General features: G+C 42.9%; 51 protein-coding genes and 1 tRNA gene (1 of these 52 running past the window's edge). 22 read left to right on the forward strand and 30 right to left on the reverse strand.

Annotation, left to right across the window (positions count from 1 at the left end; genetic code table 11):
- The first annotated feature begins 641 nt into the window (after positions 1-641).
- From WCM76_07190 to WCM76_07210, 5 genes are all read left to right on the forward strand, one after another.
- Positions 642-923, forward strand: a complete 282-nt coding sequence (locus tag WCM76_07190; GenBank protein MEI6765410.1) for an ATPase — start codon at positions 642-644, stop codon at positions 921-923.
- A gap of 27 nt (positions 924-950) precedes the next feature.
- Entirely contained in the window at positions 951-1649 is a 699-nt protein-coding gene (locus WCM76_07195) for an MBL fold metallo-hydrolase (GenBank protein ID MEI6765411.1), read from the forward strand.
- A gap of 116 nt (positions 1650-1765) precedes the next feature.
- Positions 1766-2656 carry a T9SS type A sorting domain-containing protein gene (locus WCM76_07200; protein ID MEI6765412.1) on the forward strand — a complete coding sequence of 297 codons (891 nt, stop codon included), beginning with the start codon at positions 1766-1768 and terminating at the stop codon, positions 2654-2656.
- Positions 2657-2679: 23 nt separating this feature from the next.
- Positions 2680-3249 (forward strand): YdeI/OmpD-associated family protein, encoded by a 570-nt coding sequence (locus tag WCM76_07205; GenBank protein ID MEI6765413.1) that lies wholly within the window; start codon positions 2680-2682, stop codon positions 3247-3249.
- A gap of 322 nt (positions 3250-3571) precedes the next feature.
- Complete coding sequence (locus WCM76_07210; GenBank protein ID MEI6765414.1) at positions 3572-4120, forward strand: hypothetical protein; 549 nt, start codon at positions 3572-3574, stop codon at positions 4118-4120.
- 371 nt (positions 4121-4491) lie between these two features.
- On the opposite strand, the gene WCM76_07215 is transcribed toward WCM76_07210, so the two are convergent.
- From WCM76_07215 to WCM76_07255, 9 genes are all read right to left on the reverse strand, one after another.
- Positions 4492-5022, reverse strand: coding sequence for a DUF2148 domain-containing protein (locus tag WCM76_07215; GenBank protein MEI6765415.1), 531 nt, complete (start codon positions 5020-5022; stop codon positions 4492-4494).
- Between the two features lie 371 nt (positions 5023-5393).
- Positions 5394-6044, reverse strand: a complete 651-nt coding sequence (locus WCM76_07220) for a hypothetical protein (protein MEI6765416.1) — start codon at positions 6042-6044, stop codon at positions 5394-5396.
- Positions 6045-6067: 23 nt separating this feature from the next.
- Positions 6068-7318, reverse strand: coding sequence for an ATP-dependent Clp protease ATP-binding subunit ClpX (gene clpX, locus WCM76_07225; protein ID MEI6765417.1), 1251 nt, complete (start codon positions 7316-7318; stop codon positions 6068-6070).
- A 49-nt stretch (positions 7319-7367) separates the two neighbouring features.
- Positions 7368-8039, reverse strand: a complete 672-nt coding sequence (clpP, locus tag WCM76_07230) for an ATP-dependent Clp endopeptidase proteolytic subunit ClpP (GenBank protein MEI6765418.1) — start codon at positions 8037-8039, stop codon at positions 7368-7370.
- Between the two features lie 19 nt (positions 8040-8058).
- Complete coding sequence (tig, locus tag WCM76_07235) at positions 8059-9543, reverse strand: trigger factor (GenBank protein ID MEI6765419.1); 1485 nt, start codon at positions 9541-9543, stop codon at positions 8059-8061.
- Positions 9544-9623: 80 nt separating this feature from the next.
- Positions 9624-9705, reverse strand: a tRNA-Leu gene (locus WCM76_07240).
- Positions 9706-9844: 139 nt separating this feature from the next.
- Positions 9845-10015, reverse strand: coding sequence for a hypothetical protein (locus tag WCM76_07245; protein ID MEI6765420.1), 171 nt, complete (start codon positions 10013-10015; stop codon positions 9845-9847).
- 95 nt (positions 10016-10110) lie between these two features.
- Entirely contained in the window at positions 10111-10581 is a 471-nt protein-coding gene (locus WCM76_07250) for a GNAT family N-acetyltransferase (protein MEI6765421.1), read from the reverse strand.
- 96 nt (positions 10582-10677) lie between these two features.
- On the reverse strand, positions 10678-12567 hold the full coding sequence (locus WCM76_07255) for a sulfatase-like hydrolase/transferase (protein MEI6765422.1): 1890 nt from the start codon (positions 12565-12567) through the stop codon (positions 10678-10680).
- Positions 12568-12710: 143 nt separating this feature from the next.
- Here WCM76_07255 and WCM76_07260 point away from each other — a divergent pair, with 143 nt between their 5' ends.
- Entirely contained in the window at positions 12711-13184 is a 474-nt protein-coding gene (locus WCM76_07260) for a nucleoside deaminase (protein ID MEI6765423.1), read from the forward strand.
- Positions 13185-13205: 21 nt separating this feature from the next.
- On the opposite strand, the gene WCM76_07265 is transcribed toward WCM76_07260, so the two are convergent.
- The 3 genes from WCM76_07265 to WCM76_07275 all read right to left on the reverse strand — a co-directional run bounded on the left by WCM76_07265 (position 13206) and on the right by WCM76_07275 (position 16355).
- Positions 13206-13517, reverse strand: coding sequence for a helix-turn-helix transcriptional regulator (locus WCM76_07265; GenBank protein ID MEI6765424.1), 312 nt, complete (start codon positions 13515-13517; stop codon positions 13206-13208).
- A 967-nt stretch (positions 13518-14484) separates the two neighbouring features.
- Positions 14485-15420 carry a radical SAM protein gene (locus tag WCM76_07270; protein ID MEI6765425.1) on the reverse strand — a complete coding sequence of 312 codons (936 nt, stop codon included), beginning with the start codon at positions 15418-15420 and terminating at the stop codon, positions 14485-14487.
- A complete protein-coding gene (locus WCM76_07275; protein ID MEI6765426.1) occupies positions 15417-16355 on the reverse strand; it encodes a hypothetical protein in 939 nt (312 codons plus the stop codon). The genes WCM76_07270 and WCM76_07275 overlap by 4 nt, the downstream gene beginning before the upstream one ends.
- Positions 16356-16481: 126 nt before the next feature.
- Between WCM76_07275 and WCM76_07280 the strand changes: the two genes are divergently transcribed.
- Both WCM76_07280 and WCM76_07285 read left to right on the forward strand, forming a co-directional pair.
- A complete protein-coding gene (locus WCM76_07280; protein MEI6765427.1) occupies positions 16482-17138 on the forward strand; it encodes a hypothetical protein in 657 nt (218 codons plus the stop codon).
- Between the two features lie 100 nt (positions 17139-17238).
- On the forward strand, positions 17239-18381 hold the full coding sequence (locus WCM76_07285) for an acyltransferase (protein ID MEI6765428.1): 1143 nt from the start codon (positions 17239-17241) through the stop codon (positions 18379-18381).
- Positions 18382-18384: 3 nt separating this feature from the next.
- On the opposite strand, the gene WCM76_07290 is transcribed toward WCM76_07285, so the two are convergent.
- A complete protein-coding gene (locus tag WCM76_07290; GenBank protein ID MEI6765429.1) occupies positions 18385-18837 on the reverse strand; it encodes a hypothetical protein in 453 nt (150 codons plus the stop codon).
- 168 nt (positions 18838-19005) lie between these two features.
- Between WCM76_07290 and WCM76_07295 the strand changes: the two genes are divergently transcribed.
- The 3 genes from WCM76_07295 to WCM76_07305 are packed head-to-tail and all read left to right on the forward strand — an operon-like array spanning position 19006 to position 20994.
- Positions 19006-19557 carry a DUF5063 domain-containing protein gene (locus WCM76_07295; protein MEI6765430.1) on the forward strand — a complete coding sequence of 184 codons (552 nt, stop codon included), beginning with the start codon at positions 19006-19008 and terminating at the stop codon, positions 19555-19557.
- Between the two features lie 29 nt (positions 19558-19586).
- Positions 19587-20708, forward strand: a complete 1122-nt coding sequence (locus WCM76_07300; GenBank protein ID MEI6765431.1) for a DNA replication/repair protein RecF — start codon at positions 19587-19589, stop codon at positions 20706-20708.
- The gene (locus WCM76_07305; GenBank protein MEI6765432.1) at positions 20701-20994 is read left to right on the forward strand and encodes a DUF721 domain-containing protein; all 294 of its coding nucleotides are present in this window, start codon (positions 20701-20703) and stop codon (positions 20992-20994) included. Before WCM76_07300 ends, WCM76_07305 begins: the two co-directional genes overlap by 8 nt.
- 8 nt (positions 20995-21002) lie before the next feature.
- On the opposite strand, the gene WCM76_07310 is transcribed toward WCM76_07305, so the two are convergent.
- Positions 21003-22604 carry a LysM peptidoglycan-binding domain-containing protein gene (locus WCM76_07310; protein MEI6765433.1) on the reverse strand — a complete coding sequence of 534 codons (1602 nt, stop codon included), beginning with the start codon at positions 22602-22604 and terminating at the stop codon, positions 21003-21005.
- 238 nt (positions 22605-22842) lie between these two features.
- Between WCM76_07310 and WCM76_07315 the strand changes: the two genes are divergently transcribed.
- The 3 genes from WCM76_07315 to WCM76_07325 all read left to right on the forward strand — a co-directional run bounded on the left by WCM76_07315 (position 22843) and on the right by WCM76_07325 (position 27776).
- Complete coding sequence (locus WCM76_07315) at positions 22843-25671, forward strand: outer membrane beta-barrel protein (GenBank protein ID MEI6765434.1); 2829 nt, start codon at positions 22843-22845, stop codon at positions 25669-25671.
- A 45-nt stretch (positions 25672-25716) separates the two neighbouring features.
- Positions 25717-26478 carry a GLPGLI family protein gene (locus WCM76_07320; GenBank protein MEI6765435.1) on the forward strand — a complete coding sequence of 254 codons (762 nt, stop codon included), beginning with the start codon at positions 25717-25719 and terminating at the stop codon, positions 26476-26478.
- Positions 26479-26633: 155 nt separating this feature from the next.
- Positions 26634-27776: an acyl-CoA dehydrogenase family protein gene (locus tag WCM76_07325; GenBank protein MEI6765436.1), complete on the forward strand. Its 1143-nt coding sequence runs from the start codon at positions 26634-26636 to the stop codon at positions 27774-27776.
- A 386-nt stretch (positions 27777-28162) separates the two neighbouring features.
- Here WCM76_07325 and WCM76_07330 read toward each other — a convergent pair whose 3' ends face one another.
- Positions 28163-28342, reverse strand: a complete 180-nt coding sequence (locus WCM76_07330; protein MEI6765437.1) for a MarR family transcriptional regulator — start codon at positions 28340-28342, stop codon at positions 28163-28165.
- A gap of 80 nt (positions 28343-28422) precedes the next feature.
- On the reverse strand, positions 28423-31389 hold the full coding sequence (locus WCM76_07335; protein MEI6765438.1) for an FAD-linked oxidase C-terminal domain-containing protein: 2967 nt from the start codon (positions 31387-31389) through the stop codon (positions 28423-28425).
- Between the two features lie 140 nt (positions 31390-31529).
- On the opposite strand from WCM76_07335, the gene WCM76_07340 reads away from it, so the two are divergent.
- The 7 genes from WCM76_07340 to WCM76_07370 all read left to right on the forward strand — a co-directional run bounded on the left by WCM76_07340 (position 31530) and on the right by WCM76_07370 (position 39588).
- Complete coding sequence (locus WCM76_07340; GenBank protein ID MEI6765439.1) at positions 31530-32441, forward strand: YitT family protein; 912 nt, start codon at positions 31530-31532, stop codon at positions 32439-32441.
- Between the two features lie 35 nt (positions 32442-32476).
- Entirely contained in the window at positions 32477-33955 is a 1479-nt protein-coding gene (gene glpK / locus WCM76_07345) for a glycerol kinase GlpK (protein MEI6765440.1), read from the forward strand.
- A gap of 108 nt (positions 33956-34063) precedes the next feature.
- Positions 34064-34498, forward strand: coding sequence for a MarR family transcriptional regulator (locus WCM76_07350; GenBank protein MEI6765441.1), 435 nt, complete (start codon positions 34064-34066; stop codon positions 34496-34498).
- Between the two features lie 60 nt (positions 34499-34558).
- A complete protein-coding gene (locus tag WCM76_07355) occupies positions 34559-36031 on the forward strand; it encodes a TolC family protein (GenBank protein ID MEI6765442.1) in 1473 nt (490 codons plus the stop codon).
- A 50-nt stretch (positions 36032-36081) separates the two neighbouring features.
- The gene (locus tag WCM76_07360; GenBank protein MEI6765443.1) at positions 36082-37083 is read left to right on the forward strand and encodes an efflux RND transporter periplasmic adaptor subunit; all 1002 of its coding nucleotides are present in this window, start codon (positions 36082-36084) and stop codon (positions 37081-37083) included.
- Positions 37084-37118: 35 nt separating this feature from the next.
- Positions 37119-38297: an ABC transporter permease gene (locus tag WCM76_07365; GenBank protein ID MEI6765444.1), complete on the forward strand. Its 1179-nt coding sequence runs from the start codon at positions 37119-37121 to the stop codon at positions 38295-38297.
- Positions 38298-38304: 7 nt separating this feature from the next.
- Positions 38305-39588: an ABC transporter permease gene (locus WCM76_07370; GenBank protein MEI6765445.1), complete on the forward strand. Its 1284-nt coding sequence runs from the start codon at positions 38305-38307 to the stop codon at positions 39586-39588.
- A gap of 34 nt (positions 39589-39622) precedes the next feature.
- On the opposite strand, the gene WCM76_07375 is transcribed toward WCM76_07370, so the two are convergent.
- The 13 genes from WCM76_07375 to WCM76_07435 all read right to left on the reverse strand — a co-directional run bounded on the left by WCM76_07375 (position 39623) and on the right by WCM76_07435 (position 55709).
- Complete coding sequence (locus WCM76_07375) at positions 39623-40579, reverse strand: pyridoxal-phosphate dependent enzyme (GenBank protein MEI6765446.1); 957 nt, start codon at positions 40577-40579, stop codon at positions 39623-39625.
- Between the two features lie 7 nt (positions 40580-40586).
- Positions 40587-41042, reverse strand: a complete 456-nt coding sequence (locus WCM76_07380) for a low molecular weight protein-tyrosine-phosphatase (GenBank protein MEI6765447.1) — start codon at positions 41040-41042, stop codon at positions 40587-40589.
- Between the two features lie 59 nt (positions 41043-41101).
- Positions 41102-42538: a chromosomal replication initiator protein DnaA gene (dnaA, locus tag WCM76_07385; protein MEI6765448.1), complete on the reverse strand. Its 1437-nt coding sequence runs from the start codon at positions 42536-42538 to the stop codon at positions 41102-41104.
- A 161-nt stretch (positions 42539-42699) separates the two neighbouring features.
- On the reverse strand, positions 42700-43629 hold the full coding sequence (locus tag WCM76_07390) for a metallophosphatase (GenBank protein ID MEI6765449.1): 930 nt from the start codon (positions 43627-43629) through the stop codon (positions 42700-42702).
- Positions 43619-44398 carry a 5'-nucleotidase gene (locus tag WCM76_07395; GenBank protein ID MEI6765450.1) on the reverse strand — a complete coding sequence of 260 codons (780 nt, stop codon included), beginning with the start codon at positions 44396-44398 and terminating at the stop codon, positions 43619-43621. Before WCM76_07395 ends, WCM76_07390 begins: the two co-directional genes overlap by 11 nt.
- Positions 44399-44684: 286 nt before the next feature.
- The gene (locus WCM76_07400) at positions 44685-45845 is read right to left on the reverse strand and encodes a prolipoprotein diacylglyceryl transferase (GenBank protein ID MEI6765451.1); all 1161 of its coding nucleotides are present in this window, start codon (positions 45843-45845) and stop codon (positions 44685-44687) included.
- Between the two features lie 46 nt (positions 45846-45891).
- Positions 45892-47169, reverse strand: a complete 1278-nt coding sequence (mtaB, locus tag WCM76_07405; GenBank protein ID MEI6765452.1) for a tRNA (N(6)-L-threonylcarbamoyladenosine(37)-C(2))-methylthiotransferase MtaB — start codon at positions 47167-47169, stop codon at positions 45892-45894.
- A 90-nt stretch (positions 47170-47259) separates the two neighbouring features.
- Complete coding sequence (locus WCM76_07410; protein MEI6765453.1) at positions 47260-49200, reverse strand: OmpA family protein; 1941 nt, start codon at positions 49198-49200, stop codon at positions 47260-47262.
- Positions 49201-49315: 115 nt separating this feature from the next.
- Complete coding sequence (locus tag WCM76_07415; protein ID MEI6765454.1) at positions 49316-49960, reverse strand: 7-carboxy-7-deazaguanine synthase QueE; 645 nt, start codon at positions 49958-49960, stop codon at positions 49316-49318.
- Between the two features lie 73 nt (positions 49961-50033).
- Positions 50034-50915 carry a bifunctional methylenetetrahydrofolate dehydrogenase/methenyltetrahydrofolate cyclohydrolase FolD gene (gene folD, locus WCM76_07420; GenBank protein ID MEI6765455.1) on the reverse strand — a complete coding sequence of 294 codons (882 nt, stop codon included), beginning with the start codon at positions 50913-50915 and terminating at the stop codon, positions 50034-50036.
- A 178-nt stretch (positions 50916-51093) separates the two neighbouring features.
- Positions 51094-52812 carry a C10 family peptidase gene (locus WCM76_07425; GenBank protein ID MEI6765456.1) on the reverse strand — a complete coding sequence of 573 codons (1719 nt, stop codon included), beginning with the start codon at positions 52810-52812 and terminating at the stop codon, positions 51094-51096.
- A gap of 56 nt (positions 52813-52868) precedes the next feature.
- On the reverse strand, positions 52869-55010 hold the full coding sequence (locus tag WCM76_07430) for a TonB-dependent receptor (protein ID MEI6765457.1): 2142 nt from the start codon (positions 55008-55010) through the stop codon (positions 52869-52871).
- Between the two features lie 168 nt (positions 55011-55178).
- Complete coding sequence (locus WCM76_07435; protein ID MEI6765458.1) at positions 55179-55709, reverse strand: hypothetical protein; 531 nt, start codon at positions 55707-55709, stop codon at positions 55179-55181.
- A gap of 195 nt (positions 55710-55904) precedes the next feature.
- Here WCM76_07435 and WCM76_07440 point away from each other — a divergent pair, with 195 nt between their 5' ends.
- Positions 55905-57263: an MATE family efflux transporter gene (locus tag WCM76_07440; GenBank protein ID MEI6765459.1), complete on the forward strand. Its 1359-nt coding sequence runs from the start codon at positions 55905-55907 to the stop codon at positions 57261-57263.
- Here the strand turns inward: WCM76_07440 and WCM76_07445 are convergent, their stop codons facing one another.
- Positions 57264-57671 carry the final stretch of a cation diffusion facilitator family transporter gene (locus tag WCM76_07445; protein ID MEI6765460.1) on the reverse strand. Its footprint extends 492 nt past the window's final position, so only the last 408 of its 900 coding nucleotides appear in the window; its start codon lies off the right edge, out of view; its stop codon occupies positions 57264-57266. It abuts the gene before it with no gap.

The following is a 57671-nucleotide window of genomic DNA, read 5'->3' on the forward strand; positions in this document are numbered from 1 at the left end:
AGGGTGACTGATGATGAAAGCCCGGTGCATGTATCATTTTTCTTTTTCAGTAAAACAATAGAAAACAGAGTTATTGTTTTCCACTGTACAAAGTCCCTTTCACCGCTACGGGGAAAGGGATTTAGGGATAGGGGCAGGCTCTGCGCTGGGATAGGGTGACTGATGATGAAAGCCCGGTGCATGTATCATTTTTCTTTTTCAGTAAAACAATAGAAAACAGAGTTATTGTTTTCCACTGTACAAAGTCCCTTTCACCGCTACGGGGAAAGGGATTTAGGGATAGGGGCAGGCTCTGCGCTGGGATAGGGTGACTGATGATGAAAGTCTGGTGCGCGATTTTTTTTATCTCCTGACTAAAATAAGAAACAGCATTAAAATTTTGCACAATGATAAGTCCTCCCGATTTATCGGGAGGATTAAGGGATAGGGGTCGGCTGTCAGCTTCAGCTGTGCTGCGTTTGCAACGCGTGACAAGCGGGCTGAAAGGTAAAGGCTTAAGGCTGAAAGCAAAAAAAACTTTTACCTTTTACCTTTTACCCTTCAACTATTTCAAATTTCAAGCTGTGCTGCGTTTCTGGGACAATAATTAACATGAATGAAAATGAGTTTATTATCTTTGACTGTTAAAAGAAAAAGTTACTATGACAAAAGAAAATGCAATAAAACTATTTGAATCAAGAAAGGCACTTGTTTATTGGGATGACAAAGTAGAGAAATGGTACTTTTCGATAATAGATATTATCGAAATTCTAACTGAAAGCAAGAACTCCAGAAGGTATTGGAGTGATTTAAAAATAAAATTAAAACAAGAAGGAAGTCAACTGTACGAAAAAATCGTACAGTTGAAAATGAAGGCATCTGATGGAAAAATGAGAGAAACAGATGCCGCTGATACTGCCCGGCATGCAGGCGAATTGCAATAGTTCAATGCAGTATTATTATAAAGCGCTATGAAAACATGGATTACTAAAAGCGGATATAAAATAACCCGGATAGTGTCGGGGAGAAGCAATGCTTTTTTGCTGACTGACGGGGAGAAAAATATTCTGATTGATACCTCCGTTTCGCGGATGTGGAGCCGGTTGCGGAAGAGGATAGAACAATCAGGTGTAAACCGTATCGATTATCTGATACTGACTCATGCTCACTTTGATCATGCCGGCAGTGCGGCTAACATCCGGGAAGTATACAAAGCAAAGGTAATCGTCCATGAAGCTGAGGCGCAACATTTATCTGCCGGAAAACATAATTTGCCGGTTGGCACTACAGTCATTTCAAAGTTCCTTGTTAATGTTATCGGAAAGCGGTTTTTATCCGGATTTAAATCTGAGCCCTGCCTGCCCGATATTCCGGTTGATGCAACATTTGATCTGAGTAATATCGGATTTAACGCGTATCTGATGCATACACCGGGTCACACAGCCGGTTCAGTGAGTCTGATTGTTGATGACGAGATAGCGATTGTTGGAGATACCCTGTTTGGAGTATTCGGATGGACGGTATTTCCACCTTTTGCCGAAGATGAAAAATTAATGATTACAAGCTGGGGAAAGCTGTTAGAGACAAAATGTTCGGAATTCCTGCCCGCACATGGCAGTGCAAACAGCCGGTCATTGGTGCAGAAAGATTATAATAAAAGGAAACAGTAAGGAGGCGGACAGGCTCCTGCGGAGCTGTAAAAAAGAGTAAGAGTGTAGAATAATGATTATTATTACGAAATGGATTTTATCATGAACACAGTACAACCCATATAAATTTTCATATTATGAAAAAGATGCCGGTGATTATTATTATGCTGCTGCTTACGGTGCTGTATGCAAACGGGCAGCCGTACGCGTCTCTGTTCGGGAATGTGAAAACGAGCTGGAATGTTGCCTATTTTCTTAATTCGGAAACGACGATCACCGATTCTCTGGTTGCCTGTAACGACACCATGATGAACGGCTATACGTATAAATACATCAGAGATTACGGCTACATGAACCTCGACGGGTTTCTGCGCGAAGATACTGCCACGGGCAGGGCGTGGTTCCTCGATAAATCCGCGCAGCCCCGGGAGTATTTAATCATGGATCTGAGCCTGAATGTTGGCGACACCTTCATCATTCCGCATTGTTATTATCCGGCCGATTCGGTCTGCATTGTCGATTCGGTAGTGTATGCGGGCGGGAAGAAAATTGTGTATTTAAGTTCATCGGCCGTACTTTATAATGACGGCGTTTTGGCTTTTATCGAGGGCATCGGTCCCAATACAGGTATCAACTTTCAGCAATTTCAGGCATCTGCTTATCATCCACCTGCGAGCCTGCTGTTATGTGCGTACAAAGACGGTGTTCAGTCTTATGCCAACACAAATCCCATATTCAGTTCATACTGTTTTGTTGATTGGATTGGAATCAGTGAGAACAGAAAGGAGGCTTCCGACCTGAGAATTTACCCCAATCCGTCCGATTACAAAATAGTTGCAGAATTTAGCGGAGCCATGCCATATAGCATTGAGATATTCAACTCGGTAGGTCGGAGGATTACGTTCGTTAAGGATATTCGCCTTTCCCCGTTTGAGATAAACCTGTCGGATTACTCTCAAGGGATGTATCTGCTAAAAACCACCGACGGCAAAGGGAAATCTGAGGGGGTGAAGATTCTGCATTTATAATTGAAGTGTAACCGAAGAAAATTATGGCAGCAACCTTTTTTGAAACGCAGCTGAAATTCAGAGACTGGCTGGAAGTGCATCACGACAGGGAAACTGAACTAACTGTCGGGTTTTACAAAGTAGGCAGCGGTAAACCTTCGCTTACATGGTCGCAGTCGGTTGACCAGGCGCTCTGTTTCGGCTGGATAGACGGAGTACGCAAATCGATAGACAGTGAAAGCTATTGCATCCGTTTTACGCCAAGAAGAAAAACAAGTATCTGGAGTGCCGTCAACATTAAAAAAGTTGAAGAACTCACCAAAGCCGGGCTTATGAAACCGGAGGGACTGAAGGCGTTTGGTTTCCGCACCGAAAGTAAATCCGAAATATATTCTTTTGAAAGAGAGAACGCCCTTCTGGAAAAAGAGTATGAAAAACAATTTAAAAAGGACAAACCCGCCTGGGAATTTTTTCTGAAACAACCTCCTTCCTATAGAAAAACAATGACGCACTGGATTATGAGCGCCAAACAGGAAAAGACGCGACAGCAGCGCTTAATGAAAGTAATGGCCACGAGCGCACAGCAGCAGCGGGTGTTATTTCAAAAATTGTAAATTCCCCGGGAACAATACCTCTTCGATTGGATTGAATAAAATTATAACACAATAACACTTTCGGCGGCATGCGCACAACCTGTGTTGCCATAGCCGGGAACGGCATCGTATGTTTTCTTTGAAGGAGACCTTGAAGAGACTGTATGTTGAGTGGTTGTTCGGAATTTCCGACTAATCACTCAGCACGGTGCCATTGTTGGGAAAACGCAAACAATGCGCTGAAGTGAAAGTCCTTCCACGGCCTTTTTCGGCTGCCGCATGTAACCCCGCGTAAAGAACTTCGTAAAAGCACCTTGAACATTATTATTCTAAACAACCTTTTATGAGTGAACTTACCGTTGGAACCCGCATAGATCATGATAAATATGGCGAGGGCGTTGTGAGCAGAATAAGCCTCTCCAGCTTTGAGGTGATTTTTGTGCGTGCCGGAAAGCTTGAGTTTTCGCGTACGTCAAAAGATTATACCATTCTTGAACAGCCCGAAACATCGGGCGGCGGTGGCGAGGCATCATCGTCTATGGATATCGACGAACTCGCGAAGGTGATTGCGGCCGTGCTCGATCAGTATGGCGGATTGCAGGAGATTGTTTCTATCGGCAGTCGCTGGACGGGTGGTAAGATGATTCTGCAGCCTGCCAATCCCGCGCAGGCATCGAAAGAAATTCCTATTGAAGCATTCTTTCATAAAATCGTAATGCTGCGCGACCGCCTGAGGGTGCTTGAGCAGAACATCAATTCAAACGAAAAGCTCCTCGACGAGGAAAAGCTCAATCTGCAGCAGTATATTACTAGAATTTACGGAAGCTTGACTACGTTTAATATTCTGTTCAGCGAAAAGGACCATTATTTTGTAGGGACGGGCGGGAAATAATTGTTTCTAGCGGTCGAAGAACATAACAGGATATTGACCCTGTGGTTTGCTGCAACACTTCGCGGATATTTCTGTACTCTTTATTCTTGGGTACTTTTGTCTTGACACAAAAGTACCCAAAAGGTCAAGGCAAAATAATGCTTCTGCGCGCTCTGTAATATTGCTGAATTCCAGTGAAAGCGAGCAAGCTTCTTTCACGGAATTCTTCGCAATATTCCATTCACTCCAACGCCTGCCCGCAATTTTGCCCGGCCGGCGCACAAAAATCGGCGAAACATATTAATGTTGAGACTGGAGCAGTTGAAAGCAAAAGAAAGACACGTATCAATAAGGACCATTATTTTGTAGGGACGGGCGGGAAATAGGCGTTTCTAGCGGTCGAAGAAAGGACTTTTGGATATCGCAGCCAGCGGTATCCCGAAGATTATTTTCACATCGTCGCCCAGCAATCCCAGCTCAAGAATTGCTTTTCCTGCAGAGAACATCACACGGTTATCGACGCGGTGGTTTGCCGCAACACTTGCGGCTGAGCCAATGGCAATGCCCAGATCAATATTGTTGAAGGCGCAGGGAACGGTCGGATGTAATTTTTTGTTGTCGCAATTCTCAAGTCCGCAGTTGCCGCAGAACTTCAAACCGAGCGGTTCAATGCGTGTTCCGGCAATAAAGAGGGCAGGGCAGAGGCGGAGATTTTTCGCGTCACGGTTGAAGAATTCCGTTCCGTTGCGACGGGCAATGATTTCCATTTTATTGGCGATGATGTCAATCTGCTTGCGGTCGGCAATGGCAAATACCAGTGAGTTTCTTCCACGTCCTTTCGGAGCGGTGCGGGCAGCCAGCAGCATCTTCTCTGCCACGTCCATCACGGCTTTGTCAAGAATATCTTCTTCAGTAAACAACATAATTATCAATTAATAATTAACAATTAATAATAAAGGCATTTATTGTAATTCATCACTTCCTGAATTATTTTCAAATCGTCAAATTGTCGCATTTTCAAATTGACTAATTGTTCCGCCAAAGGCGGACTGCAGCTTCGCTCCAGCTCTTGACTTTTGACTTATGACTCACGACTCTTTCGGCGCATGCCGAATTCACCTTTTTTTATTATCATCATCCGTGCGCCGTCCGGGTTTGATTACTCTAATATTCTACAGACCTTAAACCCCTCCGGGGTAATGTCAGATATTACATTTTACGCCATCTTTTAACTTTACAGACTTTATGAACTTTTGACTTTTGACTCTTGACTCTTGACTCACGACTTAACCTATTACCTATTACCTATTACCTGTTTCCCTTCCCGATAAACGACCACTTTCTCAACGCTGCCGTCTTCATTGTACCATGTTTCTTCGCCGTCTTTCAGATTGTTTTTGTACTGAATGGTGCGGGTGGTTTTTCCGGTGCGTGTCATGCCGCGCTGTATGCCGCTGCCCAACGTAAATTCACCCTGACCGATGAGGATTCCGGATGAATCATAATACTTCCATGTTCCGTTGTAAAGACCGTGTTTATATTGTCCGTCTATTTTCACTGTGCCGTCGGGATAAAACTCACGGTAGGCGCCATCAAGGCTGTCGTTGCAATAATTCTGTTCAATGAGTTTATATCCGCTTGCGTCCCGGCATATCGAAGTGCCGTTGCGCTTGTCGGCGGTGAAGTTTTCCTGAAGTTCAATCTTACCGCTGAGAAAATAGCGTGTAAACGGTCCGTTTATTTTGTCGTCGGAATAATTGCATTCCATCTGCAGCACGCCGTTGGGCCAGTACCATCTGGCCATTCCGTTTTTGAGTCCGTGGCTGATGGTAATTTCCGATTTCAGTGCGCCATCGTCATAGTATTCTTTCTTTGTCCTGTTGCAGGACACTGTAAGAAGTGCAAGAAGTAAGAGGATGGGATATTTCACAAAGCCTGAATTCATGCGAACTTCAGTTTGGAGTGATGCTATGCAACTTTAAGAAATGACTTATGAGCCTTGCTCAGCTTTTCTTCGGCGAAGGCCAGGTCGATATGCAGGTCACCTTCAACGCCGTCAGACGGCATATTGAACATGGCATCTGTCATGATGGCTTCTATGATGGAACGCAGCCCGCGGGCACCCAGCTTATATTCCACGGATTTCTCAACAATGAGGTCAAGGGCTTCATCGGAAAAAGACAGGTTTATTTTGTCCATTTCGAACAGCTTGATATACTGTTTTACCAGGGCGTTGTGCGGCTCCACCAGAATCCGTTTCAGCGTTTCGCGGTCGAGGGGGTCGAGGTGAGTAACTACGGGCAGGCGACCCACGAGTTCGGGAATGAGGCCGAAGCTGCGGATATCCTGCGGTGAGACGTATTTGTAGAGGTTGTCTTTATCAATCTGATCTTTTTCCTTATCGGAACTGTAGCCAATCATGTTGGTCATCAGGCGGGCGCCGATTTTCTTATCGAGTCCGTCGAATGCGCCGCCGCAGAGGAATAAGATATTTTCCGTATTGACGGCAATCATGCGCTGTTCGGGATGCTTGCGACCACCTTGCGGTGGTACGTTCACCGATGAACCTTCGAGCAGCTTCAGCAATGCCTGCTGAACGCCTTCGCCCGATACGTCACGGGTAATGGAAGGATTGTCGCTTTTGCGTGCAATCTTGTCAATTTCATCTATGAATACGATGCCGCGTTCGGCAGCTTCTACATTATAATCAGCTACCTGCAGCAGGCGGGTGAGGATGCTTTCCACATCTTCGCCCACATAACCGGCTTCGGTAAGTACCGTAGCATCTGCAATGCAGAAGGGCACATGCAGCATTTTGGCGATGGTGCGTGCAAGTAAGGTTTTTCCGGTTCCTGTTTCTCCGACAAGGATAACATTTGATTTTTCAATTTCCACTTCGTCTTTCGAATCCTTTGCTTTTCCTTTTTTAGGCATGGCAAGAATACGTTTGTAGTGGTTGTACACAGCAACTGAAAGTATCTTCTTGGCTTCGTCCTGACCAATCACGTACTGGTCGAGATACGCCTTTATTTCGCGTGGTTTCAGCAGTTCAATCTGCTTATGTTCGCTTTCCTTTTTAGTGACTTTTTCCTCACCGACAATGACCTGCGCCTGCTCAACGCAATAATCGCAGATGTGGCCTTCGAGGCCGGCAATAAGCATTCCAACTTCGCTTTTCTTTCGTCCGCAGAACGAACATTTTTCTACTTCTTTTGCCATTGGATGAATCTGTTTACACTAAAAAAAACAATGCAGCTAACCTGAAGAATTACTTCTTGGTTTTTTGCAGTACTTCGTCAATCATGCCATATTCCTTGGCTTCGGTAGCGGTCATCCAGAAATCGCGGTCAGCATCTTTCCATATTTTATCATATTTCTGACCTGAATGCAGCGCGATGATTTCATACAGTTCTTTCTTCAGTTTCTGAATTTCGCGTGCGGTGATTTCAATGTCCGATGCCTGTCCTTCGGCGCCGCCCATTGGCTGATGAATCAGTATGCGAGAGTGCTTAAGGGCGGTGCGTTTGCCTGTAACGCCTGCGCACAGCAGAATAGCGCCCATGGATGCTGCCATACCGGTACAGATGGTGGCTACATCGGGAGTGATGTACTGCATGGTGTCATAAATACCCAGACCTGCGTAAACGGAGCCGCCGGGAGTATTTAAATATATCTGAATATCTTTTTTGGCGTCGGCTGATTCGAGGAAGAGCAGCTGTGCCTGAATAACGTTGGCGATATAATCGTCGATGGGTGTTCCGAGAAAAATGATGCGGTCCATCATCAGGCGTGAGAATACGTCAACCTCGCGGAAGTTCATCTGACGCTCTTCAATGATAGTACGTGTCATATCCTGTGCGGCGGCAAATTTATCAAGCCTGCTGCTGCTGATACCGAGATGCCCGGTGGCGAATTTCCTGAATTCTTTGCTGGAGTCCATAAGTCAGTTTTTAATGGGGTTATTTTTGCGACGCACCTAATTTAATAAATTCTTCATAACTAATCTCCTTGTTCTCAACCTTGAGTTTTGAACGGAAGAGTGTTAACATCTTGGTATCATACAGGGTATCGTTGATTTTCTTCATTTCCTCTTTATTCTGCATGATGGTATTGGCGATGTGGTCAAGACGCGATTCGTCGGTAGCAGGACTTTCTTCATGATGATGGTCGTGCTCATGGTCATGCTCGTGGTCGTGGTGATGTTCGTGCTCATGGTCGTGTCCGTGGTCATGGTCGTGGTGATGCTCATGTTCGTGGTCATGTTCATGATTGTGCTCTTCTTCTTTTTTACCCTGACGGAAGAATCCTTTGATGTACTCTCTGATTTCATCTTCGGTCACTGCCAGATTGTTATCGCGTATGATTTTGTTTTCGATGAGCTGCCATTTCAGTACGTCAACGTATCCGGGATATTCGGCGTCAATTTTTTCTTTCGTAACATCTTCTTCTTTGCTTGTTTCAAGGAAGAAACGTTTCAGGAATTCGTCGGGAAGGCTGATGTTGGTTTCTTTGATGATGGCTGCAACGGCGTCGGACATGAATTGTTTTTCGGCTTCACGGCCGAAGTTTGCCGTAGCATCTGCTTTAATTCTTGCGCGGAATTGTTCTTCCGAAGTAATCACTTCGTGTTTGAATACTTTTTCAAACAGTTCGTTGTCGATGGCAGCGGGTTCAACGCGGTTTATAGCTTTCACGCTGAATTCGAAATTTGATTTAATGTCAGCCACCTGCTCGAGTTTCACGCCCAGTAAATAAGCGGTTTCGTGCTCTTTGTCGGTCATTTTGGTTGGGTCAACTACGGCTTTGTCGCCTATTTTGAGACCAATCAGTTTTTTCTTGGTTGCCTTATCGGTGATGTGCTCAAGATAGATGTAACTGCTGTTTTTAATGCCGTCTTCTTTAGCATTGCCTTTATCATCGAGTTCGGTGAAGTCACCGAAAATCATATCGTTTTCTTCGGTTGTTTCCGGGTTTACGTATTTGCCGTATTTTTTGCGGATGTCTTTCACGTATTTGTCAACCAGCTCGTCATTAACTGTAATGGTATACTGATTCAGTTTCAGTTTTTCGGGTATCACCACTTCAAATTCGGGTGAAAGGCCGAGGTCGAAATGGAAGGTATAATTATCAATTTCTTCGAGTTCGAGCGGTGTGTTTTTTTCGTGGTTGGGAAGCGGATGGCCGATTACATCAATTTTATTATCTTCAATATATTTGTTGATTGAATCGGAAAGGATGGTGTTGATTTCATCCATCATGATGGCTTTGCCGTACATTTTCTTCACCATTCCGAAAGGAACATGACCGGGTCTGAATCCGGGGATATTGGCTTTGCGCTGGTATTCTTTCAACTTTTTATCAACGATGGGCTGATAATCATTTTTTTCAATTTCAATCTTTACTGTAGCGGTCAGTTCGCCTGTATTCTCGCGTGTGATATTCATCTGTAAATTGTTTGTTAATAAAGGCTCCGGCGATTCAGTCACGACCGGCAGCCGTTAGTTTGAGTTAATTTGAATTAATGTGCGGATGGAGGGACTCGAACCCACACGCCTTACGGCACCAGATCCTAAGTCTGGCGCGGCTACCAATTACGCCACATCCGCGTGGTGCACACTATTTATTCCAATGAACACGTAAACCTGAGTTTATTGTTTGACTTTCAAGATGGTATGAAAAGTATTCATGCACTTTGAAAATCAGGGTGCAAAGATAATTGTTTTTTATTAATTGTATGGATAATATTCAGGCATTCTGATGACGTTCCCTCATCCAGGCAATAATGCGTTCAAGTTCCTCGGGTTCAAAACTATCAGGATAGGAGCGTTTGAATAATTCAATTTTCACATCAATTTCTGATATATGGGGAACTTCTTTGCGGATATTTCCCGCTGTAATGGCTCTTCCAGATTCCATGAGTTCAAAGCAAATAGTCAGTCTTTCGCCAACTGTTTTTTTAGCCGGATTTCAGTTTGAATCTTTTGTATTTCAGGAGGTGTATCGTTCAGGTATCAGAAATATTCCGACTTCGGTCCAATGGTTTTCCGCATGATGAATTCGGAATGACCGCGCACTACAAAGTCTTTGAGTTCGCCCACCTGTTCGTAATCCAGCCGTTTATAAAGCTCCATGGCTCGTGTGTTAAACGACGAAACACAGAGGAAAACGTTCGGCTGATCGGCATAGATGCGCCCTTCCAGAAATCCGATGAAATGCTTTCCGAGTCCCTGTCCGCGGTACTTCTCAGCCATCAGAATACTCTGTATGTAACCTGCAAAGCTGCCGTTCATCTGCAGTATTGCGAAACCTGCAATTTCTTCGCCTACGCGCAGCAGGTATTTTTCGGCCAGCGGATTGCGGATGTTCTCCAGACATTTATCATAATCGCGTTTGAGTGTGATCCATGGTTCGTTTTCCGACATCATGGTTGCGCACAATTCCTCATCGGCAGGGGTGGTAAGGATATCAAATTTGTATTCCATTTTTAAAAAGTCTAAAGTTTATAAAGTCTTAAAGTCGAAAGTTTATAAAATGTCAGTTTGGTTTATAACAATTAAACAATTATTAGTTCTTAGTTCTTATTTCTCCATGTATTCCTGAAAAACGCATTGAAGATACGATTTTCCTTCTTTTACAAGGGTGTCTTTGCTGATAAGGGGTGAGGCGGTAACTATTTCATGGTCGCTTTTTGTGCGTGCGTCATATACATAGTAGCCGCCGGGGCGCACCCATCCGAGCCCTTCTTCAAAAGCATAGAACGCGAAACCGGGAGTGCAGGGGTTGAGCAGGTTCTTGCTCCACACGAATTTTTCGGCACTCATGCCGAGCTGAGGCAGCAGTGTGGCTGCCACATCCACCTGAGAGCCGGTCTGGGTAACCTTTGTACCGCGAAATTCCTTTTTTATTGCTTCACCATAAAGCATGAATACAATTTTATGATAGGCGGGCGTTGTAAACTCCCTGTTTTTGTAGGAGCTGTGACCGTGGTCGGAGACAAAGACGAACAGCGTATTGGCATACCACGGTTTTTGCTTTACGCTTTCCATAAATGTGTGGATGCAGCGGTCGTCGTACAGGGCGGCGTTTACATACTTTTTTTCGAGCACCGGCCATTGCAGCGGTTCATCCATGTTCATATCGTAAGGCGAATGCGTGCTGATGGTAAATATTGCTGAAAAGAACGGCTGCTGCTCCTGTTCCAGGTCTTTCGCAAACAGCGGAAATGTGAACTCGTCGTGAATGCCCAGCTTTCCGCGGGGTATTGATGCATCAAAATCGGCGTCTTCCACCACACGGTCGAAGCCGTTATCCATGATATAGCTTTTTATGTTACCATAAATAAGCTGTCCGCCAAAGGTGTACGACGTTGTGTAGCCCGCTGTTTTTAGGTCTTTGCTGAACGATGGCAGCTTGCTGTATTTCTCAGGCGATTGGGTAATGGTGGTAAGCGGCGTTGCCGGAAATCCCCCGAATATGGCAGACATGCCTTGCTGAGAGCGCGTTCCGCTGCTATAAATATCTGTAAAAAGGATGCCTTCATGTTCCATTTCATGAAACCAGGGTGTAATGCCCTTTTCGCCACCCAGCGATTCTATAAGGTCTGCCGACCAGCCTTCGAGAATGAACATAACGATGTTGGGACGGGCAGTGTTCAGTATCATTTTTGTTGAATCGCAGGGGACGGAATACATCTTTTTAACAATGTTTTCCGCGTCATTCCTGTTATAGAAGACGTACGGATTTTTTTCCATGATGCCGTAATTGTTTGCAATGCTGTGTGCCAGGTTCCATCCTGAATTTACGGCGGCAAGGTTCAGTATTTCATATTTTGAAAAATACGATTCGCTCTGGTTGATGGGTATCTGCCGTGTCCCGCCCCGCACTCCGAGAAACAGCAGCGCCGAAGCACACACAAAGAAGCCGAAGGTGAAAAAAATACGGCGCTTTGCACCGGTAATGCGGATGAATGCCCACTTTAAAAAAATGAAAATGAACAGTGCCGCCTGTGCCAGAAAAATCAGTCCGAGTAATATGAAGGTGCCGGTGGGTGCGGTATCCATGATTTCAGCCGGATGCAGCAGATACAGCAGCGCTTTGTAATGAAGCTTGGTGCGCCACTCTTCAAACACGCCCAGCTCGGCTGTTGTAATTCCTGAAAAGATAAGAATAATGATGATTGTGTAGGTAATCGTAATGTAATTCAGCCATCGCGGGCTGTAAAACGTTTGTATTACGCATATCAGAAATGGCAGCAATAGTATATAGGAACATGCCGAAAGGTCGAGTGGGAGGGCGAACCAGAAGCTTGCGGCAATATTTCCAAACGGAATTCCGCTGAGCAAAGGGATATGATATACCAGAAATACCGCTCTGAACACTGCAAAGAGCAGCAGCCAGAATGCCGCCTGCTGCAGCATTGAACGCGTTGCAAGCCATGCCGTATTCCCCTTTCCCGAAGCTGTTTTCATAGCGGCAAAATTAGAAAAATATTAGCAGCGGAGCTTCAAATTTTACGTGTACATGCTTTGTTTTGTTATGATGTTGTATATTTGCAGATGCGGATGCCGCATACAATTGGCCGTCCCGGTTTTCTAAATAACTAAATCAAATTATGAATGATGAAAAAAAGTTCCTTTCGGAAGCGATAAAGCTTGCGGTTGAGAACGTGAAGAACGGCAACGGCGGCCCCTTCGGGGCTGTTGTGGTGAAAGACGGTGTCATTATCGGACGCGGAGCAAACAGTGTAACCTCTGCCAACGACCCAACGGCTCATGCCGAAGTGGTTGCTATACGTGATGCCTGCAACAACCTTGGTTCATTCCAGCTCGACGGCTGCGTGGTGTATTCCAGTTGCGAGCCCTGCCCCATGTGCCTTGGAGCTATTTACTGGGCACGTCCCGAAAAACTCATTTTTGCTGCCACAAAAGAAGATGCTTCGAACGTTGGTTTCGACGACTCATTCATATACGAAGAAATTGCTGTGCCTATTGGCGAGCGCAAGATATGTACAGAGCATCTTCATCATGAAGATACCCTCAGTCCTTTCACCGAGTGGACGGTTTCACAGAATAAAATAGAATACTGATTTGGTTGGTGCTTTGCTTTTTTATGCAATCCGCACCCGCTGATTTTTCAATTCTACTTTGAAGCTTATTTTAGCTTTCAGAGCATGAAACACCCTGAGAATTGTTTCCAAAGTAACATTTGTGGTGTTATTTTCTAATTTGGAAATTTGCGATTTCTGCACTCCGATTAATTTTCCGAGTTGCTCTTGCGTAAGATTCCGTTCAAGGCGGACTTGTTTAATCATGTCGCCCAGCACTTCCATTTGCAGCTCTTGTTCGTAAACGTCGCGATGTGCTGTGCCGCGTTTACCAATGAATTCATCTTTTATTTCATCTAATGTATGAAGTTTCATTTTGCTCCTGGTCGTCATAATAGTTTTGTATTTAGATTAAAATATTTTTGCCTTAAAAATTCGGCTCTTTCTATTATTCCTCAACGTCTGCGATGGTCTGAAACTAAATTCAAGAGTTGTTAAGGAGTCTTATATTTCTTTCCAAATAAATTGCTGTTTGTCCTGTAAAGTTCGTAATCCATGCATGCTGTCGTTTTACACTAGAATCACTTATTTGAACCAATTCATTCTTGGATGAAAATGGTTTGAACAGTTCATTACTTCATCTTAAACTTTAAAATCTCACTTCAAATACAACATGTCACTTTTCTTTTTAAAATCATACGGTAGGTTAATTCTTCTTTCTAACGTACCGCACCTATATCTGAATGCCCTCTTACGAGGCTGTTGGTAAATTATACTGTCTGACTTTAATAAATATTCTGTTGAATACTTAAAAGAATCATAATAAATGAAAAGGTAGTCATGAATTGATTCTATAACAATAAAATTCCCGCCATAAACTTTATCATTACTTACATGCCATTGACCGCTATCATAATATCTTCGGTTTTCATTATCATGAGCATAATATATGAAAGTACTATCGGGTTTAAAAGCGATTTCTTCATATCCCTTGTCACTTTTACAAGAATAATTTCCAACAATCTTACTTGGATCCCATTTGCAGCATCCAGCAAAAACAATGGTAAACAAAGCAAAGCAAAAGTATTTCATAGTGAATCAAAAAGTTAAAAACTCATTGTTGTGAAAACAAAAAAACGGATAACCAGTGAGCTGCCCACCATTTCCTAAGAGCCAGACCTTCAATTGCAACATCAGTTTCATTTCACCAACCATCAAATATAGCAAAAAATGGAATGTCTCAATACGAGCCGTGAAAACCGAATTAAGTTAACAGACCATGAGCATATCCGCCACCGGACCCTCATCCATGTTCGTCGTAATACTTTTTTGCAAAATAGTGTTACGATTCCTTGTGTTCGAACGGATGCGTTTTTGAAAAATCGGGGCGGTAATTACGATGGCTTTCGAAGTCCTGCAGCCAGCCGTTGATAAAACCAAGCTGTTCCATTTCATCGGTAACTGCCCGGTATTCGGCTTTCGTAATGCTGCGCCCCAGTTGCGGATGCGATGCAACAGCGGGTGTAGGGTAATACTGCGACATCAGTGAAACGTGCAGCTTGATAGAACATTCTTCCGCAATAAAGCGTAATACTTTTTTACTGTTTTCTGTTGCTCCCGGCAGCACGAGATGTCTTACAATAATTCCGGAAGAAGCATGTTTGTCGTCAAGATAATGCAATACCGGACCTTTCTGCCGCATCATTTCTTTCAGCGCTGCCTGAGCCACTCCGGGATAATCGGCAGCATCGCTGTATTGTCCGGCTATTTCAGCATCCATATATTTAAAGTCGGGCAGGTAGATATCAATCATTCCTTCGAGTGAGCGCAGGCTTTCAACCTTGTCGTAGCCGTTGCTGTTATACACAAAAATGGGATGGTACTCACGTTCGTGCAGTCCATCAATAATGGCTTTTACCTGCAGAATACAATGGGAAGGACTTACAAACCCCACGGCTTTGCAGCCGGTATCGAGCAAATTGCAGATGCCGTCAAGTACAACATCAAGCGTATATTCGTTGCCTATGGCATTGCCCTTATTGCTGCTTACCTGATGGTTCTGGCAATAAATACACTGAAGGTTGCATGAAGAAAAGAAAATGTTGCAGATGCCATGCGTTCCGCTGATGGCGGGCTCTTCGCCGCGATGTACACATATTGAACCAATGTTGAATCCGGTGTTGCTCATGCAGTAGCCAAAATCACCGATTTCCCGCTGGGCGGCACACTCGCGTGGGCAGTACGTGCAATAACCGGGCTTACTCAAACCGAGCGTCATAACGACTCATTGTTGCTTTTTCCGAAAAGGTTACGCATACAAAGCCTCACATAAACGCTGTAATTTGGTCTGAATGCTTCGTATCCGGTCAGATTGGTTTGTGTCCAGTAAAAATCAAAACCGGGATCAATGGAAACTGTTCTGCTGAAATTGAGCCTGAGACCCACACCGGCAAATCCGCCAAAACCAAGTCCTCCCTGTCGCACAACATATTGTTGCAACGTGGCATTGGGAACATAATTCTGTCCGCCATAAACATCCACAATACTATAGCTAAGGTCGCCAATAGCAATTTTATTCTCTTTTACCTGCACATTATTGATGTTCAGACCACCTTCCACAAAAAAGTCAACGTAATCGGAAGTGGGGAACATCTGCATAAACCCGATGTCAATATTTGTGCGGTTTTCAATCCCCCAGATTGGAAATGTCTGGATGTTGTCGAATGAATAACCGTTCAGATACGGACCGATTCCCATCGTGAACACATCGTTGGTTTTCAGTTTGGCGAAATTGACATTTAAAAATACGCCTGTATTTTTGATGAAATTATACTTCACGAAAAAGCCGATATTAAAGGCGGGGCTGTATTTCATGTTCGCAGGAAGTTCAAGGAGTCTGGATGTATCGCCGTTAAGCTGACGTTTAATTTCTTCCTGATAATAATGGTTGTTCAGTATCAATGATATTTTATTCTCGTTTGTAGGCAGACCGCTGTAGAAACCGGCGCTGTATTTACTGGCAAAATAGGCTCCGAGGTTGATTCCGAAATTCCAGCCACGATTATTTTTGAGTGTATCGGCATCATCGTTCGGATTGCCGGTGGCAGCAGAAAGGTGCCCGCTCGTTGCAATAACAGCAATGAATAGTAAAATAATTATGGAAGCGATTTTAATACCCGCAAGAAATCTGTTGCGGTAAGGTGCATTAACCATTAGGGTACGTTGTTTTTTACTCTTACAAAGATAAGAGTTTTAACAATGACAGGTTGAAAAAATCCCCATTGTTGTCCTTCCGTAAATGCGGATTTATTGTTACTTTGTGCCCAGATATAAAATGTTATGAGAAAACTCGCCCTGGTGATATTCGTACTTTCCCTGTCGTTACTGGCAAAAGCTCAGGATGATGAGCAGAAGTATCTGGCTTCCGATGCGCGTATTGAAGTGAGCGGTTTTGGTGGTGTAATCAGCGAAATGGCTCTGATCAACAAAACATTTTCTTTCAGCACGGGCGGGGGCGGAGCGCTGCTTCTCGACAGGCGGTTTTTTATTGGCGGGTATGGACTCGGACTTTCCACGAATCGATTTTTTACCGATTACCCCGGTCATATTGGTGATAAGCTAAGGTTGAATTTCGGGCATGCGGGTGTTTGGCTGGGATATATTTACCGACCCTCGAAACGCATTCATTTTGGAATCAGCGGAAGGGGCGGCTGGGGCTCGCTGCAGCTTACCGATGAAAATAAAAACCAAAACAATGAAGTTGACAATACCAATGACAATGTATTTGTGATTGCTCCCCAGATTGAGGCTGAAGTGAATATTTTACCCTGGCTTAAATTTAATATTGGCATGGGTTACCGCTATGTGAGCGGGATTGATAACGAGACCTATAAAACACTGACGTTTAATGGACCGGCTTTCACGGCAGGTTTGTTCTTTGGCGGATTTGGTGATGAGTCGGGCCCCGTGAACGATGATGATCAGGGAGGTAATTAGCCCTGTTTGTTCAAGACAATATACTAGGAACGTTTTTATTTCGTTAACCCCTTGCGTAGTATTAAATATCTACGGAGTGATAAATATATAATTATACAGAATGGACCACAACACAGATTTTGAAGATATCAGACCATTTCATGACCATGAAGTTCCCGCTGCCATTAACCTGTTGCTTAGGGATCCGGGCTTTGTGATGTTTACCCGTTTTCTATTCCCGACCGTAAATAAATCGGACTTGTTCAGAAGTTTCAGAACCATTCAGACCGTTAAAGAATTTCAGGAGAAATTTGCGCTCACGGCCATTGACTCGATTATAAAACGTACAGTAAAAGGGCTGACTTATAATGGTCAAAACCTGCTTGACAAAGCGAGTTCTCATCTTTTCATATCCAATCATCGCGATATAATTCTTGACAGTGCACTGCTCAATTATATATTATTTAAAAATGGCTTTGAGACGTCGGAACTGGCCATTGGAGAGAATCTTCTGTTATCGCCTTTCATCACGAATGTTGTAAAACTGAACAAGAGTTTTACGGTGATGCGCAATGGCAGCTCACGCGAATTATACGATTATTCCAAACGGCTGTCGGCCTATATCCGGTACACGCTGAACGAAAAAAATACTTCTATATGGATAGCTCAGCGCGAAGGGCGCGCCAAGGACTGCGATGACCGCACTCAGGTTGGATTATTGAAAATGCTGATGATGGCCAGTGAAGCCATGCCGGGAAATGCACTTGAATTGCTTCATATTGCACCCTTCTCGGTTTCCTATGAGTTTGACCCCTGTGATATGCTCAAGGCTGTGGAGTTGTATTATAAAGAGAAGCAGTTACCCTACGAACGGACTCCCGAAATTGATACTGAATCGATGCTCACCGGTATTTCCGGTCCTAAAGGCAGGATACATCTGGAGTTTACGCCGCGTATTTCCGACCGTGATGTTCCTTACGATACAGAAGGCAATCTGAATGACTGGCTCAAGGAGCTTGCGAATTATATCGATCAGCGGATTCATCAGTCGTACATGCTTTGGCCAACCAATTATGCTGCATATGACATGCTTCATAAAACCGAGCGTTTTTCTGGCGAATATACGGCAGACGAACTGGCATATTTCACGAAATACCTGACTGAAAAGGCTGCCATGGCACCATCGGATACGGATAAAGACGAAATTATCCGTCTGATGCTGGTTATGTATGCGTTTCCTTTACGGAATAAGCTGGGAATCTAAACGTTAGTATACTTCAAGTATCTGGGTTTTAACACCCCTGAATTCAAAGGTATCGCCTTTTTTCAAATTGCGCATCGCAATAAATATAGGTACGGTAGGAGAGATTACGAAAAATGTAGTATCGTCGACGGTAATTTTACCTAAACCTATGGAAATGAACAGCTTTTGTGCCGCTGTAATCACTACTGCTCCAAAAGAAACTTTTTCGACCGGTCTTTCCTGATCGATGCGTTCAAGCAAGGCAATTTCGTCCATGGTTTTTTTAAGCTGCTGTTCGTAACGGTCACGTTTACTGAGCATATCAGACTTGTAGCTGTCGAACCAATCTTCCGGATTGCCGTAATCATTTGCATTTTGATATGCTTCTTTCATTTCAGCCATGGCATTTTCAGCCACCTTTCGTTGCTGTAACAGGCATGCTTCGAGCAATTTTTTCTTCAGAGCCATATTATCCATCTCCGCATTTTTAACAAATATAATATAAATGAGGCCAAAATCAAAATATTAAGTTAGAAAGTATGCTTAAATATGCGAGCTTTGCTTTCGGCACGCATGTTTTCTTTAATTTTGCCGGACCCGGATATTTACGGTTAATATTGCCCGTTACGTATAATTTTTGTTCTCATGGATGACCAGTCAAAAAATAAGGTTCAGTCGCGAACTGTGCTGGAAATGCTCACAGTAGCCAATGAATATTGCCTTTTTATTGAAGATGCAGATAAATTCACGAAAGAGTATATGCTCAGCTATCTGCAGAAAGTGCTGCCGTTGCTGTATTTAAAAAGTTCGCTGCTGCCCGATATCGAAGTGGACGATACCATGCCCGGTGAGCGGTTTGTAACCGAAGAAGAGTGGGAAATTGCCTTCCAGCGGATAAAAAGCAAACTGGGTGTTGACGACCGTTATATTTATCTGGCGAGGCGCAGCGCTACCGAGACTGAAACCCGCAAAGGAAGTCTTTCCGAGAATTTTACGGATATCTATCAGGATATGAAGGATTTCATATTGCTGTATCAAAAGAATACACTTTCGGCTCAGGAAAACGCTGTTCACGACTGCAAGCTGCTGTTTGAATCGCACTGGGGTGCCCGGGCGCTGAATGCATTGGCGGCTATTCATCAAATCCTGCATCAAAACTGGGACGATGATAATTTTACACCGTTTTCGGCGAATTGATATTTTTGAATCCTATTAGATAAACCAAAATGCACCTGCAAAATCTTTTTCTGAGCAATTTCAAGAATTACCGTAATGCTGAGCTTCAGTTTACCGATAAAATCAATTGCTTTGTAGGCGATAACGGCGTTGGCAAAACAAACCTGCTTGACGCGATTTATTACCTGTCGTTTTGCAAGAGCTTTTTCAACCAGTCTGATTCGCAGAATATTTTGCATGACGAAGATTTTTTTCTTGTCAAAGGCACCTTTTCACGCGAAGAAATGACAGATGATACTGTGAGTTGTCTTCAGAAACGAGGTCAGCGCAAGCAATTCCGAATAAATAAGAAGGAATACGAGCGGTTGTCGGAGCATATCGGTTTATTTCCTTCGGTGATGGTTTCGCCTGCCGATACGGAGTTGATATATGGAGGCAGCGATGAGCGCCGTAAATTCATGGACAGCGTTATTTCGCAGTTTGACCGGATTTATCTGGATGATTTGATTGCTTATAACAAAGCACTCTTTCAGAGAAACCGCCTGCTGAAGCTATTTGGAAGCGGGATGCCGTTCGACAACGATGCACTTGATATCTGGGATGTTCAGCTGGCAAATCTGGGCAGCCGTATTTTTGAAAAACGAACGGCCTTTATTCAGGGATTCACGCCTGTTTTCGACCGTTTGTTCAGCAAAATAAGTCAGGACAGAGAAGGCGTTACGCTGGAGTACCAAAGTCAGCTTAGCGAGGAAAAACCTGATGTGCTGCTGCGTAATTCCATCAGCCGCGACTGTGCAGCTCAATTCACTACCTGCGGCATTCACAAAGACGACCTGCAGTTTAACCTGGGTGGATTACCCATTCGGAAATTTGGGTCGCAGGGACAACAGAAAACATTTACCATTGCCATACGCCTGGCTCAATTTGAGTATATCAGGACCATCAAGGATTTCAAACCGCTGCTTCTCTTTGATGATATTTTTGATAAACTGGATGAGCACCGCGTAAGGCAGCTTCTGGATTTGGTGAGTGAACATAGTTTCGGGCAGGTCTTTATCAGCGATACGCATCCTGAACGAATCATCAATACCATAAAAAGTATTGAAGCAGAAACGAAGGTTTTTAAAATTCATGACGGTTTGGTGACCGAAATTCTGAATGGCAATGAGTAGCAGAGATAACGACCGGACACTGAAAGACGCAATCAAAGAACTTCTTGAGGTGTATAAGCTTTCGGGGCGGCTGAATGAAATTGATGTTGTGAATGCCTGGCCGCGGCTGGTGGGTCCTGCATTGGCGCGTTATACAAAGAATATTTATGTTCACCGACGGGTTTTATATGTAGAACTTGAATCATCCGTAGTCCGAAACGAACTCTCCATGGCGAAATCAAAGCTGCTTTTGGCACTCAATAAAGGATATGAGCACCCGGCCATTGATGATATAATCTTTAAATAAGAAAGTTTTTACCTGGTTTTCTTTTCAATAAGAGGCACCTCTTTCAGGGGTTCAGCATACGCATCGAGCAGGCGATAATTTTCGTAGCGGTAAATGCTTATGACATTGTTTTCCCATCCGTTTTCACCTTCAATTTTAAAGCTGTATTTGCCCTGAAGCAGGTCGGGATGGTAGTCGGCAAGGCATTTCTCGAAGTTCTTACCGTATTTCATCAATGCGCCCATAAAATACATGGTTACATCATAGCCTCTGAAAGCAAAGGTGTCGGGCTCGGCATTGTAGCTGTTGCGGTAGTTGAGCACAAAATTGCGCACATTCTGTTTTTTATAATCAATGAAGGTATTGGTACAGATATGAAGCTTGATATTCATGATGTATTCACCTTCAAGACTGCTGTACGATTCCCAGTTACGTGTTCCAAAAACCACGATAGGGTAAGTGCTGGCAAGCTCACTGAGGTTGCGGATGTAATTATTGAGGAAAGCTTCGCCATCAACAATGGAAATAATAATGTTGGGGTTGTCTTTTGAAAGGCTTTTGCTGATTCCGGCCATGCCATCTATTGAATAATTTACTTCTATCCAATTTTTTGAATTGCCTTTAGAGAGTTTGTCTAAATTATCCCGATAGTGGTTCAGCAAAATACTGTCTTTCGATCTGTTATTGTGAACCAGAAAAATAGTGGCATTGGGCCATGTGTCGTTAATGTATTTTATCTGCTCACGTACTTCAGCATCTTTGGAGCACATCAATTTTATGGCGTACGGATTATTTTTTATATTTTCACAATTGGTAGAAAACGGATTCACAATCTTGATTTCATGCTCTTTAGCCCATTTGCCGACAATTCTAAAATTGTTTGTAAAGAACGGACCAATAATCAGGTTCATGTTTTTAAGTTCTGATTTTTCGAGTAATGAGGCTGTAAAAGCGGTGTCTTCAGGAACATCATAAACATAGAATTTTACAGACAGACCTGCCTTTTCAAGGCTGTCGGCGGCCATCAGAATGCCTTCGTAAAATGGCATAAAGGAAAGTGAAACAGGTAAGGTTTTTCTTCCATTATCATCATCATCGCTTATAGCCGTATCGACATTATAAGAACGGTCAAGGTATAGCGGAATCATCAGTGCCACGTTGTACTGATCGAGAAGACCGGAGGTTCCACAATTGTATTTTTCTTCTTTTTTGGGCTGTTCAACAATTTGTTCCTGTGGTTTTCCTCTGGCAGGGATAACCAGCACTGTTCCGGGCTGCAGATTATCTGTGATTCCCGGATTTTCCTTTTTCAGTTCTTCAATTGTAAGGTTGTAATGCTTTGCAATGGAATAAAATGTTTCGCCTTTCTGAACCGTATGCGTAAGTTTATTAGGCACAGGTTTTTTATCTTCCACAACTGTTTTTCCCGTAGGTATTTTTATCACCTGCCCAATTTTGATAGCTTCGGTAAGTCCGGGATTTGCTTTTAGAATAGCTTCTACTGTAGTGCTGTAGCTTTTTGCAATTGAGAAGAGTGTTTCTTTTTTTTGTACCGTATGCTCAACCACCTGAGCGAATGAACTCATGCTGAGAAGCACCGAAATAAAAAGAAACAATGCTATTCTTTTCATTATTGATTGATTTAAGAAATTCAGATATTTCTTTTAATTATCGGTGCAAATATACATAAACTGTGCAAAAATGTACTTTGAGACTGAATCAAATGCACAAAGGCATCAATTATCAAGGGTTTTTCAACGATTTTTGATTATTACAATCGATTGAACCTAAAAAAAATAGAATGGAATGCAATTTAATAGATATATTAGCGTTCATTATGAGGGTCTCATTTTTTATAAATTTGAATATATGGGAAAAACAAAAGCACTTCTGCTGATCGTTTTTTTGGCTTTTTCATGTCGGGTAATGGCACAGCAACCGGCACGCGTAAACATCAAAGGTATAATCAAGGATAAGGATAGCACCGAAGCGGCATTCGCTACCGTGATGCTGCTGAATCCTGCCGACAGCACACTGCAGAATTTCACACAGTGTAATGACAAAGGTGCCTTTGTTTTTAAAAATGTGAAGAACGCCGAGTATCTGCTCAAAGTATCACATATCAGTTATTTGCCGCTGCAGGTGCATGTCATGCCATCGGCAACCGCTGATAATAATCTTGGTGTGGTAATTATCAAACCTATTGCTAAAAATCTTTTTGAAGTGGTGATTCATGACGCCCATGCACCGCTTATAATTCGTGGTGACACAATAGAATATGATGCGACCACATTCAGAGCGCCGCCGGGTTCTACGGTTGAGGATTTGTTACGACGCCTTCCGGGAATAGAAGTAGATGCTTCAGGAAATATGAAAGCACAGGGTAAAGATGTAAAGCGGGTGTATGTCGACGGGAAAACATTTTTTGGTGATGACCCTGCCGGCGCCACTAAAAATCTGGATGCGAACGCTGTTTCCAAAGTACAGGTGTTTGACGAAAAATCGGAGCAGTCGAAACTGACCGGAGTGGATGATGGTGTAAAAGAAAAAGCCATGAATCTTGAGCTCAAAGAGGAATTTAAAAAAGGTTCATTCGGCAAAATAACTGTTGCCGGAGGTGCTAACGAAAAGCTTGATGAGCGCTGGGCAACACGCGGCAACTACAACCGATTCACCAAAACATCACAGCTTTCATTTATAGGTTACCTGAATAATATCAATGAAACCGGCGTGAATTGGGAAGATTACAGCGAATGGAAAGGCCAGTCAACTTTTGATGAGTATGATAACGGCGATTTTGGGTTTACTACCGGTATGAATAATTATTATTACGGCAACAATGAAGATTCACCCATGAGCTATTTTGATGGCAGGGGTTTTACGAAGAACGCCGGGGCCGGAGCCAATTATAATTTTGACAATAAAAAAACAAAGTTCAACAGTTCGTATTTTTATAAAAACAATCAGCTTAACTACAAGGATCTGGGATATAAAGAAACGTTCTTCAACGACAGCTCCTACTTCAATCACAGCATTGATGATTATAACGACCAACGACAGAATCATACTCTTGCTGCGCGTCTGGAGCAGAATCTGGATTCAAACAATATTCTAATAGTGAAAGGAAATTTCAGATACAGCACTGCCAACAGCGATGACCTTGCCTCCAGTATCTATTCTTCAAATGAGCAGACGATAATCAATGATCTTTTCACTAATAATACAACGGATAAAATCAGTTGGAAGGTCACAAGTGCTCTCATATACAGGCATAAATTCAAAAAGAAAGGGCGGTCATTTGCCATAAGCGGCGCTTACAATAAAAATGAGGGTGGAGACAATTATGAATACCATTCGAAGAATCATTTCTATTTTCCTTTTTTCAGTGAAGAGTTGAGCCGAATTGCAGCTAAAGACATTGACAAGCAGCAGGAAAAGTCAAGTTTACTTTACACCGAACCGCTTTCAAAGAAATTTTTCATGGAATATTTTTACAACTTCAATACCATGAACAATAAGGTTAATAATCAGGTGAAAGATGCGCTGAATAACGAAATACGCATAGACAGCCTGAGCGTTTTTTATACGAATACAGTTATGATGAACCGTGTCGGAACCGATATCAGGTATTCTTACAACGGGATTAATATCATGCTTGGAATAGCAGGTCAGTACCTGATTTTAGATGGGAAATACTCTGTTGACAAAGGCATGCCACTCATAACCAACCCGATTGATAAAACCTATACGAGTCTCAGCCCGAAATTCTCATTGACGTGGGAATTTCCCAATAATATGTGGCTGAACCTTGATTATGGCTACGGTATTTCCGAGCCTTCATTTGATTATCTGCAGCCTGTTCCGAATATTTCAAATCCACTTTACAAAACATTAGGGAATATCAATTTGCGTCCGGAGCGCACGCACACTACAGGATTTAATTTCAATTATTACAATCCGGCGTCCTTCTCAAATATCGGAATCAACGCGGAGTATAATTATTGTGTCAACAATATTTCATATAACCAAATCCTGACGTACACAGATTCAGTGGGTATTGTTACGGTGTCGGTTCCTGATAATAACGGAGCGTCGCATGAAATAAACTCATGGCTATGGGCAGGCTATCCGATTATTAAAACCAAATTTACGAACGACTGGAGCGTGGGCGTTTATTACGCGAACACCGGTTCTTATGTGAATGAGATTTTTAACAGAACCGACCGTTACAGATATAATCTTGGAACGTCGTTCAACATCACCCCGAATTCTAAAATTGTAATTGCGGTGTCGGGCGACGCTTCACTTACAGATTTGAAATTATCGCTGAATAAGGAACGAAATCAGTTTGTTCAGGAATATACTGCAGGATGCTCGGCCAAATGGCAGTTCACAAGTAAGTCGTTTTTTGAAACCAATTTTGATTATCAGTTTTACAGAAATTCGCAATACAACTATGATAAAAGCTTCCCGATTTTTAACGCTTCGGTGCGACAGTTGATAGGGAAGAAGAACCATTTTGAGGTCAGGTTAGCCGCGTTTGATATTCTGAATAAGCGCCAATATATTCAGCAATATGCGTACAGTAATTATTATACCCGTAGTACTGCCGAAACACTTGCACGGTATTTTATGCTTAGCCTGAGTTACAATATCAAAGGTTATGAGAATAAAATCAAGAAGGACCGGGGGTGGTAGAATGAAAAATGAAGAATGAAAAATGAAAATATGAAAAATGAAAATATGAAGAAGCACCGTGTGATTTTTGTAGCCATTTTTGTGATTTCGACCTTGCTCTCTGCGAAGGTGTTTTCGCAGCAAACGGAAGGATCTGTAAAATATCTGACCACATTTGACTGGGTGAAGATGATGAATTCATGCGATTATCTGAGCAAAGAAGCCCGGGAAAAAGCCGCGTACATGTGGGGAAACCGGTCTGAGTGGAAGGTTTATAATAATTTGTATTTCTCGGCACAAAAATCAAAATATGATGAATCAGAAGAAAAGGCCGAACCCGATCAGGAAGGATATAACTGGCGTAAAGAAATATTCTTCATAACACGGAATTATGACCAAAAAGTTTATTACAATGCTATTGAATTGCTCGGAAAGCTTTATCTGATAAGCGATTCATTAGTCACACCCAACTGGAAAATTTTGAATGATATCAAAGAAATTGGAGGTCATGTGTGCATGAACGCCTCCTTGAATGATACTTTGATGAATCAAAAGGTGGTGGCATGGTTTGCGCTGGATATTCCGGTACCGGCCGGTCCCGACAGGTTTTTCGGGCTGCCCGGACTTATACTCGAAGTGAACATTAACAACGGTGCCAAAATCATGACTGCCGAAAAAGTTGAACTGAAAACCCTCACCACAGAATTTGATTTGCCCAAAAAACTGAAAGGAAAGCAAATCACCGGCACGGCCTACGAAGCCATGATTAAAAAATTTCTGGATGAAAAGCGTAAAGCGGAGGAATTTCCCTGGGGGTTACGGTACTGATTCACTGAGCTCGGTTTTCTTTCATGAGAATTATCAGCTTATGGTTTTTGGCTTGCCAATATTTGGTAAATAATTATCTTTACACTTGAAAGCTGCCCTATACTATTTAATCCGGGCAGGCACATAGTGGATAATAAAAACTAAAGCCATAGACCATGATTAATTTTTCTCTTGACAAGAAGCAGCAGGATATTGTTGCCAAGTACCGCGATTTTTCTGATCGGTGGATTGTTCCCAACCGTATGAAGTATGATGAACTGGCCATATTTCCCTGGGATATTGTTAAGGCAGCTTACGCCGAAGGTTTGATGAACGGACCTATACCTGAAAAATTTGGTGGAAACGGATATAACCTTCTGGAAGCCGCGCTTGCCAGTGAAGAACTGGGTGCGGGATGTATAGGCATTGGTATCGGGATTGACGCAAACACACTCGCGCTCACACCGCTGATTCTATCTGCAAATGAGGAACAGCAGAAGCGTTTTTTTGGTCAGATAGCCGAAGAAAAAGGAGTGGCTGCATACTGTCTTACCGAGCCGAATGCCGGTTCGGATGTTGCAGGAATAAAAACTACCGCCATTCTTAACGGTGACAAGTATATCATTAACGGGCATAAGCGGTTTATTACCAATGCAGAAGTATCTTCGTTTCTGACTGTTTTTGCTATTACCAATCCGGAAAAGGGTGCACGCAGCCTGACTGCTTTGGTTGTACCTACCAACAGCCCCGGTGTTGAAATGAAACCACGGCTGCAAAAAATGGGACAGAAAGCAAGTGTTCAGAACGAAATTATTTTCCACGATGTTGAAGTGCCTGTAACCAACCGTCTCGGTGAAGAAGGTCACGGTTTCTCTATTGCCATGCGTACCTTCGATCGTACGCGCACCGGTGTGGCCGCGCTCAGCGTCGGTTGTGCCCGTTCTGCTTATGAGATTTCACGCGATTGGGCAAAAGCACGCATACAGTTCGGACAGCCTGTTACAGCCCATCAGGGCGTTTCATTTATGCTTGCCGATATGGCAACCCTTGTAGAAACCGCGCGGATTCTAACATGGAAAGCCGCATATGCTTACGATGCAGGTGAAAAAGATGCTTCCAGATTATCGGCCATGTGTAAAATGTATGCAAGTGACACTGCCATGAAAGTGACTACCGATGCCGTTCAGGTGATGGCGGGCGATGGTTATTCACGCGATTATCCTGTTGAGAAAATGATGCGCGATGCCAAACTCTGTCAGATTTACGAAGGAACCAATCAGGTGCAGCGTGTTGTTATTTCCAAAAGCATCCTGAAATAGGGGATTTCACGATTGTATGAAATTAATCGTCTTTAATTGTTCCTTTCTTTTCTAACCACGAAAAGAAAGGAACCGAAAGAAAAGTCTCCGCTCTATAAAAATTTCTGTAAAAGCTAAGACTTATTATCATCTCGCAACCCAAGCCGTCCGAAACGACAGGGCCTTTTCTTTTATTTATTAAATATATCTTTCGGACTCGTGGGTTGCTTACACAAGCTTGCCCTTGATAATAAGTCTTGTTTACGTACGAAATTTTTATAAGGCGGGTCACCCTTCAGATTCAATCTCGCCTTTTAATCATATTTCCTTCGGAAAATGAAGCGTTTTGTTACTTTTGCGCGCAAAAGTAAGAGAAATAAATGGTAAAGATACGAGAGCAGCTAAAGCTATTTCTTAATGTCAAAATAGCAGCGTTGCGGCGAATGCACCTTGTCTTCAGTGGTTAGTTTTTTAATGGCTTTATCAATTTCTTTTTTGTCGATGCCTGATGAATCGGCTATTTCCGAAGCTTTCATCGGTTTGCCTGCTTTCTTCAGGGCACTTAATACGGCGTCTTTGGCTTCCATATAAGTATGTTTTAGGATTTATAAATTGTGAAGTTCAGCAAAAATAGCATTATTTTCTGCCGCTTCAGGAATGATATTCATCAACCGCTCTTCAGCAGGGCATTCCAAAGTATTTCAACCGGGTGCAACACAATCCGGCCCGTACCATGTTCTATCTGCATACGGCAACTGGCGCCGGGAGCAGAAATTACTGTTTGCTGTTTGGCTTCTCTTACCGTCGGCAACAGCACCAGTTCTCCTATTTTCATGGAGACTTCATAATGTTCTTTGTCAAAGCCAAAAGTACCTGCCATGCCACAACAACCCGAAGGCACTGTTTCAACCGAATAATTCCGCGGAAGCGAAAGCATTTTTACCGTTGACGCTACAGATGCGGCCGCCTTTTGATGGCAGTGTCCGTGTAATAAAATTTCCAGTTTCTCATCGTTGAAAGCACTGCTGAAATCGAACCCTTTATTCACTTCCTGTTCAAGGAATTCATCCAGCATCATACAATGTGCTGCGAGCTTACGGGCAGCAGGCTGAAGGTCTTTTCCAACCAAATCGGGGTATTCGTCCCTGAAACCAAAAATTGCCGACGGCTCAATTCCGATAAGGGGAATTTCTGAATTAATGATGTCTTTAAATATCTCAACATTTCTAATTGCCAATGTCTTTGCTTTTCGAATCATGCCTTTAGAAATGGCTGCACGTCCGCTTTCCGGATGGTTGATTGTAAGAACAATATAGCCCAATGCATGGATTAACTGCACTGTTTTTATACCCGTTTCAACGTCATTGTAATTGGTGAATTCATCCATGAACAAATACACTTTGCCTTTGAACGTCATTTCAATTCGGGCATTCAGCTTGCTGATATTTTTGGCTGCCCATTTTTTCAGGGTTGTTTTTCCGAGTTTTGGTAATGACCTTTGAGCCGCAAATCCAAGAATATTCTTTATTATTTTCGATGAAAAATGATGCGTAATCAGATAATTATAAATGCCCGGAGCTATGGCTGCCATTTGATTCAATGTGTCAACACCAGCAACCATGCTGGTTTTGAGCGGTATGCCCCGGCTATCGTGAAAGTGCTGCATAAACTCACTTTTAATGCGTGCCATGTCTATACCCGACGGGCATTCCGTTTTGCAGCCTTTGCATGAAAGGCAGAGATCAAGTATATTATTGATTTCAGCGGAGCGCCAGGCGTCTTTCAGCTCTGATGTTGAGAAAACTTCTCGTAAAAGGTTTGCTCGTGCCCGTGTGGAATGATGTTCGTCGCGGGTAGCCATATAACTGGGGCACATGGTGCCGCCGATTTTTTCAGTTTTGCGGCAATCAGCAGAACCGTTGCATTGCTCAATGGCTCTCAGAAATCCCAGAGTACCTGAAAAATCGAAATATGTATCAATCTCTTGAAACCCTTTACCTGCATCATATCGCAGACAAGTGTTCATGGCTGGTGTGGCAGTAATTTTTCCGGGATTAAAGATGCTGCCGGGGTCCCAGGCACTTTTAATTTTCAGCAACAAATCATAATTATGATTACCAATCATCAACGGGATGAACTCGCCTCTGAGCCGACCGTCGCCGTGTTCACCGCTCAATGAACCTTTGAATTTCTTTACCAGGCGAGCTGTTTCAAGCGCCACAGTACGAAATTTTTCAACACCCTCTTCGGTTTTTAAATTCAGAACAGGTTTTGTATGAAGCTCTCCTGTGGCGATATGAGCGTAATACACGCATTCCAAATCCAGTTTTTTGAGCATCAATTGAAATTCCTTCATGTATTGTGGCAACACCTGAACATCAACGGCAGTATCCTCAATAACACTCACGGGTTTTGCATCTCCGAGGACGTTTGTAAGCAGGCCCAGCCCGGCTTTCCGTAATGAATACACCTTATCGATTTCGTTTCCTGATACAACTGGAAAATGATATCCATAACCGGCGGCACGCATATTTTTTTCAAGTTCCGCGGTTGTTTTAAGAATTTCATCTTTGGTATCAAATGCAAACTCAACAAGTAAAATAGCCGCAGGCCGGCCTTGAATAAAGAACATATTTTTTTTCTGACCAATGTTCTCTGCAGCTCTGTTGATAATGGTTTCATCAATCAGCTCAATAGAAACAGGATTCAGTTTGAGTGCAATCAGGTTACCGTTGAACGCATCTTCAAGTGATGAGCAGTGCACACAAACAAGCACATTTTCTTTGGGTGGGAGCGGAACAAGGTTCAGTTTAATTTCTGTGATGAATGCCAGTGTACCTTCGGAACCCGCAATGAGCTTACAAAAATTGAATTTTTCAGATCCGTCGGTGAACGGCTCGCTATCAAGCAACAGGTCGATTGCATAACCTGTATTCCTGCGGTGAAGGCTTTTAGCAGGGTACTGGTTTCGAATTTCATTTTGATTTTCGGGATTTGAAAGAATTTCGCGGATATTTCGGTAAATATTGCCTTCAAGCGTGTCCTGCAGGCATTTCGCCTTGAATTCTTCAAGACTTAAAGCGGCGAACTCCGCTTCACTGCCGTCACTAAGAATCGCATTTACCGAGATGAGATGGTCGCGGGTACTTCCATAAACCAGAGAATGGGCGCCGCATGAATTGTTTCCGACCATCCCGCCAATCATGCAGCGGTTGGATGTGGAAGTTTCCGGAGCAAAAAATAACCCATGCTCTGACAGCAATTTGTTGAGTTCGTCAGGCACGACACCGGGTTGAACGCGTACCCATTTTTCCAGGGGATTAATCTCCAGTATATTGTTTATATGTCGTGAGAGGTCCACCACAATGCCTTTTCCAACCACCTGCCCTGCAAGAGAAGTACCGGCAGTGCGCGGAATCAGCGAAATTTTTTCAGCAGCAGCAAATTGAATCAGGCTTCTTATATCATCAATATTTTTTGGAATAGCAACGGCGGCAGGCTTTTCGCGATAAGCTGACGCATCTGTTGAATAAATAGCGCGTGATGATTCATCGGTCAGCAACTCGCCCGACAGTTTTGAACGAAGTGTAATTAAAGCCTCAGAAATCATGCTTTGGTGTGTATCTATGCTCATAGTAAAATATTGAGAATGCCGTTTTGCAGAGCCTGAAGTTCTGCCATTCTTCTGCTAAATTATAATAATTATAGGTGCCATGGTTTGGCAGATGACGTTTATTAGCGTTAATTTTGCCAAAACCCTAAAAACAATTCATTATGGCATTCAGGCTGCTCGATAAAAAATTCTCACGAAAGTGGTTTCTCAACTATAGTATGATTGTTATCGGCTCTTTCATCATGGCGGTCGGTTTCGTTTATTTTATCTCGCCCAATAAAATCGTTCCGGGCGGTGTTTTCGGGATTTCCATTGTCATACATTATGTTACAAAAGGCTTGTTTGACTTTGCTCCAGAGGGTTTGCCCGTCGGAGTTACAAGTCTTATTTTAAATATTCCGCTGACCATTATTGGCGTGAAAATCTTAGGGCCGAAATTCGGAACAAAGACCGTGATTGGTTTCGTACTTTCCTCCGTTTTTATTGATTTGCTTACTTATTTTCAGGGCGATAAAGCGTTGGTTGAAAATGATGTGCTGCTATCGTCCATTTTTGGCGGAGTACTGGTAGGATTAGGATTGGGCTTGATTTTTCGTGCGAAGGCGACCTCGGGCGGTTCAGATATTATTGCTATGATTTTTGGAAAATACACCAAACTCCCTATCGGACAATTGCTGATATACGTTGATTCTGTTATTGTTTTGCTTGGGCTTATTGCTTTTCGCGACTGGAAAATTCCGCTGTACTCGTGGGTGGTCATATTTATTTGCGGTAAGGTTATAGATGCCGTAATTCAGGGTGTGAATTATGATAAGGCGCTGTTTATTATTTCTGATAAATCAGACGAAATTCGAGATGCGGTAATCAATGATCTTGGGCGAGGCGGAACCATGATTAAAGGAACGGGCATGTATAAAGGCACAGAGAAAAATATTATTTTTACTGTGGTGAACCGTAAAGAAGTAACCGAATTGCAGGATTACGTGCGAAAAGTGGATCCGAACGCATTTCTGACAGTGATTGAAGCTAATGAAATTCTGGGTGAGGGTTTCAAGCCATTGGTGGAGAAATAGAATTCAGTACATGAAGTGAAAGAAAAATCGCGGAAATGAAAAAATATATTCTTGCGCTTGATCAGGGTACAACGAGTTCACGGGCTTTACTATTTGATAAAAATGCCTGTGTGGTTGCGATGGCACAAAAAGAAACGATTCAGCATTTTCCGTTTCCGGGATGGGTTGAACAGGATCCGCGCGAAATTTGGGCTAACCAGCTTTTTGTAGCAAAAAAAGTACTGAAAGATTACAACATAAAACCCGGCGAAATTGCGGCAATAGGCATCACAAACCAGCGGGAAACTACTGTTGTATGGGACAAACAAACGGGAAAGCCCGTGTATCACGCCATCATATGGCAGGATAAACGAACTGCAGATTATTGTCATAAATTAAAACAAACAGGGCAGGAGAAATTTCTGAGAAAGACCACCGGTCTGTTGGCCGATTCCTATTTTTCGGCAAGTAAAATAAACTGGATACTGCGGCATGTTCCCGGCGCAAAACGCAGGGCCGCCGCTGGAGAATTGCTTTTTGGAACCATTGACACATGGCTGTTATGGAATCTTACGGGTGGCAATGTTCACGCAACAGATTATTCCAATGCATCGCGTACGCTCTTGTTCAACATTCACGAAAAAAAATGGGATGAGAAGCTGGCGGCTTTGTTTGACGTGCCTTTGAGTATGCTTCCCGTAGTCAGAGATTCATCCGGAGTATTCGGGAAAACGGAACGTAAAATTTTTGGTGAGGAAATTCTTGTTTCCGGCATTGCGGGTGATCAGCAAGCTGCCTTGTTCGGGCAGAATTGCCTTGAGGCGGGCATGGCTAAGAATACATACGGAACCGGCTGTTTTATGCTGATGAATACCGGAATCAAGCCGGTAGTATCCAAAGCTGGGCTTCTGACAACTATAGCATGGGGAATAGACGGGAACATTACCTATGCTCTTGAAGGCAGTGTTTTTATGGCGGGTGCTGTGATGCAATGGTTGCGCGATAAATTGAACATTATAAAAAATGTGGTCGATTCGGAAAAAATTGCCATGAATCTTGAGAATAATGGGGGCGTGTACATTGTTCCGGCATTTTCAGGATTAGGCGCTCCGTATTGGGATATGAATGCCAAAGGTCTGATAACTGGGCTGACTCAAGGCAGCAGCAGTGCACATATAGTTCGTGCCGCTCTTGAAGCCATTGCATATCAGGTTAAAGATTTACTGAATGCGATGGAGAAAGATTCCGGGATTGAATCTAAACTATTGCGTGTTGATGGCGGCGCTGCGGCAAATAATTTCCTGATGCAGTTTCAGTCCGACATTCTCGACAAACCAATTCACCGGCCGTGCAATGTTGAAGCTACTGCTCTTGGGGCTGCGCGGCTTGCCGCGATTGCTTGCGATTTTTGGAAAATCGGAAACAGGAATAAAGCTGAAGGAGCGGATACTGTCTTCAAACCGTCATTTACGGAAACAAAGCGCAGGCACCTGTATAAAGGGTGGAAGAACGCTGTTAGAAGCTCCCGATTATAAGTGTTAAACAAGCCTGGCTAAAAAATATTTTGAAATTTTCTTGCTTTCGGAAATTTATTAGTTGTATATTTGCATCGTTGTTTAAACAACCATTAAATCATTAGCAATATGTCTCAGATTTTTGAACACGAATTGTTTGATATTTTAACCGGCAAAATATCTACGGCGATTAATCGTGCGATGCTCAGGGCATTTGCTCAGGAGAACATTGATATTACCACTGAACAGTGGTCGGTGATGGCTTGTTTATGGAATAAAGACAAGGTCACTCAGCAGTCGTTGTGCATGCTGACTGAAAAAGACAAACCCAGTATTACCAGACTTATAGACAAGCTTGAGAAACGAAATTATGTAGTAAGAGTGTCGGATCCGACTGACAGACGCATCAATCTGATACATCTCACTGCAACCGGTGCCGCCTTGCAGCAGAAAGCAACTGAGATTGTGCAAAGGGTCGCTGAAACTACATTATATAATATCACTGAAAAGGAGTTGAATTCCTCACGTGAGGTTTTAAAAAAAGTAATGAAGAACCTTAAATAATTTTTTTACAAATACGGTTGCATAGACAACTATTGTTGAGTCAATTTAAATCTTTTGAAAATGAAAAGAACTGTTTTTATTGCAATTACAATGCTGTGGGTAATTCCATTGCATGCACAAAAAGTACTACAGTTGGAAGACTGCCGTCAGATGGCATTATCGCACAATATCAGTCTGCAAATGGCATCAGAAAATGTTAAGGCGGCCCATCAGCTGACACAGGCCGCATTTACCCAGTTCCTGCCCAATTTCTCAGCAATGGGAAGTTATTCATGGAACGAGAAAAATATTTCGCTTCTGGCTGAAGATGCCCTGTTGCCGGTCGGTACAAAAATGTCTGATGGCTCTTTCGGATTCACACCCGCCCAGGTTTCCAACGGATGGACACTTGTGAATGGTCAGCCCGTACCACTGGATGCCAGCGGAAAACCTTTTGATCCACATGCAAATCCTGACAAGATTTTGTGGAAGAATTACGCGATTCTGCCAAAAGAATCTATGGAATTTGATACAAAGAACATTTTTATCGGAGGAATAAGTATGGTGCAGCCTGTTTATCTGGGCGGGAAGATTCGGGAATTGTACCGCATATCTAAATACAGTGAACAACTGGCTGTTGCCAAACAGGAAAATCAAACTGCAGAGTTGCTTGTGGAAGTAGATGAAGCATACTGGCGTGTTGTATCACTTAAGAGCAAAGTTGACCTGGCCCGTGAATATCGCGACCTTCTGATGAAAGTGGATACCAATGTTTCCATCATGATAGCCGAAGGCACCGCAACAAAGGCTGATGCATTGCGCGTAAAGGTTAAGCTCAGCGAAACTGACATTTCACTTACAAAAGCAGAAAACGGACTGGTATTATCGAGGATGGCGCTGAATCAGCTTTGTGGAATGCCGGCAGATGATAATACCCCTCTTGCAGACCAGGAACTGGATATTCCGATAAAAATAGCGGAATTACCGGCCATTGATAAAGCCATCTCAAACCGACCGGAGATTCACATGCTGACGCAGGCGGAAAATATCGCGAAATCAGGTGAGCGGCTGATGGTATCGCGATTTCTTCCGAATATAGCGCTGACAGGAAATTATCTTGTTTCAAATCCCAATATGTATAACGGTTATGAGAAGAAATTTGCAGGGATGTTTAATGTTGGCGTAGTTGCCAATGTTCCGATTTTTCATTTTGGAGACAAGCTTCATACGCTGAAAGCAGCTAAGATTGAGCATTCTATTGCCAGTCTGAAACTGCAGGATGCCAAAGAAAAAATTGAATTACAAATAAGCCAGAGTTCATTCAGAGTCAATGAAAGTATCAAGCAACAGCTCGAAACCGAACATAATATAAGCCTGGCTGAAGAGAACCTGCGTACTGCAAATGAAGGGTTTGAAGCGGGTGTAATTACATCAACGGATTTATTGGGTGCGCAGGCGGCCTGGTTATCGGCAAAATCTGAAAATATTGATGCGAAAATTGATTCAAAACTCTGTACACTTTATCTTCAGAAGGCTCTGGGCAATTTAAAATAGACATGACAATATCAATAAGAATTCACGTAAAATCAAATAATTTATAAGCAATGAAAGAAGTAGCAGAAAAGAACCATAATCTCCGGTTGGCGCTGATAGGTTCAATTGTAGTAGTTGTAGTGTTGTTCATCATCGGTATTTATGTTTACAAACCGGAACCTCAGGTAATACAGGGTGAAGCCGAAGCCAATGAGATTCGCATCTCCGGTAAGGTTCCGGGGAGGATTAAACAATTTTTGGCCGAAGAGGGCGGACAGGTGAAAGCAGGGGATACGCTTGCAATCATTGACAGTCCTGAGTTGTCGGCTAAATTATTTCAGGCAACTGCTGCTGAGTCGGCGGCTATGGCACAAGACCGCAAAGCAAATAAAGGTGCACGTAAGGAACTGATCACAGGTGCTTATGAAATGTGGCAAAAGGCTGAGATAGGCGTTGACATTGCTAAAAAATCATACGACCGCGTCCAGCACCTGTTTGATAAGGGTGTGGTTTCGGCCCAGAAACGCGATGAAGCAGAAGCTCAGTACAAGGCAGCCGTAAACACATCCAACGCTGCGCGGTCGCAATACGACATGGCCATCAACGGGGCGGAATCTGAAGATAAGGATGCAGCTCTTGCAATGGTTGACCGCGCCAAAGGAGCAGTTCAGGAAGTTGAGGCATACATGAACGAGACCGTATTAATTGCACCCTCTGATGGCGAAATCTCCGAAGTATTTCCAAAATGCGGAGAACTGGTTGGCACCGGAGCACCTATCATGAACCTTGTTAATTTGAATGACATCTGGTTTACGTTCAGTGTCCGTGAAGATATGCTTGGTGATATGAAAATGGGCAGCAGCTTTACGGTAAAAATCCCTGCGCTGAATAATCAGACGGCAGAAGTAAAGGTATTCTTCATCAAAGCGCTTGCTTCCTATGCTACCTGGAAAACTACAAAAGCGACCGGACAGTTCGATGCTAAAACATTTGAAGTTCGCGCCAGACCTTCATCTCCAATCAAAGACCTGAAGCCGGGGATGTCGGCAATCATCGAAAAAGTTAATCAGTAATCACTTCAGAATTCACAAAACTAAAATCGACCAAAATGCTTTCTTTAAAAAATAGTAGTTTGATTGCCACGGTCGGACGTGAGTGGAAACGCATTACAGGAAGACCGATTTATCTGTTTTCTTCCGTTTTTGTGATGCTGTTCTGTTATGTATTTTTCCTCACATTTTTCAATCAGGGTTTGCCGAATTCGTTGCCTGCAGGTGTGGTAGACCTTGACAATTCTTACGTGACAAGAACATTTACACGTAATATAGATGCAACGGCGCAAACGGAAATTGTGCGTCATTATAGTTCATATACTGAAGCCCGTCAGGACATGCAGAGGGGGAATATCTACGGTTTCATTGTTTTTGGAAAAGATTTTGAGAAAAAACTGTTATCGAGTCGCCGCCCTGAGTTGACGTATTATGTAAATGATGCCTACTTAATTCCCGGCTCGTTGCTTCTTAAAGATTTCACGTACATGAGTGCTCTGGGTTCAGGCTATATTCAGCAACGGCTGCTGCAGGCACGAGGCATGAGCGATTACCAAATTATGAGCACTATTCAGCCCGTTGTCTTAGATTCGCATCTCATCGCCAATCCGTGGGCAAATTATGGCATCTACCTGATGAACGTTTTATTGCCGGGGGTTCTGCAACTGATGGTGCTGATGCTGACCATTTTTTCAATAGGTGCCGAGCTTAAAGAACGTACAAGCCGCAACTGGCTGCGCACTGCGAATAATTCAATGATTACGGCGCTTTGTGGTAAACTGTTACCATATACATTCATTTTTACATTGCTTGGCATCGGGGGGAATTTCATTTTGTACAGCTATATGCATTTCCCGATGAACGGCAGTCTGGCGTGGATGTGTCTCGCAACCTTTTTATACGTTATTGCTCATCAGGCAATCGGTATCTTTTTCATTGGCGTATTCCCTGTAATGCGCGATGGGATAAGCCTTGCGGCATTGTATGGTTTACTTGGTTTCACTTACGCCGGATTTACGTTCCCGATAGAGGGAATGCCATACACGGCCCGCATTTTTTCGAATATTTTTCCGATAAGGCACTATTTCAATATTTATGTGAATCAAGCTTTGAACGGGTCTGATATCCGCTATTCACTTATTTATTTTGGAGCCTTACTCGCATTTTCAATATTGCCGGTATTTGTGTATTACCGGTTAAAGAAAGCTGCCATCAAATTGAATTATCCAGCTAAATAGTTTTTCAATGAAAACAAATATGAAGCGTAGGTTGCTGAAGCGTACTACTGACGGTTTTTTTGAAACAATCAGGGTCATGATTGAAGAGTACCGTCATATTTTTCGTGATCCGGGTGTACTGATTATTTTTCTGGTCGCCTCGTTACTCTATCCGTTGATGTATTGTTCGATTTACAAAAATGAGACACTGCGCGATGTTCCTATTGCTGTGGTTGATGAATCAAATACTTCGTCATCGCGTGAATTGCTGCGCAAAATTGATGCGACACCTGAACTTAAAATCAGTGCGAGGTGTCTTTCCATGCAGGAAGCCCGTAATGCGTTTGACATGCGTAAGGTGCATGGTATTGTTTTTATTCCTGAAGATTACAGCGATAAAATTAACCACAATACGCAGGCAACGGTGTCGATGTATTCCGATATGAGCAGTTTTCTGTATTACCGTGCCATGCTGACCGCCTGCAATTACGCAGTGATGGAACAGGGCGACGATATACAAATCGAAAGGCTCAACAGTCAGGGAGTAACAGGCGAGAGTGCCAACATTGCAGCAAGCCCGTTACCGGGCACATCCACCATATTATTCAATGAAGGCGCCGGTTTTGCAAGCTTCCTGATGCCTGCGATTATGATACTCATTATTCATCAGACACTGTTTTTTGGCATCAACATGCTTGCAGGCACAACACGCGAAGAGAATCGGTTTCACCTGCTGATACCGCCCGGAGGGAAACGGAAGCTGCATCAGTTAATTCTGGGCAGAGCAGCCACATATTTCTCATTATATGTGGTATTGTCGGCGTATATTCTGGGTGTAATACCGCGCTTATTCGGGCTTCCTCACATTGGTGCTTTCACGGATATCATCTGGTTTATTATTCCTTTCCTGCTTGCCACAATTTTCTTCTCCATGACGGTTTCTATATTTATCCGTAACCGGGAGACCGGCATGGTTGTATTTCTGTTTGTTTCCTTGATATTACTTTTTCTGAGCGGATTCTCATGGCCGCGTTCCAACATCAGCGCATTCTGGATTGCATTCAGTTGGTTGTTCCCCTCAACTCCGGGGATACAGGCCTATATCAAAGTGAATACGATGGGAGCTGACCTAAGCATGATAAGTAAAGAATATATTGGTTTGTGGATTCAGGCAGGTGTTTACTTTTTAACAACCATTTTTGTTTACCGATGGCAGATTGCGGGCAGTCATAAAAGGTCTGCAGGCATTGCACTTCAAAAATTAAAGACAATGGTTGTAAGACATGAATCTGTAGAAAAAACAGAAAGTTAATCTTAGACGTAAGAAGTGTTGTGAAAAAACTGTATTATTTTATCCACGGAAGTGCCGTCAAATCGGCATTTCCGCCGGACAGGATGATGGCAATTTTCTTGCTCTTGAACGTTTCTTTGTTTTTAAGAACTGCAGCTAATCCAACGGCAGCGCTTATTTCGACAACTATTTTCATACGTTCCCAGATGAGTTTCATGGCTTCAATAATGTTATTTTCACTCACGGGAATAATGTCTTCCACATGATTCATTATGATGGGAAACGTAAGAGTACCGAGCGAGGTACGAAGTCCATCGGCAATAGTATCGGGGTTTACAGAAGGGACGAAGGTTTTATTTTTGAATGAACGGTACGCATCATCAGCATTAGCAGGCTCTGCAGCAATTACTTTGGTGCCTGCTGAAAAATAAAATGCAGAAAGAGCTGTCCCACTAAGTAATCCGCCGCCACCAACCGGTGCAATAATATAATCCTGATGTGTTGAATCTTCTATTAGCTCAAGAGTGGCAGTTGCGGCTCCTGCGATTATAGTTAGGTTGTCATACGGATGAATTTCAGTTGCGCCCGTATTTTTTATCACCTCAATTAAGGTTGATTCGCGTGATGCGAGATTGGGTTCGCACAATGTTACAGTACCTCCGTAGCCATTAACAGCGGCTATTTTAACTGGTGATGAGTCGGATGGCATAACAACGTGTGCTTTTATTCCCCTCAGCATAGCCGCACGGGCAAGTGCCTGCGCGTGATTCCCTGATGAGTGTGTTGCAACACCGTGTGCTAATTGTTCCTGAGAAAGAGAAAATACTGCGTTGCACGCGCCTCTTGATTTAAAAGCGCCGGCTTTCTGAAAATTTTCACATTTAAAAATCAGTGTAGCACCGGAAACCGAGTTCAGGTATTCCGATGAAAGCACGGGAGTGCGGTGAATCCATGGACGAATGCGTGCCGCTGCTTCTCGAATATCTGCCTCGCCCGGAGCGTTGATTTTCAAAATAAGTTTACTTGAGTTTTTTTATCACCTGATCGCAGGCAAGGCTAATCATACTAAAAACTTCATTGAACTGAAAACGGCCGCCGTAATAGGGATTGGGCACGGGTTTATTTTTGCCCGGCGTCACTTCGTTCATCAGATAATCGACTTTTTTCATATCATCGTCGTTGCGGGCCATGTATTTTACATTGTTGTAATCCATGGATTCCATCACGAAAATTTTATCAAATTTATCGAAATCGGTTTTTGCAAAAAGTCGTGCGCGATGGGCACTAATATCTATTCCATTTTCTTTGGCCACCTGTATGGCATGCGGATTGGGCACTTCGCCAATATTGTGCGGTTCGAATCCGGCCGTGTCAACTTCTGCCGTAAGTTTGTTTTCTTTTAATTTGTGATCAAGAATGCCTTTTGCCAGCGGAGAGCGACAGACATCGTTAAAGCAAACCATCAGGATTTTCATGACAATGATTTATTTATGGTTGCACATTAAAATAGCTTCAAACAGGGCAATACAGTATATCAGAGTCTGATTTTCTTCTCCAGTTCGTCAACGTAAACCTTGAATTGCTTGTCGGTTTCGATGAGATTATTTACTGTGCGGCAGGCGTGCAAAACAGTTGCGTGATCTTTGTTTCCGCAATGTAAACCGATAGCTGCGAGCGACGATTTAGTAAGCTTCTTCGCAAAGAACATTGAAAGTTGACGTGCCTGAACAATCTCACGTTTACGGGTTTTAGAGTTCAGCATATCAATATTGATATCGAAGTAATCGCAAACCACTTTCTGAATGTAATCGATGGAAATTTCGCGAGAGTTATTTTTTACGAACTTGTCAATAATTTGTTTTGCAAGGTCGAGTGTGATGGCTTTTTTGTTGAGCGATGATTGAGCAAGCAATGAAATCAGCGCGCCTTCGAGTTCACGAATGTTTGTTGTGATGCTGTAGGCAAGGTATTCGATTACTTCGCGCGGCATATCCATGCCGTCGTTGTATACTTTTTTCTCGAGAATGGCGATGCGTGTTTCGAGGTCGGGTACCTGTAAGTCGGCAGCAAGACCCCATTTGAAGCGTGAAAGCAGCCTCGGCTCAATTCCTTTGAGGTCGATTGGTGCTTTATCGGAAGTGATAACAATTTGTTTTCCTTTTTGGTGAAGCTGGTTGAAGATATGGAAGAACGCGTTCTGTGTGCCTTCCTTGCCACTCAGGAATTGTATATCATCCATAATCAGAACATCAATCATCTGATAAAAATGCATGAAGTCGTTCTGATTGTTGTTTCTTACTGAATCGATGTATTGATTGATAAATTGTTCGCATTGTACGTACAGCACAATCTTTTCAGGGAATTCATTTTTTACCTGAATACCAATAGCGTGTGAAAGGTGGGTTTTGCCAAGTCCCACATTGCAATAGAGCAGGAGAGGGTTGAACGCAGTTTTTCCGGGGTTGCTGGCAACAGCAAATCCGGCTGAACGCGCCAAGCGGTTGCAATCACCTTCAATGAAATTCTCGAAGGAGTAATTTTCGTTGAGCTGTGAATTGATATTGATTTTCTTCAATCCCGGAATGATAAAGGGATTGGGAATATCTTTAGACGCTCCTTTATTTATGTCGATTGGCATTGCGACAGATGGGTTCTTGATTGCTTTTTTATTTGAAGTAGGTGCCTTAACCGTAACCGGAGCTCCGTTCCCATATGGGTTTTCCATCACAATGCTGTATTCCAGCCGCCCGTCAGTGCCCAGTTCTTTTTTAATTGTTTTCTTGAGGAGATCAATAAAATGTTCTTCGAGCCATTCGTAAAAAAATTGGCTTGGAACCTGAATAGTGAGGATATTATCCTTCAACTTTACAGGTTTTATTGGTTCAAACCAGGTTTTAAAACTTTGGTACGTTATATTGTCTTTTATTATCTCCAGGCAATTATTCCAAACTTCAGTATAACTTTTCTTCATTCGTAGTTTTCCTTAAAAAAAGATTTCAACAATTTTCAAATTTCCGAACAGGTCTATAATCCTGTTATTTCAAACCACTTGCCAATCAATGTTGGCACTTACCCACAATCCTGAATTTGATTCTACAAATATTTAAAAAATTTGGCAAATAAAAAATCTTTTTAACCTAAATTTTTTCCAACGTTCATAGAATAGGCATCGGCAAACATAACACCGTAGTTTTTCGCTAGATAGAAATCTATACGGCCAAGTTTTACGCCGGCCCAGCCCACTTGTGCAATAATGATGTCCTTTTTATCGGAGTCGGTGAAGACATAAGGTTCATCAATAAAAGTGTGGGTGTGCCCGCCAATAATCAGGTCGATATTTTTTGACTGTTTTGCCAAAACGATATCGCTCACTTTTTTTTCTTTGTACGACAGCCCCAGATGCGACAGACATATTACAAGGTCGCAGTGGAGATCTTTTTTCAGAAGATGGGCCATTTCAGCGGCTTTCGGCAGAGGGTCGAGATACTTTGTTTCGCCGTAACCTTTTTTGCCCACGAGTCCTTCGAGTTCAATGCCCAGTCCGAAAACACCTACTTTAACGCCGTCTTTGATAAAGACTTTATAAGGCAGTGTTTTTCCGGCAAGCGATGTGTTAGTGAAATCGTAGTTTGATGAGATGAACGGAAAATTCATGTGATCAAGTTGGCGGGTAATACCATCAACACCGTTGTCAAATTCATGATTTCCGATTGTCATGGCATCATAGCCCATTTCACTCATGAGTTTCATTTCAACTTCGCCACCATAAAAATTAAAATAGGGTGTTCCCTGAAAAACATCGCCGCCATCGAACAGTAACACATTCTTTTCTTCCTGTCTGATTTTTTTTATCATAGCTGCGCGCTTTGCAAAGCCGCCAAGGCCGGGGTATTTGGCATCGTTGGGGGGAAACGGGTCAATATGACTGTGCTGGTCGTTTGTATGCAGCACTGTGATTTTCACAAGCCCACCTTTGGTCAATGCTTTAAGTGGCGACGCACTGGCTCCGAGCAATGCACCACCCACCATAAGGGTTTTGAGAAAATCGCGTCTACTTTTCATAATAAATCCGTTTGTCTAAGGTTCCGTCAACTTCGTTGCCTTTGGCACTTTCTTCTAATAGGTATTCTATAATGGCATCCCGAATTTTGGGTTCGAGCAATTTGTATTCAATCGGTTTGCTGAAAAATCCGAAATCATCACCGCCATCAGCAAGGTAATCGGAGGTGACTATGCGTACGTTTTGTTTTCTGTCAAATGGTTTCCCTCCAATAAGTATATTGGTGGCAGTGTCGCCCTGAATTCCCATTTTTATTCCTGCAACCGGCATACCGCCTTTTTTTGCTATAGAATTGAAAAGTTTTGCCGCATTATCGCCGGTGATGGTTATTACAATCATTTTATTCTCGAACGGCATCAGCTGAAAAACGCTGTTTTTTGTGATGGCTCCTTTGGGTAATGTGCTGCGAAGCCCGCCATTGTTGAGTAAACACATATCTACAGTCGCTCCGTCGGTCGATTTATAATATTCACGACCTTTTTGGAGTATGATGTCTGCAATGAAGTTATTCAATAAACCTTCCGGCAAATCTTTGATAAGCGGTCTCTTTGAATAGGCCAGAACCTGATTCATCATAGAATCAATCTTTACCTTATACGGTTGAAGTGTTGCAATTGCTTCAGGATCGTCAACAGGAACATGTGCGCTGTCCATAACAATGACATGGCGTTCCGTGCGGGTACTCCTGATGTTGTAATGCGCATGGCATGAGGCTAATAGTACAGAGACAATTAGCAGGCTCAGATAACGGTATGGGCGTGACAGGAGCATAGTGTAAATTCTTGAAAGAAATTTCTACAAGTATAGGTTTTTTTTTCAGAAGTTTTGAACAAAAATAAAAAAAAATATTTTTTTTTATTTTCTCGGAAAAATTACAGGAAACCCGTATTATATCAGCATTTTTAATAGGGTGGTGATTTTAAACCACATAAAAATCAGGTACAATAATACCTGAATATTCTGGCGTTATTTTTGTTATGCCAGGACACAGTTTGCCCGTATTTTCACCCTCAATGGAAAAGAAATTTCATCAATCACTTCAAGTAGCATCTCTTTACTATTTGCCGGTCTGATTCTTCCATCTTTTTCGGAAAAACCAAATGCCGCTTATTCCGGCAATAATCATAAAAACGGAGATTAATTCTGCTTGCGTAAACCGAAGTCCAAATACATTATATTTATTATTTACCCGGATAAGTTCCATCATGAAACGTTGTGCACCATATATTATAAGGAAGAGCGAAAACATCATTCCGGGAATATGAATTTTCTTTCGCAGCATCATCAGTACCGAAAATACAAATCCGTAAGTGACCATATCGTAAAACGCCGTCGGATATACCGGATATTCAAGCACAGTGCAGTATTTACCTGTGCAGTGGTCAATGGCGATGCCTTCATTTATTACGTTGTGCGGAAAATTATAAGCCCACATCCAGTCGGGCAAAAACGCCAACCATTCGGGTTTGGGATTGAGGTTTACAATACCCCAGCATCCGTCGCCACTGATAAAGCAGCCGGTCCGGCCAATGGCATAGGCAAGTAAAATGGCCGGTGCAGCGACATCCAGCAGATGTATGATGTTCATTTTTTTGCGGCGTGCAAATACGAGTACGCTGAAGCTTCCTATAATCAAACCACCGTAAAACGTTAGTCCCATGAATGAAAACAGCGTATCGACGGGGTCGGAGATAAGGCGGTCAATATTTTCCAGGCAATCAAACAATTTAGCACCAAGCAGTCCTGCAATCGCTGCTATTATAAGGATATTCCCTGCGTGTTCGTAAGGATGTACGGTCACATCTTCCCAAACAACTTCCGGCAATTTTTTGCGATTTTTATCCCAGTATCTGTAAAAGGCAAAAGCTGCGGCTATCAGTAAACCGCCCCAGATATTGCCTTGCAGCGAGAGAATGTATTCCTGAGTATTATCGCTAAAGGTTGAGTAATCGATTATAGCGCCACTCACTTTGTACCCAACCAGAAACGCAATCAACGCGACCATAATCAGTTCAAATATCCCGGCAGGAGCGCCTTTCCGAATTTTTTCAATTACCGGCAGCATCAATCCTTCTTTTTCTTTTCGTTTGAATTCGATCTTCATAATCCACGAACCAATCAGAAATGAAAGGGCAACAAAGAAACCGAAACTCTGAATCGGAAGCGTAAGGCTCGTTCCGAAGATGTCATTTATCAGATCACTTATTGTTGGATACATGTAGTAAATTAAGAATTAATAATGAACAATTAAAAAATATATGATCTCATAGCCCGTAACACATCGCCACCTCGTAACATCCGTCATCAGCTAATTCCAGCAGTTTTACACGCACAATGCTGTTGACTGATTCGTTCTGAAACGGCACCCGCACTTTGATATAATTATCTGTAAAACCGTATAAAAATCCCTGATGGCGGTCAGATTCAATAAGTGCATTGCATTCCCGTCCTTTATTCTGAAGATAAAAATAGTCCTTTTTCGTTTCGGACAGCTCATGCAGCAAGCGGCTGCGCTCTTTTTTAACGGTGCCATGAACTTCGTCGCCCAACTCAGAAGCCTTGGTATTGTTGCGCTTTGAGTAAGTGAATACATGCATGTATGAAATCTCGCTGCCGCTGATGAAATCCATTTCTTCGTTGAATTCTTCTTCTGTTTCGCCCGGAAATCCTGCTATTACATCGGTTGCGATGCATGCATGCGGCATCAGTTCTTTGATGGCACGCATACGTTCAGTGAACAACTCTTTTGTATAACGCCGTTTCATTTGCGAAAGAATTCTTGCAGAGCCCGACTGTAGCGGAATGTGTAAATGAGGCATCAGCTTTTTTGACTGTGCCACCAAACGAATAATATCGTCGTTGAGAAGGTCGGGTTCTATGGATGACAGCCTGATTCGGTCAATTCCCCTAAGGTCTTCGAGCGCCTTCAGCAGATCAATGAATTTCTCATTGTTTCTTTTTCCGAAATCGCCCAGATTGATGCCCGTAAGCACAACTTCTTTGGCTCCCGAAAGTGCAATTTCGCGTGCGGTTTCAATGGTTTCAGCGATGGTATTGCTGCGGCTTCTTCCACGGGCCAATGGAATTGTACAATATGCGCAAAAATAATCGCAGCCGTCCTGAACTTTAAAAAATGTGCGCGTACGGTCGCCGCTCGACCACGAAGGAACAAAGATATTTTCTGCGTCCGCTTCCTCCCTGAAGTTTTCATTTTCAAGAATGTCGGGTAGGCGGTATTTGTCTTTGTTTCCCAGAATTAAATCTACGCCTTCTTCCTGCAGCAGGCGTGTGGGGCTTATTTCGGGCATACAGCCTATAACAATGATGCGTGCTTCGGGATTGCGTTTGCGCGCCTGTCTTATAGCAGCAATACATTTTCGTTCGGCGGCACCTGTGACGATGCAGCTGTGCACCACATAAATATCAGCTTTCTCATTAAAGGCAATTCCTTCAAAACCTTTGGCAGCAACCTGCCGCGTCAGGGTAGAAGTTTCTGCAAAATTCATCTTGCAGCCAAGTGTATGGAAGGCGATGGTTTTCATTATAAGCGCACAAAGATAGATATTTTGAAGTTTGGAGTTTGAAGTCAATTTTCTTTTGACTCACGACTTACGACTCACGGCTTGTTAGGCCTACATTACCTTGAATTCCGTGCGGCGGTTCAAAGCGCGCCCTTCTTCTGTATCGTTGGTAGCAATGGGTTTGGTCATACCATAACCTTTATATGAAAGCCTCTTTTTGTCGATGTTCTGTGCAACCAAAAAATCATAAACTGCTTTTGAACGACTTTCAGAAAGCTGCTGGTTGTATTCGGCTGTTCCTTTATTATCGGTATGTCCGCCAATTTCAATCTTCATCTGAGGATTTTTAATCAGGAGATTTACCAGCTTATTAAGTTCAGCTTGCGATTCCGGTTTTGGCTCAGCTTTATCGAAATCAAAAAAGATATTTTTCAGGATTACCGTTTCTCCCGCTTCAATAGGCTGCAGTGGAATGTCTTTCAGGAAGGGATCCAGACGGTCTTTTTCAACAATAAGTGAAAAATTCTCTGAATAGAAAAGGTATCCGTCTTTGGAAACATTCAATGCGTAATCCTTGTCTGTAGGCAGGCATACAAGAAATTCACCTGTAACGGCATCAGAATTTGAAGTAATAATGGTTTGTGATGACGCCAGGTCAATCAGCTCAAAGCGTGCATCCAGTTTTTTGCCTGTTTTTTTATCGAATACAATGCCTTTCATGTAAGTAACCGGCTTAGGTCTGAGGTTATCGGCCAGTTTAAATGTATAAATATCCAGTTTACCCTTACCGCCGGGTTTATCGGAAGCAAAATACGCCAGATCGCCCCGGGCATTAACTATCATGTAGGCCTCGTCTTTGTAAGTGTTGATGGGATATCCCAAATTCACTGGTTTTGACCAGCCACCATTTTCTTTCCGTTTGGAATAATAGATATCCAGTCCGCCCATACCTGTAAATCCTGAAGATGCAAAAAACAAGGTTTGGTTATCGGGATGAATAAACGGCGACATTTCCGGATAGACAGTATTTATGGAATCACCAATATTTACAGGTGTTCCCCATTGCCCATCGTTGCCGCGCGTTGTATACCAGATATCCATATTTCCTTTACTTCCGTCGCGCGCACTTGAAAAATAAATTACGCGTCCATCGGGTGAAATGCTGGGTTGAGAATCCCATTGTCCTGAATTTACTACAGGTCCCATATTTACGGGTACCGTCCAGCTGTTGTTTTCGCGGTAAGAAATGTACAGATCACAGCTTCCATAGCCATCGTCACGGTTACAGCCGGTGAATACCATGAATTTTCCATCAGGTGCAATGCACTGTGCGCCTTCGTTGCCGTGGGTGTTCATCGGAGGACCCATTTTTCGTCCTTTAAGCCAGGTGCCGTCAACACGCTTACTAATGTAAAGGTCTTCTTCAAATGGGTTTTTACCAATCGTATATTCATTGCGCGGGCTGAGCTTTGTATAAATCAGTGTTTGTTCATCCACGGTAAGGGAAGGTGAATATTCACCATCGGGGGTGTTGATGCTGTCGCTCATGCCTTCGGGTTCAAAGTCAACCGGATGTTTCATGGCTTCTATAGCAAAATCGCACGATTTTAATTCCCGATTTATTTTGTCGAGCAGGTTCACATTGGGCTTCGGATACGTCAGATATTTTTCATAATGCTCTTTCGCCTCATTGTAAAGGCCCATGGCAAATTCTATTTTCCCAATATTATAAAAGTTACGCGGAAAAAAATCGGGATCCAGTTCAATGGCTTTGTTGTAGGCCTCCAATGCTTTATCGAAATCCTTCAAATCGGAATTCACATCTCCGGTAAGCATCCATGCTTCAATAAAATATGGATCGGCTTTCAGTGCCTTTCCAAGTTCAGCAAGGCAATTTTGATTATCGCGTGCCACATAGTAATCCATTGCCGAAGTAAAATACTTCTTTGCCTTTTTGCTTTTTGAAGTTAGAAAGAACTCTTGCGCGAAAAGGTTGCTATTATATATAATGTACAAAATGAGGATCGAAATCAGCAGCCCGGTTCTTTTCATTACCTTATATTATTAAATCAAAATTGTACAGCGAAATGGCAAATTTACACAGAGAAAAAGTCCGTTTATTTTGCTGCGTATTTATTCATTGTTTATTATTCATTGTTCATTGGCACTACGGAATTCTTAGGAACTTATGCGCCTGAACTGAAACATTCCATTTGGGGCTGTTTTTTACATAGTCTATAATTACTGGGCTTATTTCCCTAAAACGGCTCCATTCAGGTTGCAGATAAAGTATACAATAACTGTTCCTGACTTGTTCGGCACAGATTTCTGCCCATTCAAGGTCACTTTTATCTGCTATGATAACTTTTAATTCATTGGCAATATTATAATATTTTTCAAGTGCGGGTGCATTTTTTTTTGGCGAAAGGCAAACCCAGTCCCAAATTCCGCTGAGTGGCGCTGAACCTGACGTTTCAAGAAAGGTTTCGAATCCTGAAAACTTCAGCCCTTCGCAAAGCGGATTCAGGTTATAGAGCATGGGTTCGCCACCGGTTATCACAACTGACCTTACAGCTTGCTGAACGGCATGTTCAATAATATCTTTTGTGAATGAAAGTGGGTGCAGTTCGGCATTCCAGCTTTCTTTTACATCGCACCAGCTGCAGCCTACATCACATCCTCCAATCCGGATAAACCATGCCGCTTTACCCGTGTTGTGACCTTCGCCCTGAACGGTGCAAAACTCTTCCATTACAGGTAGCATTAAACCTTGCTGCATCTGTTCGTAATTATCGGCGTTTGTTTTTTCCATTAAAAAATGGTGATTTATTCACTATGATTAGAAGGTACTGTCTGCAAAACTATAGCAGTCAATATCTGAATATCTATTTGAAAAATTCCTTCTTGGCAGCAGAGAGGGTGTTTTGGAGCAGGCAGGTTATGGTCATTGGACCTACACCGCCCGGTACCGGAGTGATATAGCTGCATTTTGGCGCAACTTCATCATATTTTACATCACCTTTAAGCCGGAATCCTGATTTTGTCGACGGATCTTCAATACGGTGAATACCGACATCAATTACAACGGCGCCTTGTTTGACCATATCTGCAGAAATCATTTCCATTTTGCCAACGGCGGCAACCAAAATATCAGCCTGACGGGTTATCTCCGCAAGATTTTTAGTTTTGCTGTGACACAGGGTAACGGTACAATTTCCGGGTGTGGCATTGCGCGAAAGCAGCACGCTGAGCGGCGTTCCGACAATATTACTGCGACCAACAATTACGCAGGCTTTGCCTTCGGTTTCAATTTTATAATGTTTCAGCAATTCAATGATGCCGTATGGTGTGGCCGGCAAATAACTCGGTACGTTCAGCAACATACGCCCCAAATTTACCGGATGGAAACCGTCAACGTCTTTGGACGGCGAAATCGCTGCAATTACTTTTTGCCCGTCGATATGCTTTGGCAACGGAAGCTGTACAATAAATCCGTCGATTTCATCGTCGTTGTTCAGAAAATCGATTGTTTTTAGCACATCTGCTTCACTCGTTTTTTCCGACATCCTGTATACCGTTGAAATGAAACCAACCTCTTTGCATGCTTTTTCCTTTCCGCCAACATAGGTCTGACTGGCTGGGTCGTCACCCACAAGCACTGCCGCCAAATGGGGAGTATGACCGGTATCGGTAAGCATTTTCAAGGATTCAGCCGCCAGCTGTTTCTTCAGTTTGTCTGCAACAAGTTTACCATCAATTATCTGCATAATTCACTATTTTTCATGAATAACTCAACATTCGCAAAAATAAGAATTTTTAGCCAAGGCATACCATTATTGACATTAGTCACAATTTATAAAACTCACATCACTCGCATTGTTTTACCTGAAGAGTAAAAAAAAACCGCTTCCGGAAAGAGGCGGTTTTTTATCAATAATACAAAGATTATTTCACAAATTTCTTGTGAATTTTTACGTCGTTACCAATTGCTTCAAGTATGTATGAACCTGCTGCAAGATTAGAAACATCAATGCTGAGCGAATTCGATGAAGCTGCATCCACCTGTTTTGTAAGCATAAGCTTTCCGGCAATGTCAAAAATGCTGATGGTGATAGTGCCGTTTAGTGCCGATGATAGAAGCAGATTCAGGTGGTCGGCAGCAGGTACAGGCCACAATGCTATTAAATTATTGGTTTCTGCACCTTCAATACCTGCTACAACACTTGTATAAGTGGCGGTCCAGCCTAAATCCTGATTTTGACCATCGGTTGTAAAGGTGATGAACATTTTTCCGCTGCTGGCTGTAAGTGCGGGCGGATAATTGTGTCCGGTAAATGTTCCGAGCAGTGTGCCGGAGGTAGATGTGCCATCGTAAACACTCACAAAATCTTTGCCGTCTTCAAGTTTAAAATCATTAAATATAAGTTGAACGGTTTGTGCGGCCGGTGGTTTGATAAGCCAGTCGCAGGTGGTGTTATTCCAGTAGTATGAATAATCACTGCCATCGGTAAATGTTTTGGTGTAATCTGTGAGTGTTCTTCCTTCGGCGCAATAGGGTGCAAAATAAGGTGCAATACCAAATATTGCATCTTGTCCCTGAGTGAAATCATAGCCGCCCGGATTGAGATTAGCCAGCGTGTAATAGCCGTTGTTACTGCCACTCCAGCCCCAGTTAAAATGGAATTTAGTCGTATCCGTATAGCCGTCGCACACCCATGCGTGACCGCCTCCCGAGCCCGAGCCACTATAAAGAATAGGCATATTCTGGTCAAGGTTGTCGCGAAGTTTTATTCTCCAGTCGGCGTCCAGATAATCCGATTTGGACTCATAGGTCATGGCAATGCGGTAATGGAAGAAATCGCGCAATGCTACATACGACTTGTAATTGCTTGATCCAGATTCAATCGGTGTGTAATACATATCAACAGCAACGCCACAATGAAATATCAGGGTGGAAATAGCGTCTTTACTGGCCGAGTTTGATGTGTTTGTCATGGAAGCATAATCATAGGTAGTATTGGCAAAATCAGCCGAAATAGTGCCATAGAAAGGATGCTGGTATGAATGGCTTCCAATTCCATGATCCGGATAATTATAATACTTCAGAACCATAGCGAGTGCTGTAGCAACGCAACCGGTAACGCAATGACCGCCCGGACCTGACGCATGCACCGGGCATTTGTCGTTGTAGCCCTGGGTTTGATCCCATTTGGTAGCTAAGAGCGCACCTTTAGACGTTCCCTTAAGGTTTTTGAGCTGTGATTCATTTGTAAGAGCAGCCCAAGCTGGATTCGCTGTGCGTGTGGTCTTCATTTTCACTGCTGCAATCGCATCAGCATAATTCTGCAACCACTCAACCAGGGCCGGAGCCTGATTGTCCGGTTCGAATTTTCCTTCATCAGAATAGGCAAGAATAGGGGTAACGGCCATGTCTCCCGAAACAATTACAAATCCGTTGGTGCCAATATCAAAAACATAAAAAAGATTATTAGTACCATCCGATTTAGTCATGGCCAAAGAGACATCTGACTTAACGCTGATTGCAGGATTAAGCGCTTTGAAGTAATTGGTCGCAATCTTCTGCGCAAGCACTATATTCACGTTTTGCGAGTAAGTTGTGCAACACAATAATACGCTTAGTGCAATTAAAATTAGTTTTTTCATTTACAGATTTTTAAGGATGTAAAAATAGTACAAATTATCAAAGGAATTCATGCACCTTAAAATTTCAGTTTCAGGCTGCCGAAGAACTCCCGACCGGGTGCAGGCTGAAAACTATTCCAGTCCGAACCATTGTTGGGTTCCGTGAAGCCGAAATACTGCTCGTCAAGAACATTTTTAGCATAGAAACTCAGTTCACCCTGCACAGGACCAAGTTTCCAGTTGTAGGAAATTCCGGCGTTGTACACGTTGAACCCTTTCACCCATGCACTGCGGATCAGCCCGTTTTCATTAAAATGATTGTAAACGGAATCGTCCACCTGAATGCACCATTTTGACTGATATTCGGTATTCAGTGTCAGGGTAAAATGCTTCAGGAAATTGTAGGAAACCTCTGCCGTGAGCATATGCCGGGGGCACTGGGGAATTGAGTTTCCTTTAACGCTGTCAGGACTGTTGTATGTGAAATCTGAGTATGTGTAAGCCACATCAGCCACGAGATTTTTAACCGGTGAATATGATAAAAAGGTTTCAATACCTAGCCTGCTGCTTCCGCCAATGTTACCAAAGAAGGCAGTGTTATTGCCTCTTCCGGGAATGCTGTAACGGTAGAATTCATTTTTGGTTGTGATATCAAAAGCTGTAACATCGTAATGAAAAACACTTCCGATATCACCGCGAATTCCAAGCTCGGCCGATTGGGTGGATGAAGGTTTGATTTTTGAATTGAAACCACCCCAGTGTTCTGGATTGTTATACAATTCATCTTCGGTAGGAACCAAAAATCCCGTGCCAATATTGGCATAAATGTTTGCATATTTACATACATCATATGCCAGTCCGAAGCTGAAGGTAGGCTGACTGAAAGCCCGGTTACCCGAAGCCTGTACAATCGAGTCCGGAAGCGGAATATTGTTAATCAGTTGATTGTATACATAATCATAGCGAACATTTAAGGTTGCATATACTTTATTAAACAGGTCAAGTTTGTCGGTCATGAACACTCCGGCACTCTTTTCTTTAATAATCTGGTTAATGAGCAATGTATCCAGATCAAGGCATGACTGGCTGAAATGGCTGTCAACCCTGGTGAGGTCGTTCGTTACACCAAACATATGCTCGGTCATGGTCTGGTCTTTATACTCGGCGCCAACACTCAAATGATTCCTGACTTTCCCTTTTCCGGAATGCAGATTGTATTGCGCCGAAAAGCCCATGTTCATGAATGGTTTATTGTCGTCACCATTGTTCGAAGTTTCTCTGTAATTATTGAAACGGAAATAACCTTTAACAGTGATATCCGAACTTTTACAAACATCAAACTTGCCGATGAGCCCGCCGGTGAGCCGTTTGGTAGTATGAAATTCATTGAACGGAATCGCATCGGTATTAGCCGCTCTGTGACTGACTGTGTCGTAGCGTCCCAAATTAATCCCTTCTGAGTTTTGATTGAAATAACTGGTGTACGACAGCAGCTGGGTAATTTTAACTTTATCGCTGGGTTTCCAGTTTAATTTTTCACTGAAATTATCACCCATGTAGGCCTGATGATAACGGTAGCCATTTCCCTGAGTATGGCTGTATGAAATCCTGTAATCAACATTTCCTTCTTTGCCATCAACCTGTCCCATGAACTTCATAAAACCATAGGAACCGGCTGTCGCATAAAACGTGCCGCCAACAGGCTTATCGCCGCCGTCATCTGTTGTAATATTTACAACGCCGCCATTGGCGCTGTTTCCATAAATAGAAGCTGCAAGGCCTTTAACAATTTCAACACGTTTTACTACCGACCAGTCCACATCGTACAAATCAGGGCAATACCCGGCAGGGTCATTCACAGAAATGCCATCAATAAGAACCTGAATTCCTCTGAAACCGGTTTCAGACAACACACCCATTCCACGAATATACAGGTGAACTCTGGAACCGCCGGTGCCGTTATCTATTTTCACACCCGGAACGAGGCGCATAATTTCATCGGCAGCAATTGATTTCGTAAGCGTGTTAAGCTGTCGTTCCTGGACAACGGAAACAGTGGCCGGTATTTCTTTTAAAGGTGAAGTAGTTCTGAGTGCATCTATATTGACTTCATTGAGTTTAAGAGTATCTTTTGTGATGCTGTTTTTCTTGACTTGCGCAAACAATGCTGTACCGCTTAGCATCAATGCCGTCATCAAAATAAAATATCGTATTTTCATAATGGTACGTATAATGATCAGATTTTTAAACGAATAATTATTCTAACAGATTACAGGAATATACTTCACGTATGTTCAGCATGCAGCTGTAGTCTGTAAATAAAATTTACCCTTAGTAAACTACTCGAAAGCAGTTTATTAAAGGTTTGAATTTTTCTGTATGTTAGATTAAGATTTTGGAGGCGGGGCAGGAGGTGAGAATGCGATTTCAGAAACCATTGGTCTTTCGAATATGCTTATTTCACCCAGTAAAACAGAGAAATTTTTCAATTCCTTTGACGTCATCAGTGCTTCCTGAACCAATATTTTCAGGAGATTTGTGCGTTTTTGATTTGATTGCGGATTATTCTGATCCTGTTCTTTTACCTGCTTGTCAAGATTTACAAAAAGTGACTCTTCCTGAACGTCGTTGATGCAGTAATAAATGGTGGTGTCGCCGACCCGCTCAGACCGCACCACATCGTACATGTTACCATCGAGCCTGAACTCTGTACCTTCTATCCAGCGCATACGGTCATGCATAGTTTTGTCGTTGTCGCTGAGTCTTATTACTGTGAGTTCTGATTCAGGTAATTTCTCTTTGATGCGTCTTTTAATGTCGCTCTTCACAGCCAGCTGCATGCTTTTGAACACGATAAAATATCCCATAGTGTTAAATAACAGGATACATAAGGTGGCTATAACAGCGGCTTTTTTCACCAATTCGGATTTTCAGCAAATATCAGAATTTTTAGGCTAATAAAAGCCGATATTTGAAATAAGATATTTACTGTCGGTTGTTTATTATTTCCAACATGCCAGGTTACAATATGATATATTGCTGACTAAAATCAAAGGAATACCGTCATAGGTTGGTCTAATTAGTTGTACTTTTGCAAACTTTGAAATTTTCAGATGAAGGACCTGACGGTAGGAAAAGAGAGTAAGCTTATTTTCATGTTTGCCTTGCCAATGCTGCTTGGCAACGTATTTCAGCAGTTATATAATATTGTTGACAGCGTCATTGTCGGTAATTTTTTAGGCAAAAATGCGCTGGCGGCAGTCGGCGCTTCATTTCCTGTAATTTTTGTTTTGATTTCTCTGGTTATCGGTCTCTCCATGGGCTCATCGGTGGTTATTTCGCAATATTTCGGCGCCAAGCAATATCCGCAGGTAAAAAAGGCTGTAGATACCTTATTCGTTTTCCTGTTTTTTTCTTCTATTGTGCTTACGGTAGTGGGCTTGCTTACCAGCCGCTGGATATTTACCGTGATGAAACTTCCTCAGGAAATCATGGAAGATGCCGTCTTATATTACAATATTTTTCTTTCGGGCTTGATAATGATGTTTGGTTACAACGGTACGGCTTCGGTGCTTCGTGGCATGGGCGATTCTAAAACCCCCCTTTACTTTCTTATTATTTCCACCATCCTGAATATAATCCTTGTGATTGTGTTTATTGAATTTTTTAAATGGGGAATTGCGGGTGCTGCTCTGGCAACTGTGATTGCTCAAACCGTTGCATTCATTCTTGCCATCATTTATCTGAACCGTTATCACGAACTGATACATTTCTCGTTCAAAAATATAGAATTCGACCGCGATATTTTCCTGAAAAGTCTCAAAATAGGCATACCATCGGGCTTGCAGCAAACATTCCTCGCACTCGGCATGATGGCACTTATGCGAATCGTGAATGATTTTGGAACAGATGCTATTGCGGCATATGCCGTTGCAGGCCGCATCGATTCATTTGCTGCGCTTCCTGCCATGAATTTTTCGATGGCGCTTTCGGCTTTCGTTGGTCAGAACTTAGGGGCCAATAAGCCTGAAAGGGTGAAGGCCGGTTACAAAGCAACGTTGTTGATGACCACAACATTTTCATTGATAGTTACGGCCATTACAATATTGTTCAGCGATAAACTCATGATGCTGTTCAATCACGATCCGAATGTGGTAAAAATCGGGGTTTCATATCTGATAATTGTGAGCAGCTTTTACGTTGTTTTTACAGCCATGTTTATTAATAACGGCGTGATGCGCGGTGCAGGTGATACGCTCATTCCAATGTTCATTACGCTGTTCGCCTTGTGGGTATTGCGTATCCCCATTTCATGGTACCTTTCGCGCACCATGGGTACCGACGGCATATGGTGGGGAATACCCATTGCATGGGTATTCGGACTACTTGCTTCTTATACATATTATAAAACAGGCAGGTGGAAAAAGAAGGTAATTGTGAAACCCCTTCCTGCCAAATCTTCTGAAGAATAATTATTGCTGTTCTTCGCTCACCGATGGCATTGGTTCAATGTGAATCTGAACCTCGATGTTGTGAAAATGGCTCCTGATCTCGGCTTCAATATCATCGCAAAGCTGATGCGAGCTTTTTACACTCAATGATTCGGGCACTTCAAGATGAAAGTCAGCGTAGCTGTAATTACCCGATTTGCGCGTCCTAAGCTGATGCCAGGCCATGTTTTCCTGAATGTGTTTGTTGATTGCGCCCGTTATTAGCTCCACTTCATCGTCGGGCAGGGTGGTGTCAAGCAGCGGGTTGTAAGCCTTTTTCAGAAGAACAAAGGCCTCGTAAATAATGAATAAGGCAACGATGATGGCAACCACCGGATCCAGAAATGGATATTTATTTCCGGTAACAAGGATGAGTAAAAGTCCTACTGC

Source organism: Bacteroidota bacterium, assembly GCA_037133915.1.
GTDB lineage: Bacteria > Bacteroidota > Bacteroidia > Bacteroidales > CAIWKO01 > JBAXND01.

Excerpts from the sequence above, each read along its gene's own strand:
- WCM76_07190 (MEI6765410.1), top strand. The coding sequence starts at position 642 with ATGACAAAAGAAAATGCAATAAAACTATTTGAATCAAGAAAGGCACTT.
- WCM76_07195 (MEI6765411.1), top strand. The coding sequence starts at position 951 with ATGAAAACATGGATTACTAAAAGCGGATATAAAATAACCCGGATAGTG.
- WCM76_07200 (MEI6765412.1), top strand. The coding sequence starts at position 1,766 with ATGAAAAAGATGCCGGTGATTATTATTATGCTGCTGCTTACGGTGCTG.
- WCM76_07205 (MEI6765413.1), top strand. The coding sequence starts at position 2,680 with ATGGCAGCAACCTTTTTTGAAACGCAGCTGAAATTCAGAGACTGGCTG.
- WCM76_07210 (MEI6765414.1), top strand. The coding sequence starts at position 3,572 with ATGAGTGAACTTACCGTTGGAACCCGCATAGATCATGATAAATATGGC.
- WCM76_07215 (MEI6765415.1), bottom strand. The coding sequence starts at position 5,022 with ATGTTGTTTACTGAAGAAGATATTCTTGACAAAGCCGTGATGGACGTG.
- WCM76_07220 (MEI6765416.1), bottom strand. The coding sequence starts at position 6,044 with ATGAATTCAGGCTTTGTGAAATATCCCATCCTCTTACTTCTTGCACTT.
- clpX (MEI6765417.1), bottom strand. The coding sequence starts at position 7,318 with ATGGCAAAAGAAGTAGAAAAATGTTCGTTCTGCGGACGAAAGAAAAGC.
- clpP (MEI6765418.1), bottom strand. The coding sequence starts at position 8,039 with ATGGACTCCAGCAAAGAATTCAGGAAATTCGCCACCGGGCATCTCGGT.
- tig (MEI6765419.1), bottom strand. The coding sequence starts at position 9,543 with ATGAATATCACACGCGAGAATACAGGCGAACTGACCGCTACAGTAAAG.
- WCM76_07245 (MEI6765420.1), bottom strand. The coding sequence starts at position 10,015 with ATGGAATCTGGAAGAGCCATTACAGCGGGAAATATCCGCAAAGAAGTT.
- WCM76_07250 (MEI6765421.1), bottom strand. The coding sequence starts at position 10,581 with ATGGAATACAAATTTGATATCCTTACCACCCCTGCCGATGAGGAATTG.
- WCM76_07255 (MEI6765422.1), bottom strand. The coding sequence starts at position 12,567 with ATGAAAACAGCTTCGGGAAAGGGGAATACGGCATGGCTTGCAACGCGT.
- WCM76_07260 (MEI6765423.1), top strand. The coding sequence starts at position 12,711 with ATGAATGATGAAAAAAAGTTCCTTTCGGAAGCGATAAAGCTTGCGGTT.
- WCM76_07265 (MEI6765424.1), bottom strand. The coding sequence starts at position 13,517 with ATGAAACTTCATACATTAGATGAAATAAAAGATGAATTCATTGGTAAA.
- WCM76_07270 (MEI6765425.1), bottom strand. The coding sequence starts at position 15,420 with ATGACGCTCGGTTTGAGTAAGCCCGGTTATTGCACGTACTGCCCACGC.
- WCM76_07275 (MEI6765426.1), bottom strand. The coding sequence starts at position 16,355 with ATGGTTAATGCACCTTACCGCAACAGATTTCTTGCGGGTATTAAAATC.
- WCM76_07280 (MEI6765427.1), top strand. The coding sequence starts at position 16,482 with ATGAGAAAACTCGCCCTGGTGATATTCGTACTTTCCCTGTCGTTACTG.
- WCM76_07285 (MEI6765428.1), top strand. The coding sequence starts at position 17,239 with ATGGACCACAACACAGATTTTGAAGATATCAGACCATTTCATGACCAT.
- WCM76_07290 (MEI6765429.1), bottom strand. The coding sequence starts at position 18,837 with ATGGATAATATGGCTCTGAAGAAAAAATTGCTCGAAGCATGCCTGTTA.
- WCM76_07295 (MEI6765430.1), top strand. The coding sequence starts at position 19,006 with ATGGATGACCAGTCAAAAAATAAGGTTCAGTCGCGAACTGTGCTGGAA.
- WCM76_07300 (MEI6765431.1), top strand. The coding sequence starts at position 19,587 with ATGCACCTGCAAAATCTTTTTCTGAGCAATTTCAAGAATTACCGTAAT.
- WCM76_07305 (MEI6765432.1), top strand. The coding sequence starts at position 20,701 with ATGAGTAGCAGAGATAACGACCGGACACTGAAAGACGCAATCAAAGAA.
- WCM76_07310 (MEI6765433.1), bottom strand. The coding sequence starts at position 22,604 with ATGAAAAGAATAGCATTGTTTCTTTTTATTTCGGTGCTTCTCAGCATG.
- WCM76_07315 (MEI6765434.1), top strand. The coding sequence starts at position 22,843 with ATGGGAAAAACAAAAGCACTTCTGCTGATCGTTTTTTTGGCTTTTTCA.
- WCM76_07320 (MEI6765435.1), top strand. The coding sequence starts at position 25,717 with ATGAAGAAGCACCGTGTGATTTTTGTAGCCATTTTTGTGATTTCGACC.
- WCM76_07325 (MEI6765436.1), top strand. The coding sequence starts at position 26,634 with ATGATTAATTTTTCTCTTGACAAGAAGCAGCAGGATATTGTTGCCAAG.
- WCM76_07330 (MEI6765437.1), bottom strand. The coding sequence starts at position 28,342 with ATGGAAGCCAAAGACGCCGTATTAAGTGCCCTGAAGAAAGCAGGCAAA.
- WCM76_07335 (MEI6765438.1), bottom strand. The coding sequence starts at position 31,389 with ATGAGCATAGATACACACCAAAGCATGATTTCTGAGGCTTTAATTACA.
- WCM76_07340 (MEI6765439.1), top strand. The coding sequence starts at position 31,530 with ATGGCATTCAGGCTGCTCGATAAAAAATTCTCACGAAAGTGGTTTCTC.
- glpK (MEI6765440.1), top strand. The coding sequence starts at position 32,477 with ATGAAAAAATATATTCTTGCGCTTGATCAGGGTACAACGAGTTCACGG.
- WCM76_07350 (MEI6765441.1), top strand. The coding sequence starts at position 34,064 with ATGTCTCAGATTTTTGAACACGAATTGTTTGATATTTTAACCGGCAAA.
- WCM76_07355 (MEI6765442.1), top strand. The coding sequence starts at position 34,559 with ATGAAAAGAACTGTTTTTATTGCAATTACAATGCTGTGGGTAATTCCA.
- WCM76_07360 (MEI6765443.1), top strand. The coding sequence starts at position 36,082 with ATGAAAGAAGTAGCAGAAAAGAACCATAATCTCCGGTTGGCGCTGATA.
- WCM76_07365 (MEI6765444.1), top strand. The coding sequence starts at position 37,119 with ATGCTTTCTTTAAAAAATAGTAGTTTGATTGCCACGGTCGGACGTGAG.
- WCM76_07370 (MEI6765445.1), top strand. The coding sequence starts at position 38,305 with ATGAAAACAAATATGAAGCGTAGGTTGCTGAAGCGTACTACTGACGGT.
- WCM76_07380 (MEI6765447.1), bottom strand. The coding sequence starts at position 41,042 with ATGAAAATCCTGATGGTTTGCTTTAACGATGTCTGTCGCTCTCCGCTG.
- dnaA (MEI6765448.1), bottom strand. The coding sequence starts at position 42,538 with ATGAAGAAAAGTTATACTGAAGTTTGGAATAATTGCCTGGAGATAATA.
- WCM76_07390 (MEI6765449.1), bottom strand. The coding sequence starts at position 43,629 with ATGAAAAGTAGACGCGATTTTCTCAAAACCCTTATGGTGGGTGGTGCA.
- WCM76_07395 (MEI6765450.1), bottom strand. The coding sequence starts at position 44,398 with ATGCTCCTGTCACGCCCATACCGTTATCTGAGCCTGCTAATTGTCTCT.
- WCM76_07400 (MEI6765451.1), bottom strand. The coding sequence starts at position 45,845 with ATGTATCCAACAATAAGTGATCTGATAAATGACATCTTCGGAACGAGC.
- mtaB (MEI6765452.1), bottom strand. The coding sequence starts at position 47,169 with ATGAAAACCATCGCCTTCCATACACTTGGCTGCAAGATGAATTTTGCA.
- WCM76_07410 (MEI6765453.1), bottom strand. The coding sequence starts at position 49,200 with ATGAAAAGAACCGGGCTGCTGATTTCGATCCTCATTTTGTACATTATA.
- WCM76_07415 (MEI6765454.1), bottom strand. The coding sequence starts at position 49,960 with ATGGAAAAAACAAACGCCGATAATTACGAACAGATGCAGCAAGGTTTA.
- folD (MEI6765455.1), bottom strand. The coding sequence starts at position 50,915 with ATGCAGATAATTGATGGTAAACTTGTTGCAGACAAACTGAAGAAACAG.
- WCM76_07425 (MEI6765456.1), bottom strand. The coding sequence starts at position 52,812 with ATGAAAAAACTAATTTTAATTGCACTAAGCGTATTATTGTGTTGCACA.
- WCM76_07430 (MEI6765457.1), bottom strand. The coding sequence starts at position 55,010 with ATGAAAATACGATATTTTATTTTGATGACGGCATTGATGCTAAGCGGT.
- WCM76_07440 (MEI6765459.1), top strand. The coding sequence starts at position 55,905 with ATGAAGGACCTGACGGTAGGAAAAGAGAGTAAGCTTATTTTCATGTTT.